The organism is Algoriphagus jejuensis (assembly GCF_039523455.1).
GTDB classification, from domain to species: Bacteria; Bacteroidota; Bacteroidia; order Cytophagales; family Cyclobacteriaceae; genus Algoriphagus; species Algoriphagus jejuensis.
Genome location: NZ_BAAAFI010000035.1, coordinates 1 through 45,056, shown reverse-complemented (window position 1 = coordinate 45,056; position 45,056 = coordinate 1). Strand labels below are relative to the sequence as shown.

General features: G+C 47.0%; 44 protein-coding genes. 25 read left to right on the top strand and 19 right to left on the bottom strand.

The genetic code is table 11. The features are described from left to right. Positions 1–780 precede the first annotated feature (780 nt). The 6 genes from ABD031_RS14515 to ABD031_RS14490 all read left to right on the top strand — a co-directional run bounded on the left by ABD031_RS14515 (position 781) and on the right by ABD031_RS14490 (position 6,561). Positions 781–1,950 carry an MFS transporter gene (locus ABD031_RS14515; RefSeq protein ID WP_343852713.1) on the top strand — a complete coding sequence of 390 codons (1,170 nt, stop codon included), beginning with the start codon at positions 781–783 and terminating at the stop codon, positions 1,948–1,950. A 326-nt stretch (positions 1,951–2,276) separates the two neighbouring features. Then, on the top strand, positions 2,277–3,731 hold the full coding sequence (nirK, locus tag ABD031_RS14510) for a copper-containing nitrite reductase (protein ID WP_343852711.1): 1,455 nt from the start codon (positions 2,277–2,279) through the stop codon (positions 3,729–3,731). Then, entirely contained in the window at positions 3,732–4,505 is a 774-nt protein-coding gene (locus tag ABD031_RS14505; RefSeq protein ID WP_343852709.1) for a formylglycine-generating enzyme family protein, read from the top strand. It abuts the gene before it with no gap. A gap of 4 nt (positions 4,506–4,509) precedes the next feature. After that, entirely contained in the window at positions 4,510–5,199 is a 690-nt protein-coding gene (locus ABD031_RS14500; protein ID WP_343852707.1) for an SCO family protein, read from the top strand. A gap of 108 nt (positions 5,200–5,307) precedes the next feature. Next, on the top strand, positions 5,308–5,958 hold the full coding sequence (locus ABD031_RS14495; protein ID WP_343852705.1) for an NAD-dependent epimerase/dehydratase family protein: 651 nt from the start codon (positions 5,308–5,310) through the stop codon (positions 5,956–5,958). Positions 5,959–6,027: 69 nt separating this feature from the next. Further along, on the top strand, positions 6,028–6,561 hold the full coding sequence (locus ABD031_RS14490; protein ID WP_343852704.1) for a hypothetical protein: 534 nt from the start codon (positions 6,028–6,030) through the stop codon (positions 6,559–6,561). A 2-nt stretch (positions 6,562–6,563) separates the two neighbouring features. Here ABD031_RS14490 and ABD031_RS14485 read toward each other — a convergent pair whose 3' ends face one another. Further along, positions 6,564–8,138: a sulfatase gene (locus ABD031_RS14485; RefSeq protein WP_343852702.1), complete on the bottom strand. Its 1,575-nt coding sequence runs from the start codon at positions 8,136–8,138 to the stop codon at positions 6,564–6,566. A 68-nt stretch (positions 8,139–8,206) separates the two neighbouring features. On the opposite strand from ABD031_RS14485, the gene ABD031_RS14480 reads away from it, so the two are divergent. The 6 genes from ABD031_RS14480 to ABD031_RS14455 all read left to right on the top strand — a co-directional run bounded on the left by ABD031_RS14480 (position 8,207) and on the right by ABD031_RS14455 (position 11,843). Continuing rightward, entirely contained in the window at positions 8,207–8,431 is a 225-nt protein-coding gene (locus tag ABD031_RS14480) for a potassium transporter TrkG (protein ID WP_343852700.1), read from the top strand. Beyond that, positions 8,409–9,527 (top strand): porin, encoded by a 1,119-nt coding sequence (locus tag ABD031_RS14475; protein ID WP_343852698.1) that lies wholly within the window; start codon positions 8,409–8,411, stop codon positions 9,525–9,527. The genes ABD031_RS14480 and ABD031_RS14475 overlap by 23 nt, the downstream gene beginning before the upstream one ends. A 231-nt stretch (positions 9,528–9,758) precedes the next feature. Next, entirely contained in the window at positions 9,759–10,094 is a 336-nt protein-coding gene (locus ABD031_RS14470; RefSeq protein WP_343852696.1) for a HopJ type III effector protein, read from the top strand. Between the two features lie 130 nt (positions 10,095–10,224). After that, entirely contained in the window at positions 10,225–11,058 is an 834-nt protein-coding gene (locus ABD031_RS14465; RefSeq protein ID WP_343852694.1) for a PAS domain S-box protein, read from the top strand. A 25-nt stretch (positions 11,059–11,083) separates the two neighbouring features. Beyond that, entirely contained in the window at positions 11,084–11,548 is a 465-nt protein-coding gene (locus ABD031_RS14460; protein ID WP_343852692.1) for a hypothetical protein, read from the top strand. A gap of 13 nt (positions 11,549–11,561) precedes the next feature. Next, the gene (locus tag ABD031_RS14455) at positions 11,562–11,843 is read left to right on the top strand and encodes a hypothetical protein (RefSeq protein WP_343852690.1); all 282 of its coding nucleotides are present in this window, start codon (positions 11,562–11,564) and stop codon (positions 11,841–11,843) included. 268 nt (positions 11,844–12,111) lie between these two features. Here ABD031_RS14455 and ABD031_RS14450 read toward each other — a convergent pair whose 3' ends face one another. Then, positions 12,112–13,062 carry a fasciclin domain-containing protein gene (locus ABD031_RS14450; RefSeq protein ID WP_343852688.1) on the bottom strand — a complete coding sequence of 317 codons (951 nt, stop codon included), beginning with the start codon at positions 13,060–13,062 and terminating at the stop codon, positions 12,112–12,114. 315 nt (positions 13,063–13,377) lie between these two features. Here ABD031_RS14450 and ABD031_RS14445 point away from each other — a divergent pair, with 315 nt between their 5' ends. Continuing rightward, positions 13,378–14,214, top strand: coding sequence for a maleylpyruvate isomerase N-terminal domain-containing protein (locus ABD031_RS14445; protein WP_343852686.1), 837 nt, complete (start codon positions 13,378–13,380; stop codon positions 14,212–14,214). Between the two features lie 217 nt (positions 14,215–14,431). Here ABD031_RS14445 and bla read toward each other — a convergent pair whose 3' ends face one another. After that, positions 14,432–15,172: a subclass B1 metallo-beta-lactamase gene (bla, locus tag ABD031_RS14440; protein WP_343852684.1), complete on the bottom strand. Its 741-nt coding sequence runs from the start codon at positions 15,170–15,172 to the stop codon at positions 14,432–14,434. A gap of 236 nt (positions 15,173–15,408) precedes the next feature. On the opposite strand from bla, the gene ABD031_RS14435 reads away from it, so the two are divergent. Together ABD031_RS14435 and ABD031_RS22395 are read left to right on the top strand one after the other, a co-directional pair. Continuing rightward, positions 15,409–15,627 (top strand): DUF4287 domain-containing protein, encoded by a 219-nt coding sequence (locus ABD031_RS14435; RefSeq protein WP_343852682.1) that lies wholly within the window; start codon positions 15,409–15,411, stop codon positions 15,625–15,627. A gap of 11 nt (positions 15,628–15,638) precedes the next feature. Further along, on the top strand, positions 15,639–15,851 hold the full coding sequence (locus ABD031_RS22395; protein ID WP_425542767.1) for a DUF4180 domain-containing protein: 213 nt from the start codon (positions 15,639–15,641) through the stop codon (positions 15,849–15,851). Positions 15,852–16,384: 533 nt separating this feature from the next. On the opposite strand, the gene ABD031_RS14425 is transcribed toward ABD031_RS22395, so the two are convergent. Then, positions 16,385–17,992 carry a fucose isomerase gene (locus ABD031_RS14425; RefSeq protein ID WP_343852680.1) on the bottom strand — a complete coding sequence of 536 codons (1,608 nt, stop codon included), beginning with the start codon at positions 17,990–17,992 and terminating at the stop codon, positions 16,385–16,387. A gap of 164 nt (positions 17,993–18,156) precedes the next feature. Between ABD031_RS14425 and ABD031_RS14420 the strand changes: the two genes are divergently transcribed. Further along, a complete protein-coding gene (locus ABD031_RS14420) occupies positions 18,157–19,074 on the top strand; it encodes an AraC family transcriptional regulator (protein WP_343852678.1) in 918 nt (305 codons plus the stop codon). 235 nt (positions 19,075–19,309) lie between these two features. On the opposite strand, the gene can is transcribed toward ABD031_RS14420, so the two are convergent. The 4 genes from can to ABD031_RS14400 form a co-directional block, all read right to left on the bottom strand. After that, positions 19,310–19,951 carry a carbonate dehydratase gene (gene can, locus ABD031_RS14415; RefSeq protein WP_343852676.1) on the bottom strand — a complete coding sequence of 214 codons (642 nt, stop codon included), beginning with the start codon at positions 19,949–19,951 and terminating at the stop codon, positions 19,310–19,312. A 13-nt stretch (positions 19,952–19,964) separates the two neighbouring features. Further along, positions 19,965–21,560 carry a SulP family inorganic anion transporter gene (locus ABD031_RS14410; protein ID WP_343852674.1) on the bottom strand — a complete coding sequence of 532 codons (1,596 nt, stop codon included), beginning with the start codon at positions 21,558–21,560 and terminating at the stop codon, positions 19,965–19,967. Between the two features lie 54 nt (positions 21,561–21,614). Beyond that, positions 21,615–21,878, bottom strand: a complete 264-nt coding sequence (locus ABD031_RS14405) for a hypothetical protein (RefSeq protein WP_343852672.1) — start codon at positions 21,876–21,878, stop codon at positions 21,615–21,617. 293 nt (positions 21,879–22,171) lie between these two features. Next, positions 22,172–23,641, bottom strand: a complete 1,470-nt coding sequence (locus ABD031_RS14400; protein WP_343852670.1) for a CotH kinase family protein — start codon at positions 23,639–23,641, stop codon at positions 22,172–22,174. Between the two features lie 158 nt (positions 23,642–23,799). On the opposite strand from ABD031_RS14400, the gene ABD031_RS14395 reads away from it, so the two are divergent. Then, on the top strand, positions 23,800–24,675 hold the full coding sequence (locus ABD031_RS14395) for a PIG-L deacetylase family protein (RefSeq protein WP_343852668.1): 876 nt from the start codon (positions 23,800–23,802) through the stop codon (positions 24,673–24,675). Between the two features lie 13 nt (positions 24,676–24,688). Here the strand turns inward: ABD031_RS14395 and ABD031_RS14390 are convergent, their stop codons facing one another. From ABD031_RS14390 to ABD031_RS14350, 9 genes are read right to left on the bottom strand one after another with little or no spacing between them, the layout of a single operon-like run. After that, a complete protein-coding gene (locus ABD031_RS14390) occupies positions 24,689–25,456 on the bottom strand; it encodes an ABC transporter permease (protein WP_343852666.1) in 768 nt (255 codons plus the stop codon). A 3-nt stretch (positions 25,457–25,459) separates the two neighbouring features. Then, positions 25,460–26,191: an ABC transporter ATP-binding protein gene (locus ABD031_RS14385; RefSeq protein ID WP_343852664.1), complete on the bottom strand. Its 732-nt coding sequence runs from the start codon at positions 26,189–26,191 to the stop codon at positions 25,460–25,462. After that, positions 26,178–27,419 (bottom strand): nitrous oxide reductase family maturation protein NosD, encoded by a 1,242-nt coding sequence (locus tag ABD031_RS14380; protein WP_343852662.1) that lies wholly within the window; start codon positions 27,417–27,419, stop codon positions 26,178–26,180. Before ABD031_RS14380 ends, ABD031_RS14385 begins: the two co-directional genes overlap by 14 nt. A gap of 30 nt (positions 27,420–27,449) precedes the next feature. Further along, positions 27,450–27,884, bottom strand: a complete 435-nt coding sequence (locus ABD031_RS14375) for a nitrous oxide reductase accessory protein NosL (protein WP_343852660.1) — start codon at positions 27,882–27,884, stop codon at positions 27,450–27,452. Positions 27,885–27,891: 7 nt separating this feature from the next. After that, positions 27,892–28,488, bottom strand: coding sequence for a hypothetical protein (locus ABD031_RS14370; RefSeq protein ID WP_343852658.1), 597 nt, complete (start codon positions 28,486–28,488; stop codon positions 27,892–27,894). A 57-nt stretch (positions 28,489–28,545) separates the two neighbouring features. Then, positions 28,546–30,504, bottom strand: a complete 1,959-nt coding sequence (gene nosZ, locus ABD031_RS14365; protein ID WP_343852656.1) for a Sec-dependent nitrous-oxide reductase — start codon at positions 30,502–30,504, stop codon at positions 28,546–28,548. Between the two features lie 20 nt (positions 30,505–30,524). Beyond that, positions 30,525–32,324: a c-type cytochrome gene (locus ABD031_RS14360; protein ID WP_343852654.1), complete on the bottom strand. Its 1,800-nt coding sequence runs from the start codon at positions 32,322–32,324 to the stop codon at positions 30,525–30,527. A gap of 3 nt (positions 32,325–32,327) precedes the next feature. Further along, positions 32,328–33,047 (bottom strand): iron-sulfur cluster repair di-iron protein, encoded by a 720-nt coding sequence (ric, locus tag ABD031_RS14355; RefSeq protein ID WP_343852652.1) that lies wholly within the window; start codon positions 33,045–33,047, stop codon positions 32,328–32,330. Between the two features lie 30 nt (positions 33,048–33,077). After that, on the bottom strand, positions 33,078–33,524 hold the full coding sequence (locus ABD031_RS14350) for an RrF2 family transcriptional regulator (RefSeq protein WP_343852650.1): 447 nt from the start codon (positions 33,522–33,524) through the stop codon (positions 33,078–33,080). Between the two features lie 133 nt (positions 33,525–33,657). Between ABD031_RS14350 and ABD031_RS14345 the strand changes: the two genes are divergently transcribed. The 3 genes from ABD031_RS14345 to ABD031_RS14335 all read left to right on the top strand — a co-directional run bounded on the left by ABD031_RS14345 (position 33,658) and on the right by ABD031_RS14335 (position 35,222). Continuing rightward, positions 33,658–33,990 (top strand): hypothetical protein, encoded by a 333-nt coding sequence (locus ABD031_RS14345; protein ID WP_343852648.1) that lies wholly within the window; start codon positions 33,658–33,660, stop codon positions 33,988–33,990. Between the two features lie 143 nt (positions 33,991–34,133). Further along, positions 34,134–34,688 (top strand): fasciclin domain-containing protein, encoded by a 555-nt coding sequence (locus tag ABD031_RS14340; protein WP_343852646.1) that lies wholly within the window; start codon positions 34,134–34,136, stop codon positions 34,686–34,688. Between the two features lie 96 nt (positions 34,689–34,784). Continuing rightward, a complete protein-coding gene (locus tag ABD031_RS14335; protein ID WP_343852644.1) occupies positions 34,785–35,222 on the top strand; it encodes an RrF2 family transcriptional regulator in 438 nt (145 codons plus the stop codon). A gap of 617 nt (positions 35,223–35,839) precedes the next feature. Here ABD031_RS14335 and ABD031_RS14330 read toward each other — a convergent pair. After that, complete coding sequence (locus ABD031_RS14330) at positions 35,840–37,528, bottom strand: sulfatase family protein (protein WP_343852642.1); 1,689 nt, start codon at positions 37,526–37,528, stop codon at positions 35,840–35,842. A gap of 171 nt (positions 37,529–37,699) precedes the next feature. Here ABD031_RS14330 and ABD031_RS14325 point away from each other — a divergent pair, with 171 nt between their 5' ends. From ABD031_RS14325 to ABD031_RS14305, 5 genes are all read left to right on the top strand, one after another. Then, positions 37,700–39,175, top strand: a complete 1,476-nt coding sequence (locus ABD031_RS14325; RefSeq protein WP_343852640.1) for a sulfatase family protein — start codon at positions 37,700–37,702, stop codon at positions 39,173–39,175. A 176-nt stretch (positions 39,176–39,351) separates the two neighbouring features. Then, positions 39,352–39,519: a hypothetical protein gene (locus ABD031_RS14320; RefSeq protein WP_343852638.1), complete on the top strand. Its 168-nt coding sequence runs from the start codon at positions 39,352–39,354 to the stop codon at positions 39,517–39,519. Positions 39,520–39,651: 132 nt separating this feature from the next. Then, positions 39,652–39,876 carry a PIN domain-containing protein gene (locus ABD031_RS14315; RefSeq protein WP_343852635.1) on the top strand — a complete coding sequence of 75 codons (225 nt, stop codon included), beginning with the start codon at positions 39,652–39,654 and terminating at the stop codon, positions 39,874–39,876. A 304-nt stretch (positions 39,877–40,180) separates the two neighbouring features. After that, a complete protein-coding gene (locus tag ABD031_RS14310; protein WP_343852633.1) occupies positions 40,181–40,522 on the top strand; it encodes a PadR family transcriptional regulator in 342 nt (113 codons plus the stop codon). Continuing rightward, positions 40,512–43,118 carry an ABC transporter permease gene (locus ABD031_RS14305; protein WP_343852631.1) on the top strand — a complete coding sequence of 869 codons (2,607 nt, stop codon included), beginning with the start codon at positions 40,512–40,514 and terminating at the stop codon, positions 43,116–43,118. Before ABD031_RS14310 ends, ABD031_RS14305 begins: the two co-directional genes overlap by 11 nt. A gap of 431 nt (positions 43,119–43,549) precedes the next feature. Here ABD031_RS14305 and ABD031_RS14300 read toward each other — a convergent pair whose 3' ends face one another. Continuing rightward, the gene (locus ABD031_RS14300; protein WP_343852629.1) at positions 43,550–44,956 is read right to left on the bottom strand and encodes a sulfatase family protein; all 1,407 of its coding nucleotides are present in this window, start codon (positions 44,954–44,956) and stop codon (positions 43,550–43,552) included. Positions 44,957–45,056 lie beyond the last annotated feature (100 nt).

The window sequence follows — 45,056 nt, the reverse complement described above, 5'->3', positions numbered from 1 at the left end:
ATTTTCTTCGTGTGGTCATCACAGTAAATTTAAGGGGTTAATCATAACTTAATTTACTGTCCCGTTTTTGGGGGAATGCTCATTAAAGGCCTTAAATTATTCACAGCAGACGCTGCAAGATTATTTGGAAACCTAATCAACCGCGAAAAAAAAATGGAGATGACTTACTTTCTGAAACTTGCTCCTTCACGCTGATATCATAGACTAGTCGAAGCCAGCTTACACCGCCTTCACCAGATAGCATTCGATTCTCTGTTTTAGAAATGAAGCAAACCTCGCCGACACTTAGCTTAACTTCAAGGCCTGGGAGATAATCAAATCCCAGAAACTAAATTACATGCATAAAATTTCCTTAATTAGTGCTGTTTAATGGAACTGATGGCAAAACGAAATAGCGCTTTTTCACATAAGGGCCAAACGAGTTTGCCGAGTCTTTTACCCGAACCAAACCATTAATTTTCACGGTGAATTTTAAGGCACAGAATGTTTAATTACGGATGAAATGCCGAGTAAATCTATCAGGAGGGGAAATCGTGATTCCCCTACGACAACTTATTCGATAAAAATTGATATTGGACACTCTGGTTTCCAATCAGGGCTTGAGAAAATTGTCTTTCTTCAGAATGGGCAAATTGACTCACATAGGAAATGCTTATTGTCTGTATTTTTTAAAAATTGTTTTTTGCTTTTCCACGCGACCGTGCAGTGCAAGTGACAGGAACCGCTTTAATCAATTCTCCTTTGCGCAATTATAAAAACCATGATCCAGGCAAAAGATTAATGAAATCGACCTTACTCATAATCGTTATTGCACAATTTTTCTGCACCTCACTTTGGTTTGCCGGCAATTCGGTCATCACTGATCTGGCCCGAGACTTCGACTTAAAGCCGATTTTTCTGGCCCACCTGACCAGTGCCATCCAATTTGGATTTATCGTCGGAACCTTGGTATTCGCCATCTTCACGATATCGGATCGCTTTTCTCCGTCACGGGTATTTTTTGTCAGCGCACTGCTAGCGGGCCTCTTCAATCTCGGAATTGCGCTTACTGGCGTTAGTGGGCAACAAATCCTCTTCTTTCGATTTTTGACAGGTTTTTTCCTCGCTGGAATCTACCCTGTCGGGATGAAAATAGCTGCCGACTACTATCAAGCCGCGCTTGGAAAATCCCTGGGCTTTTTGGTGGGGGCATTGGTGCTAGGCACTGCATTTCCACATCTGTTGAAAAACTTAACCGGAGATTTCCCTTGGAGGCACATCATCTACACCACCACAGCATTGTCTGCCGTTGGAGGCTTGAGCATTTTGCTTTTTGTTCCCGACGGCCCCTTTAGAAAAGAGGCACAGGGAATTAAAATAACTGCCTTTTTGCAGGGATTCAAGCATCGTGATTTTCGAGCCGCTGCATTCGGATACTTTGGACACATGTGGGAGCTGTATACGTTTTGGGCACTGACGCCAGTCATGTTGCTTACCTACAACATTCGTTATACCAACGCCGGTCTGAATGTCCCGCTTTTGTCATTTTTGATTATTGCGTCCGGGGCAATTTCCTGTGTCGTCAGCGGAATCATCTCTCAGCGGTTTGGCGCAAAGAAAATCGCCACGATCTCTTTATTTCTTTCGTGTGTTTGCTGCCTGAGTTCTCCGCTGTTTTTATATGCAGACTCCGTTTTTTTGTTCCTTCTTTTTCTGTTTGTCTGGGGGACTACCGTGGTCGCTGACTCACCGCTATTTTCAACTTTGATAGCCAAAAATGCACCGGAAAAGTCGCGTGGCACTTCTCTTACGATTGTAAATTGCATCGGTTTTGCGATCACCATAGTCAGCATTCAGTTCATCGGCTTTTTTACCGACAGGATCGATTCACAGTACCTCTATTTGCTCCTTGCCATCGGGCCCATTCTTGGACTTTTCTCCCTGATCTTTAAAAGAAAAGGGATTGCCTAGCGTGTACTTTTAAAAACAATCGGAAGCCGACAGCTTTACACCCAAACCGCCCGATTGACATCCGCAGGCTGGAAAAAATCTGTACTGGGTCATGACAACTCCCTTAAATTTTCGCAGAACTCCGAATCCTAATCTCCAGAATATCAATGAGAATAATCATGGATTTTTCACACTAATCTCATGTTTATTCATTCTCTGAATGCTTACTTTTTCAAAGTCAACGCATCACCATTATCTCGGAATTTTCAATCGAAATCTCCCGGATAAGCCCAAGCGAATTCGAATACCCCCAAAATAACACGATCATTTCACTTCAAATTTTGAATATGAAAAAGCCCCCCATCTTAACCCTATCGCAAATCCTGCTCTTGAGCGGCGTGGGATTACTTTTTTCCTGTAGTGGATCACCCAATCAGGAAAGCACTGACAATACGACGATCGAAATCTCCGGCAAGATCAATGCACAACTTACCAGTCCCCCGCATGTACCGGAACCTGTCGGCAGTCGACCCGCCAAGCAAGTCATCCTAGACATGGAGATCCTCGAGCAGGAAGGTCAGATGGCCAACGGAGTGAGTTATATCTATTGGACGTTCGGGGGAAGCGTGCCGGGTAGCTTTATCCGCACTCGCGTGGGAGATGAGGTGGAGTTTACTCTGAAAAATCACCCCAACAACAAACTCCCCCACAATATTGACTTGCATGCCGTGACTGGGCCCGGAGGTGGAGCTTCCTCGTCCTTCGTCGCCCCAGGGCACGAAATCACTTTCTCATTCAAAACCCTCAATCCAGGACTCTATGTCTACCACTGCGCCACGGCACCAGTCGGCATGCACATCGCCAACGGCATGTACGGACTGATCTTGGTCGAGCCAGCTGGTGGGTACCCGATCGTAGACAAGGAATACTACATCATGCAGGGTGACTTTTACACCAAAGGAAACAACGGCGAACCCGGACTCCAGCCTTTTGATATGCAAAAAGCCGTGGACGAAGACGCTGACTATGTGGTCTTCAACGGCAGTACCGATGCACTCACCGGAGACAATGCCATCACCGCTGAAGTGGGCGAAACGATCCGATTGTTTGTAGGAAATGGCGGCCCAAACCTCAGTTCGGCCTTTCACGTGATTGGAGAGATCTTTGACAGAGTTCACGTCGAAGGTGGCAAACTCGTCAATCATGATATCCAAACGACACTCATTCCCCCCGGAGGCGCTGCTATCGTCGAGTTTAAAGTCGAAGCACCCGGCACTTTGGTGCTCGTAGACCATGCGATCTTCCGTGCTTTCAACAAGGGAGCCTTAGGCATGCTGAAGGTCTCCGGCCCGGAAAATGAAAAAGTGTACTCTGGGACGATCCAAGAAGGAATCTATCAGCCGGAGGGCGGTGCGATCCAAACCATGCCAGGCGACCAGGGTGCTCCCGAAGCTCCTACTGCCGGCTCTCTATCCGAAAGAATCGAAATTGGAAAACGCCTATATGCCCAAACATGCCTTGCTTGTCACCAAGAAAATGGACAGGGTATTCCGAATGCTTTCCCACCGCTTGCTAATGCCGACTACTTAAATGCGGACGTGGATCGAGCGATCAGCATCGTGCTGCATGGAAAAACCGGCGAAATCACCGTAAATGGCAAAACCTACAACTCCGTAATGACCGCCCAGACCCTGACCGACGAACAAGTAGCCAATGTGCTCACCTACGTGTACAACAGTTGGGGAAACAACGGCACAGAAGTCACACCTAGCATGGTCACCAAAGTGAAAAGCACGCATTAAATGAGTCCACTCAGATTTTTACTGGCAGTATCTGCTTTGGCAATCCTATCTCAGGATATACTAGGACAGACCTCCACCGCAATGAAGCCTGTCAAAGGGGGATATACCCTCCCCCTCTACGGCTTGGACACCGCCAAAATCTGGGTGGATGATTTTCTACTCGATGAGCATGCAGTCACCAACGGGCAGTATTTGGACTTCGTCAATAACTATCCGGAATGGCAAAAATCAAAAGTCAAAGGAATATTTGCGGATGCAGCCTACCTGATAAACTGGAAGACTGATTTGAGTTTGGGAGAAAATATGAACCCACTCGCTCCAGTGACGAATGTTTCGTGGTTTGCAGCAAAAGCTTATTGTGCCTGTCTAGGCAAGCGGCTACCGACCATTGACGAGTGGGAGCTCGCTGCCTTAGCCAGCGAGACCAAGGCCAATGCTGCAAATGACAGTGCCTTCAATCAACAGATAGTAGCCAGCTACGAAACGCCCAACACCTATTCAAAGCCAACTAAAAGCACCTACAAGAACTATTGGGGGATCTATGACATGCATGGCCTGATTTGGGAATGGACCAGCGACTTCAACAGCGTCTTAATCTCAGGTGAATCCCGAAAAGACGGAGACGCGGATCGCGATCTTTTCTGTGCCGGCTCAGCCATCAACGCTAGCAACCTAAGAGATTATGCGGCATTTATGCGCTATGCGTTTCGGGGAAGTATCAAGGCCAATTACAACATCCAAAACCTCGGCTTTCGCTGTGCCAAAACCAACTAGACTCATGAACTTCCGATCCTTCCTACCGCTGTTTTGCATTTTTACATTCTTTGCAGCCTGCCAGTCGAAATCCAAACCCGAGGCCTACGCCTGCCCGATGAAATGTGAGGAGCACAAAACCTACGATCACCTCGGCACTTGTCCCGTCTGTAAGATGCAACTGGTCAACGTGGCCGAAATCGAAGAACCAGTCCTGGAGGAAGACGGGATCTCGGAAGAATCCATTTTTAACCTGACTTCCTCCTGGAAGACGCAGGATAACGAATCCATTACGCTGTCGGATCTGAAAGGAGATGTGCTTATCATCGTGATGATCTATACTTCCTGCGAAGCTGCCTGTCCCCGGCTCGTTGCGGATATGCGAAATATCAAGGAAAAAACGGATAACCCTAGCACAAAATTCGTACTCGTAAGCATCGACCCAAAAACAGACACCCCTGAAAAGCTAAAAGCCTACGCCAATGAACAACAGCTCGAAGGCGACCAGTGGATCTTGCTACAAGGCGCGGAAGATGATGTGCGGGAGTTTTCCAACGTGCTCTCGATGAAGTATAAAAAGATCTCTCCTATCGATTTTTCACACACAAACATTATCAGTGTTTTTGATAAAAACGGCATTTTGGCTTACCAACAAGAGGGTCTCGGAGTCAGCCACGAAAAACTGGTCAACGAAGTCAAATCGCTCAACGAGTAATCTTCAATACACGTTAAAGGAACCTTCCAGCTAGCTATACAGGACTTCTCTGGCTTCCTCCGAGCTATTGCGTAAATTGGGTTTTCTCCCAAAAAACTCTCAAAGCTTATGTCCCTCAAAATCATCCTTACCGGCGCGACAGGAATGGTCGGCGAAGGTGTCCTGCTGGAATGCCTAGAAAACGACCAAGTTTCTGAAGTGCTCAGCATCAGCCGAAAGCCCTACTCCATTTCCCATCCGAAATTCTCAGAGCTCTTGGTTTCGGATTTTCTCCAGATTGATACCTATCGGGAAAATCTCACCGGATTTGACGCCTGCTTCTATTGCGCGGGTGTGAGCTCGGTGGGGATGAACGAAGCCGACTACACGCATATCACCCAGACTACCACACTTCATTTTGCCAAAATCCTAGCGGAACTCAATCCGGAGATGGTATTTGACTTCGTGACAGGAGCGCTCACAGACAGCAGCGAACAAGGCAGATCCATGTGGGCGAGAGTGAAGGGTAAAACAGAAAACGAGCTAATGAAGCTGCCTTTCCGGGGTCAGTACAATTTCCGTCCGGGAATCATGACACCTGCGCCCGGACAGAAAAACGTCAAAGGAATCTACAGACCACTTATCGCAATGCTGTCTTTTTTCATGCCCAAAAAAACGCTTTCACTCAATGATGTCGGCAAAGCGATGATTAAAACCGTAACCCAGGGCTATAGCAAGCAAGTGCTGGAAATTAGCGATATCCAGCAGTTGGGAAGGTAATTGCAGTAGGATTTCGCACTATTTCCACTCCTCTCCCCTATCTTTCATTTCAAGTCAAAAGAAATCCCCATGAAGATCGACCGCAAGTTTAACGAACTGAGCAAATCCGAGTATTTCTACTTTATTGACCGTCACGGGGACTATTCCGATTTTAATACGCTGGGCCTCTATCGCTCAATCTGCGAAAACGACAATCTTGACTTGGCAGACCGATTGGAAGTTCGAAACTATGCCAACCAATTTTTCGGAAAGACCTTTGAATTTCTGCAAGTCAAAGATCCCAGAACTTATTTTGAGCTAACCACTCTGGGAGAAGAGCTCACGGTGGCGGATGAGCGGCAGGTTTGGAATGAGATTCGGAAAAACCAAGAACGGATCCTTTCCGACAAAAAGATTAAGCACCGCAATTTCGGCGATCACTCCAAGCACAACTGCGGGCATCCGGGCTGTCCATTTGACGGAATGATGATTCGTCAGGATTCCTGGCTGACCGAGATGCACATCGTATTTAATTCGGATCGAAACAAAACCGGAGTGAAGGCCAAATCCGAACGCCTCAAAAAGGAAAGAAAAAACCAAAAGTGGTTGCGGGGCGAAATGTAAGTTCAATCCCTCGTCACCTTACTTCCCCACCAATCAGCATTAGGCATCCAAGTGGGCTGGAGCATGGCTTTTCGGTCGGATTCCAACGCAGGCCAGCGTTCGTTTCTCACTTTTAGCAAATAGGCTTTTTCAGATTCCGAATCGTAGACCGGATCTGGTGCCGCCCGATTTGCATTTGATTGTTCCAAATAAGCTAGTAGTGTGCCCGAAAGCTCCTGCACGAGTTTAGGCTCGTGCTGCGCCAAATCTTGCTTTTCCCCCGGATCTTTCTCCAGATTATAGAGCTCCTCGTGACCGTCTTCCCAATAGTGGATAAGCTTCCACTTGCCCTGACGAATGATCGAACTGGGGTCGCCGCCCTGATTGCCGTAGTGCGGATAGTGCCAAAAAAGATTTCTTTCGGCCACCTTTTTCCCCTGCATCGCCGGCAACAGGTTGATCCCTTCGATCGCCGCGTTGGGTTTCCCTCCCGCCAAAGTCAACAGTGTCGGATAAATGTCGATTCCGGACGCAGGTGTCGTCACTTTTCTAGTCTTGGTCTGTCCGGGCAGGTGGACAAAATACGGCACCCTCAGGCCTCCCTCCCATTGGTAACCTTTGCCTCCACGCAACGGGAGATTTGAAGTAGAAAAATTATCTCCCGAAGCTACTCCGCCGTGATCTGAAGTAAAGACGACAACCGTGTTTTCGGCCAAGCCACTTTTCTCCAAAGCCTCCATCACCCGACCCACCGCATCATCCATAGCCTCCACCAAGCCAGCGTAGACGGGATTGTCCTGCACGATCCGGATCGGCAGTCGACGCTCCATCTCATAACCCTGATCAGCTACCCCGGCCTGAACTGCTTTGGCACGAAATCTAGCCCACTTCTCCTCAGTCGTCTGGATCGGGCTATGCACGGCGTAAAAAGAAAGCATGGCGAAAAAAGGTCGGTCATGACTGCCTTCGATAAACTGCGCCGTCTCCTTGGCCAGCCGCATGCTGAGATTTTCTCCATCGGGGCCCTGCGTCATTTTTGGGTTCTCGTAGGGAGCAAAATACCCTCCCATTGGACTGCCGGACTGATAACCCCCAACATTGATCTCGAACCCATGATCTTCTGGATAGGATCCTTCAGAACCCAAATGCCACTTTCCTGCAAAAAATGTCTGGTATCCGGCATCTTTTAACGCTTCCGGCAGGGTTGTCATATCTGCATCCAACTGGTGTGAGTACTTTGGCGGCAAAAGCTTCGTAAATCTTCCGGCTTTTCTCCAGTTTTCGCCCTCGGCGGCACCTATCCAATCGGTAATCCCATGCCTTGCAGGAGTCACTCCAAGCATCAGGCTGGCACGTGCCGGACTGCAAACGGGCGAGGAGGAATAGCCCTGCACAAACTGGTAGGAGTGCTCTGCTAAGCGATCCACATGGGGTGTCTCGTAGAATTTGCTTCCGGTTACGGCTAGGTCATGATATCCCAAATCATCCACGACAATGAAAACAATATTGGGTTTCTTGTCCTGAGCCAAAATAGGACTGCCAAAGAAAAAAGTCCCAGCAAGCGCGGGAAGTATGCCGAGTTTCAAAGAAAATTTCATGTTGGTAAGATAAATCAAAGAGTCCTTTTCTACCAAAAAGTAATGGATGAGCGGGGCAGATTTCTCGATTGAAAAGAGTCTATTCCAGCCAGATTCTATTCGAAACCACCTCGGCGATCGGTACGGTGGGATTGGGTACAGACATCACCGGCAGCCTGAGTTATTGGGGTAAAATCGTCCTCATTTTTGTAATGTTTGTAGGACGATTGGGTGTGCTTACCTTCGCCTTGGCGATACTTGCCAGTCGAAGCGAACTCAAATCAAAAGCGGATGAGACGGATCTTGCGGTATAATACACTCTTACTCCTGACGTTGGTTAGTTTACGGGTTTCGGCGCAGGAGAAGTCGGATTGGCAGGAAAAACCAGCCGTCTACTTCTCTGGATTTGCAGATTTGTTTTACGTCTATGATTTCAATCAACCCACAGGAACTTCTCGTCAGTCTTTTTTATACAATCACAATCGGCACAACGAGTTCAATCTGAACTTAGGGCTGCTGAAAGTGAACCTTAGCCAAGCCCGCTATAGGGCAAGTCTCGCACTCCAAACGGGAACCTATCCGAATGATAACTATGCCAAAGAGCCAGGGGTTTTGAAAAGTATTGCCGAAGCCAGCGTTGGGATATCGCTCAATAAAAGCAGTAGTCTGTGGCTGGATATGGGCATTTTACCTTCGCCGATCGGCTTCGAAAGCGCGATTTCAATGGACGACAAGACATTGACCCGATCACTGTTGGCAGAAAACTCCCCCTATTTTCTCACGGGTGCCAAATTGTCTTTTCGCCTGAATGAAAATTGGGAAGTTGCCGGGTTGGTAGTGAACGGCTGGCAACGAATCCAGCGTCTGGAGGGAAATTCGCTACCTTCCTTTAGTACGCAAGTAAGCTATCGTCCGAAAACGAATGTAACACTCAACTGGAGTACCTTTCTGGGAACCGACGACCCTGATAGCACAAGAAGAATGAGATACTTCAGCAATACCTATGGTATTATTCAAGTAAGCGATCGAATGACTCTAATCGCTGGCTTTGACATCGGTGCGCAACAGCAAACGAAAGGTGGCTCAAGCTACGATGTCTGGTTTAGTCCGACAATAATCACCCAATTTGCATTCAATCAAATATGGAAAACAGCACTCCGAGCGGAATACTACCAAGATGCCAACGGAGTCATCGTCTCAACAGACACGCCGAATGGATTTCGAACAAGCGGGTTTTCCTGGAATCTGGACTACTCACCTACTCAGTGGATTAATTGGCGTCTGGAAGTTCGTTGGCTAGGAAGTAAAGACGACATATTCCCAACGGAAAATTTGCCTACAGATCGGAATTGGATCGTCGGAACTTCGCTGGCTTTTCGGTTTCTCGAGCGGATTGATGGCGAGCACTAATCTGGCCTGGTCGCCAAATCGGATAAGAGCTTTCAGATCAAAGAAAAAGTGACCCAAGAACTTCCTAATTGAAATCTCAGACTTCTACCTGAACGGAACTAATAAGGGGTTGGGAATCTCCGAGCTGTACCAAACTCAATATGTTGGATTCAGCAGAGAAGACGGAAAATACTTTTTGAAGTCAATTTTCTGGTAAAAAAAATCCCAATTTGCAGTAAAATCACAATAAAAATGAACCTACTGCAAGCCATCGAGGCCCATCCCGAAACGATCACCTTCCCCGAAGTCATCGAATACATCGACGCCAATTACGACTTCACCCCTACCCGATTTCTAAACAATACGACGGTCAACGAAGCGGGACAAAACAACGGAAGCTGCAAGGTTTTCTCCTTTGCAAAGCTAAACGGCCTCACAGCGGACCAAACGCTGGCACTTTTCGGAGACTATTATCGCGTAGATGTGTTGGGCAATCCCGAAGGAACTGATCATCAAAACATCCGCAACTTCATGGTCAAAGGCTGGGAAGGAATCCGCTTCGACGGGGATGCATTGAAGGCTAAGTAGCTTCGACCTAGGGGCGTGAATTTTGTACGAGACGGCCGCAGACTGAGAAAACGTTTGCGTTCTGGCGTATTTTTTTACTTTATTTACCTCAGCTTCCCTTGTTTTACCCGGAGTTTTCAGTTGAGGTGTTATGCCAAAGAATTTCTTCCTCCATTCCGCCAAAGCAATTTCGCTGACCTATTTGGGAGTCGGTATCGCTTGGATATTGTTCAGCGACACACTCCTGGCGCACTTGTTCAACGACGACATCCGGAAACTATCCGAATTCCAGCTGTACAAAGGTTTTTTCTATGTTGGCATCACTTGTCTGATGCTCTATTTCCTCATCAAGAGGCTGACTGATAGCATCAATCGACGCAAACTCGAGCTGGAACTCCTCTTTTCCAACCCCAACCTGGGTATCCTAAAATTCGACACCGATGGCATCTACACCCAGGTCAGTAGCAACATCCTCTCAATGACAGGCTATACCGCAGAGGAATTGATTGGCAAACCCATCAACCACTATACACCGGAGCCGAGGCGGCAGGAGGATGCGATTACCTTGGGGTCGATAGCCGAAGCTACCCAGCGGAGGGACTTCGTATTCAAAAAACACATCCTCACCAAAAGAGGCGAGGAAATCATCATCCGAGGCTATGGAATACGCACTCAGCTTGGCAAAAACGAGGCTCCGGGATACATCGTTGCCTTCCAAAACATCACCGAAGAGGTGCGATTTCTCAAGGCGCTGGAGGCTCACAACTCGCAACTCAAAGAACTCGCTTCCGAACAGTCGCACCTCGTACGGGCACCTCTGGCCCGCATCATGGGAATTGCAAGCTTGCTGCAGGACTCCGAAAACCTGGACAAACCCGAGGAGCTCACGCTCCTCCAAACCCTGGAGGTATCGGCAGAAGAACTCGACCTTGCACTGAGAGACATCACCCAAAAGATGAATACAAAGCCGCAACAGTCCTTTTGAAAATATAAAACTCGATCACTTCCTCTTGAAACATCTTGTATGTGCTCTTTCCCTCGCAGCGATCACGCTCGCCTGCTCCCCTCCCACCCAAAACGAACAAGTACCCGAAGCAGGACCCTCCCTCGTCGGCACTTGGAAACTGATCTCCGGCACGACTATCCGTGGAAATGACACGACGATCACAGATTATACGCGAAATCAAGAATTCATCAAGATTATCAACAAGACGCATTTCAGTTTTATCAGCCACGACCTGAACAAGGGCCAGGACTCCACGGCGATGTTTTCCGCTGGCGCCGGCAAATACACCCTCAACGATGACACCTATATCGAGCAGCTTGACTACTTCAACCATCGGGATTGGGAAGGGCATCAATTCGAATTTACCGTCTCGATCGAGCAGGATACGCTGATCCAAACCGGTTTGGAAGCTATCCCAGAATTGGGCGTAGATCAGACAATTATCGAGAAATACGTCAGGGTGAAATAAACACATGCGCAGCATGTGGCTTGAACCCGTTCCGCTGGATCAAGCTAAGCAGTTTTTTTTCACAGAAAAAAATGCTGGAAATCTGCCTGGAATGTTAGTGACAGACAACTACTTCATTTCGGTTTATAACGAAGGTCTCACTGAAGATCAGATCACCGAGTCGGGCCAACCTAACGAACGAGGACTGAACAAGAGACGAATGAATCCGCACGATGCAAATACTTTCGAAATCGCAGAATCCAAAGTGGCTGACTTGTCCGAAATTGAGGACGACAAAATTCACTTTATAGGTTGAACCTGAAAGCGGAGTGATTGACACATTTAGCTTCATTCGAAAAAGAGCTGATCCTTTCCCTAGAGACAAGAATCGTTGATCTTGGCATGAATCAATCAATTATAGAAGCTTAGTTGAATTTTAAGTAAGCGCTAGTAAGACTAAGACCGCGATCATCCTGCGGCTTTATCATATTGCTATCCCTCATCCGTCAACACTCGAAAGTACTCCCCTAAGAAAAAAGCGGATTTCCGAAGAAACCCGCTTCCACACTAAACCCCATCACATTTTACGCTGGTAATAGTACTTTGTCAATTACATGAATGACACCGTTGGTAGCGTGAATATTAAGCAGGGACGGCACCAAACTACTTTCATTGATCATCAATCCTGGAAGATCCACCGACAACGTCTGCCCAGTCAAAAGGCTCGGAAGACTTGCTCCGTCACGTAAATCTTGTGAAAATGCTCGGGCTGGAACTACGTGATATAGGAGTACATTTCTCAGTAAATCCACATCGATTTCATCCACCCCATTTACACCTAGATCGGTATACAAATTCTGGAAGGCTGCGTCGGTAGGTGCAAAAACCGTCAGATTATCAGTATCGCCGCCACTTACTGCATCGACTAGCCCGGCTCTGGACAGCGCCGCAACCAGTTGCGTAAACTGCGGAGTAGAAGAGGTGGAACTCTGAATAGCAATCTCTGCAATATTCATCGTAGGCGCTGTGATCACATAGTCCAGGGTATGGATGACACCATTACTAGCCATCTTGTCCACTGCTGTGATCATAGTATTCCCATTGATCCAAATTCCTCCGTTAGGATCGACACTCACATAAAATTTATCTCCTGTCAATGAAGTAACAGGTCCTGCCGCTACGGCTGATGAAGGAACGTCTGCCGCAACAACATGATAGCTCAAGATGTCCGCTAAGTCTGCGTTTCCAAGTAAATCATTAGCCGTCAGACTATTGTCTACTAGAAAATCTCCGAATGCAGCATCAGTAGGGGCAAAAATGGTGAATGGGCCGGTTCCACGGAGTGCCCCATCTAGTCCAGCAACCCCTATTGCTGCAGATAGTGTTGTGAAATTCGAATCATCTTCCAACACGTCGACGATATCATCCGCTTCCGGCATCGTATCGTCATCCTCGCAGGAAGAAAAGCCTAACAACATGGTAAGTGCTAAAGCAAGCGTGAAATACTTTGTTGAGTTTAATTTTAAATTTTTCATTGTAGTTGGTTATTGGTTGTGTATCGAGAACCAGCTAGTGCCGATATAGTTTTAAAAACGATGAAAAAAAATTCAAAGAATTACTTGTTTCACCCTATGAGTCAACATATTATCATTCGTTCCTAATAATCTCTGCGAATCCAAGTCATTTATAGCCGCATAATTTTTAGGGAAATTTCGACGACGGTTTTTTTCGCCGCACATCAAAGCTGAAGGTGATAGAGTGTGAAAAAGATCACCGAACTTTAGCTGAAATCAAATGTAAGCCGAGAAATCGGCGAAGATGAATTAAGGTTTAACTAAGCCAAATCCATTGTGGACAGAATCATTCCCATCGAGACCATCGACCTAATTTTAGCTTTGGATCTAAAGCTGATCGAGCTGCTCCGCTCACTGACTGAGGAGGAGTGGAATGCCCAGACTGTCGCCAAGCTTTGGACTGTCAAGGACGTGGCAGCTCACCTCCTTGACGGAAACCTACGCTCACTTTCCACTTCTCGTGATCATTTTTTTGGAGAAAAACCGGAGAGGATGGATTCCTACCAAGACTTGGTAGACTTCCTCAATTCCCTCAATCACTCTTGGGTCAAAGCGATGAAACGCGTAAGTCCTCAGATTCTGACCACCATGCTGGAAGCCAGCGGAAAGGACTATTTTGAACATCTCCAAACCTTGGATCCTTGGGAGGACGCCCTATATCCAGTCGCTTGGGCTGGACAAGACCGATCTCCCAACTGGTTTCACATCGCTCGTGAGTATACGGAAAAGTTTCTCCACCAGCAGCAAATCCGTGAAGCTGTCGCCAAGCCTGGAATCATGACAAGGGAGTTTTTTCATCCCTTTCTGGACAGCCTGATGCAGGCTTTTCCACACACTTTTAGAGATATCATCTACCCAACCGGAACAGTCGTCTCATTGGAGATCAGCTCCGAAATCGGAGGAACATGGAGCCTAATCCGAACGGAGCACATTTGGATGCTTCGCAAGGAAGCTTTCGCAGAGAGTACTACACTGGTCACCATGGAACCTGATACCGCTTGGAAGCTTTTCTCCAAAAGCTGGAAACCAGAAGCTGTGCTGGACATTGTCGATATCAAGGGGGATCAGAAGTTGGGCAGAAAAGTCCTGGATATTGTCGCTTTTATGGCTTAGCGCTAAATTTCTCAGCCTTAGCCCCTGATTGAAAAACGCGAATATCGAGACTCTAGTGACCGAACTGCCCAAATCCGATTCAGTTGAATCACGTCCCGCCTTAACTAAAAGAAATCATATGCTTCACCATCACCGGAAAAATAAAGGGAAGCTTATTGCACGAACCTACCCGGAAGACGTGGGAAGTTCTGTGGTTTACGGACGGTCGCACCTTCAGCTATTTTATTCTAAAAAGCTTGATGGTATAGTCCAAAAGTGCTATATCTCCAATCTTTCCATGACCGGGTATCACCGTTCGAACCTCCGGAAAGCTTGTCTTGACTTTTTCTACCGTTTCCGACCAAGCGGACGTATTGGCATCTCCAAGATAGCCGACACCCGCATTGAGTTCCTTGATCAGACAGCCTCCAAAGAGTACCCGATCCGCTGACACATAAGACACGATATTGTCTCGGGTATGCCCTTCTCCCAGAAACCGGTTAACCACTGTTAGGCTCCCCACTTTCAACACCAGCTTTTTCTTGAATCCGTTTTGCGGAATGAGATTCCCCTCCGCCTTCGCCAGTTCAATGGTTTTCAAAGAAGAATAGGAAGGAATCCCTTTGGAGTGAAACCCGTCCAAGCCGCCCACGCAGTCGTCGTGAAAATGGGTAGCGACCACTCCGGTCACCTTCACTTTTCTTTCCTGCTCCAGCCAAGTGATCAATTCCTCGCTACCTTCTGCATCGGTCGGACTGTCAAATACAATCGCCTCTCGCCCGTTGACTACGATCATCCCATTGCAGGCTACCTTGCCAAAGTCTTCGGTACTCAGGTAGCTGACGTGGACAAATGTATTCGGGCTGATTTGTTCGATCTTTAGCGTATTGGACTCATACAGGACTTTCAAATCTTGCGCAGAGAGATACTTAAAGGCAAAAAGAAGTAGTAGAATAGTGATGGAAAAACAACGCTTCATGGTATAGGTCTGAATGGAATAACAAGGTAATCTTCGGGTGCAATCCTGACAAGCAGTGATCGTCTCGCTCAGAATTTTTTTGCCTTTCTTTTCAAAAAGAGGAAACCTGCCTTGACGTAATCCCCCACCAAATGGACGCAAAGCGCAACCAAAATCCGGTAAAGCAAAGAGTATATTTGAACTACCGGATAATAAATTCAGATTTTAGAAAACTGCTTCACAAACCCCACATTGCCATGTCCTTTCAAGCCTACCTCGACAACGTGCAAACCAAAACCGGCAAGTCACCGGATGCCCTAAAGGAACTAGCCACCGAAAAAGGGTTTTTGGAAAACGGAATTCTCAAGCCCGAAGTCAAAGCCGGCCAGGTCATCCAATGGCTCAAGGAAGAGTTTGACCTCGGACACGGACATTCGATGGCGATCTTCGCTTATTTTAAGGGAAAAACCAGTTGACCAAGCCAGACATGGCTTTTGAAACTCATTGCGTCGCCGGCGCAACGATAACAGAAATAATCTCGGATCCGGTAATCCTTAATAGCGCCGAAGAGGGCTTGGATCTGACGGGTGATTTGTATTTTCAAGGTTTCGATAAAGTCATCCTCAACGCCAAAAACATCAGTTCGGATTTTTTTGACCCCAAGACGGGTCTGGCCGGAGACGTACTCCAGAAGTTTTAGACCTACAGCATCCGACTGACAATCGTTGGGGACTTCTCTACCTACCCGAGCAAAAGCCTCCGCGACTTTATCTACGAAAGTAATCAAGGCCTGCATGCGAACTTTGTCTGCACCTTGGCAGAATCGCTTGAGGTTCTTTCTTGCTAGCGTGCGAGACCAAGTTTGTGCCATTTCGAATCAAAGGAGGTTTGGTTCTGTATGATCTTTTGATCAGGCAAGTACAACTTAGGTCATGAGGGTAATCTTCCGTCTATGAACTTTCGACAGTTCACTGGTGAGATTTCTTGGGAAAAATTCCTCCCACACTCGCCGGGACAGGCTCCCTCCTTTTTCATTTTAAATCCTGATTCGGGATAAATCCGAAATCTAAAGAGTAGACCATTCAACGCTTCCATCAGTCAATTCACTTTTTCACACCTAACCACGGATCATTTACAAATCTGTTTTTTAGTTTAAGTCGGAAAGTTCGATATCTTGATTCCAGCGTATTTCTACTTGTTACTCATTCACGCATCTCTGCGACTGAACCATGCCTACGGCCTTTCCCCGCACCAAAATACGTTCATCCCCAAGGCTGCAAACACCTCTGCTTTAAGTTTAGCGGCGTGAATTGCAGAGGCTTGATCTACGGCGTAGGCCACCTGAATATGGTTGGCCTTGTGCTTGCCCATCATCTGATCCCGGGTGATTCCCGGCAGCACCGCGTGCATGATCGGCCAGGCTGGAGTCGTTGCGTCCCAGCGTCTTTTCGTTTCTGCCTCTGGCAGGAAGACCGCTTCGCCTACTCCCAAATCAGCGCAAAGCTGGTCATTTTCTATATAAACTCGACTCCATACGATTGGCCCCGGTTTGGAAACTCCCTTCAAACTACCTCCCCCTTTTTGGAAATACATCGGCGGCTGTCGGTCGCTTTCGGCACCGGCATATCCTCCGATAAAGTGCTCCGGCGGAGCTGCACCTGAGATCAAAAAGACCCAGACAAACTCTTCTTTTCCATTCAGGGAAAAGTTCTCTCCCCAACGGATGTCATGAAGTGTATTTTCCGGAGAAAGCCCGAGTTTCTCCCAAAGCTGCGTGGTAATCAGCGCGTCAATTCCAGCACATTCATCCACCTCGTTGAAGTGAGGCATGGACTTGCCTGCGAAAAGCTCTCTTCCGTCCTGACTGAATGCCGGCGGTCGATTGACATTATTAAGAAGACCTTCAACCAAATCACTGGCGGCAACGAGATCCTTCAGACCTTGCTGGTATTGAATACCAATCGTCTCGCAGCCAAATTCATCGGCAATTCGAAGCGCTGCGATGTACATCTTGCACTGCTCCAGCGTTTGCTGCTTAGTCAATTCAGTCTCCGGGTTTGTCCCCCAGTTGAATTTCATGCCTTTCGCCAGCAACCAAGTCAGTATTTCCTCAGCTTCGGAATCAGTGACTTTGAGCATTTCGGCATAGAGCGAAGATTGGCTCAGACGCTCTTTGAACAGCCCAAGTGCATTCAACAATTTATCAGGCACGATGGCATTGAACATGCCCATGCAGCCTTCGTCAAAGACGCCCATGATCGCTTTTTTCCGCTGGAAATCCGCGGCGAAAGCGTTTGCCTCCGCCTTCACTGCCGTATCCACAGCAATAGATCCGAAAGGTACCACATGGGACTCGTCGTGAGTGATCACGCCATTGTTCAGCCATTCTTCCAATTTTCCCACGAAAAAATCATCCTCAAAATCAACGCTCCAAAGCGTGCTATACGCTACACCAGCCTTAGTCAAAGAACCATTGAGGTTGAGCAAACCGACCAACCCTGAGGACGAACCGTCAAAATTGGCCAGGGTGAGAATCGGCCCTTTGTGCGTAGTCAAGCCCGGAAGTACGTGGTGGGAATACTGCCAAACGCTCTCCGCCACGATGATCGGAGCCTGAGGGTCGAGGTTGCGAAAAACCTCCAGCCCCATCTTTTGAGAGTCAATAAATCCATGCTGCTTCACCGGATCGACTGGGTGACCGCGGTGGATTTCGAAACCCAGCTTATGCAGCGCAGTGGCCAATTTAGCTTCCATGGCTTCCTGATATTTCCAGCCCACGCGGTTGGAGGAGAGGCGAAGGTCGCCGCTAGCCACCACTTGTATCGTTCTGTTTGCAGTCATGTGTGTTTGGATTTTTGCCGATAAATCAAGCAAAGATGAGCATTTACGGGGTAGCCGATTTATCTGTTTTTAGCAAAAAACTATACGATCTTATCATGAATTTTTCGCGTAGCATAGTCCATCGGTGCAGGATTGGCAGTATTCAATTCAAATCAATTCCCGCTATGAAGCCGCATTTTCACAAAGTTCCCATCGGACTGGCCCACTCCTTTGCGATCCGACATGACCGAAAACCCAATTTCGGTACGCTGTGGCACTATCATCCGGAATTGGAGTTGCATTTCATCATCAAAGGTCAAGGCATCCAATACATTGGCGAGACAGTCAGCGGATTTTCGGACGGGGATTTGATACTCTTGGGCGAAAACCTTCCCCACTCTTGGAGATGCAGTCAGGAATATTTCCAAGGTAACCCCGATGTGCAGGCCGAAGCGGTGGTGCTACATTTTTCTCCCAACTGTCTGGGCAAAAACTTCTTGGAACTCCCCGAGGCACAGCCCATCCCGATCCTTTTTGAAAAAGCTAAAAAAGGCCTAAAAATCTCCGGAGAAACCAAAGAAAAAATCAGCCGCCTGCTGGATGCACTCCTTGAAGCCGCACAGCTGGACAGGCTGATTTACCTCCTTCAGATTCTTAATATCCTTGCGGAATCCCAGGATATCGAAACCATTTCACCCGGCTATTCATTTAGTCATCTTCACAACCTCTCGGAAATGGAACGCCTGGAAAAAATCTATTCCTATGTGATGGAGCATTTCCGGGAAAACATCACGCTGGTACAGATGGCCTCCATTGCCAACCTCAGTGTCACGAGCTTTTGCCGGTATTTCAAAAAGATGACCAATAAGTCTTTCTTCGAGTTTTTAATCGAAGTGAGGATTTCGAACGTATGTAGGCGAATTCTCGAAGATCGCCTTCCCCTGGAAACTATCAGTTCGGAATATGGCTTTCAAAACGTCAGTAGTTTTTACCGCCACTTCAAAAAAGTCACCGGAATGACGCCACATGTCTACAAAAAAAGCATCGCTACCGGTCTGAAGATTACGCGTAGAAGCAAGGCAGTTCAACTACACCACAGGTGATCGGATTGATCTTCTCATCTTAGGCTTCTCCGCGGTCAATCAAATTAGCTCTCTCAAAGACGGAGAGCCGCGGAGAAATCTAAGTCCAGCGTCTGGAGAAGCATGACAATCCCATCCTCACGTCAACAAAAAACTCCGGAAACAATCGCCCCGGAGTCTGGTAATTTAATGAAGCGAGGCATCAAAGACGGCTGCGCTACTTTGTATTTGGCACTTGGTACTCGATACCTCGAACTTACTTGATATTCAACTGATAAACAGCATCCAAAGTATCGTTAGACTCGATATTTACACCCAAATCCTTGATAACGCCAGAACCTACACCATACACCCAACCGTGGATTGTGAGTTCGGCGTTATTGCGCCAAGCTCCCTGCACGATAGATGTTTTCGCCAAGTCGTGTACCTGCTCGATCACGTTCAGTTCTACAAATCGGTTGAAGCGTTCAGCTTCGTCTTTGATTTCGTTCAGTTCCGCATGATGAAAGCGATAGACATCCTTGATGTGTCTGATCCAGTTGTCGATCAGCCCGATCGCATCCTGACCCATGGCGGCTTTCACCCCCCCGCAGCCATAATGTCCGCAGACGATGATATGCTTCACTTTCAATACATTCACTGCATAATCAAGCACGCTGAGCATATTCATGTCTGAGTGGATGACCATGTTGGCGATGTTTCTGTGAACAAACACCTCGCCTGGCTGGGCGCCTATGATTTCGTTGGCAGGCACCCGGCTATCGGCGCATCCGATCCAAAGCAACGGTGGTTGCTGACCGTTGGCCAATCTTTGGAAATACTCAGGGTCCATATCCAGCTTAGTGGCAACCCATTTTTTGTTATTGTCTAGTAGACTTTTGTAGAAAGAATCGTTCATTTTATTTGAGTTTTTAGTGTGAAGAACCGGGGGCATTGACGCCGAAATAGGCACTGTAACTTTCCAGATTTTCCTCCGCCCCTTTGTTTGTAATTAGTTTGATGCGAATGTTCCGCTCTTTTGCTTTAGAAGTAAAATCGTCCAAAATCTCGATCACGTCGTAGTTCATCCGGATGGTCTTTCGGACATCCAATTCCAGAAAAGTCCCATCGGGAAGATTACTCAGCTCACGCAAAATAGCCCCTTTGTTGAGAAAAGACAGTTCCTCGGCTAAGGTCATCGTCACGTGGCTATCCGAGCTGGAATTCTTTTCGACATGCAAGAAATGTGAGTTTTTATAATTTTCGATCAAAATCATAATCACAGCAACGACCATCCCCATTGAAATCCCTACCAAGATATCGGTAAAAACCACTCCGAGCACCGTCACGATGAACGGCAGAAACTGAGCCTTGCCTAATCGGTACATGGACTTGAACATGGCCGGATTGGCAAGTTTAAACCCAACCATCAGCAGAACCGCTGCCAAGACCGCCAATGGGATTTTATTCAGCAATGCAGGAATCAAGATCACTGCCAAGAGCAGAAACAACCCATGGAAAATGGTCGACAACTTGGTTTTCCCGCCGGACATCACATTGGCAGAGGATCGGACGATCACCTGCGTAACCGGAATACCACCGATCAAACCAGAAAGGATATTTCCGGTTCCTTGGGCCAAAAGCTCCCGGTTGGTCGGAGTGACTCGCTTATCCGGATCGATCTTGTCGGCCGCTTCCACGGAGAGCAAAGTCTCCAAACTCGCCACTACCGCCAGAGTAAACGCGACAGTCCAGACTTCGAGGTTCGTAATAGCTCCGAAATTCGGCAAGGTAAACTGCCCGATAAACCCGTCTAAGTTTTGTGGAATTGGTACATTAACCAAGTGAGAAGCCCCGATATAGAGGTAAGAGTCTTGAGGAACAACGCTGGTGAAGATCAAACCCACCACTACAGCCACCAAGGGACCGGGGATCAACTTGAATATCTGGTGTTTTTTAGATAGCACCTTGTCCCACAAGATCAGAATGAAAAGAGAAAAAATGGATAATACTATTGCGCCAGGCGTCACTGAATCCCACAAAGAAGTCAACGCCGAGAAGGTGGTTTCTCCATCGGCCTGCACAAAGTTTTCGTCACCTTCGAAATCAGTATCATGCCCGAAAGCATGGGGAATCTGCTTGAGGACAATGATAATCCCGATCGCAGCAAGCATTCCTTTGATCACTGCGCTGGGAAAATAATAGCCGATCACTCCTGCTTTCAAAACACCCAATACAATCTGGATAGCTCCCGCCAGAATCACTGCCAACAGGAAATTCTCAAAACTCCCCAGTGTGCCGATGGCAGTCAATACAATCACCGCCAACCCAGCCGCTGGTCCGCTCACTCCCAGGGCAGAACCACTCAGAGACCCGACCACCACACCGCCGATGATTCCAGCAATCAGTCCAGAAAACAGCGGAGCTCCGCTGGCCAAGGCAATGCCCAGGCAAAGTGGCAGTGCCACAAAAAACACTACAATGCTCGCCGACAAATCTTTGCCGACATGCTTGAATAAAGATGTCATACTTTGAATTTTGAATGAGAATGTTAGCTCAGAAAAGGCTTCTGAAACCGGATACTAAGATATAACCGGGAAAAAATTGGGCGGCGGGACATGGATCTCCTGCACATAGCTGGAGAATCCGCCGGAATTCTCATTGAAATAGGAAGTAAAAAATTTTTCCCGAAAAGGATTTTGGAGTAAAAACGCGGATCGGATGAAATCACTTTTCTTAAGCACCTCTTCCTCAAGCAACTGCTGCATGCCGACATTCTCTACCTGTTCCTCTGCATTCAACAAAATGAGGCTATAGCTCGTGCAGGCAACCAAATGGATTGCCATAGAAAAACTTAATAAAATCAGGATTTTCTTCACGTAATGATGCTCTTCTGAGAAATGGTTTTTCGAGAAGCCTCGAGTTCATTGACAATGTACCCAAACCCAAGTTGACAAAAATAGTTTCAAATATTCAAATATCGCGGAAGTTTTCCACTGACGGCTAACTTTTCTTTAATCGAAATCTCTGCAAGTAGCCCGACCTTAAGTGTCAAATTGAGGGCTAACTATTTCGGAAAAAAATCTGAAATCAGACGTTTTCGATCTTGCTGCTCGGAAGAAAACCAGATAGCTGTTTTCTAAAACTTAGCGATTTCACGATCCATCCAACTTGTTCTCTCACCCAAAAATCTCTTGAGATCAACGATCGATTGGTCGTAATTCACTCCGATACCTTTGTCCCATTTGGCGTAATTTCTTGACACCGCACCATTTTGCTGAAGATAGTTGACCGTAGTGTCCACCAGTGTGTTTAATTGGCCAGTAGAGAGAAAAGTCAAGCGGAGCGATGTCCAACGATTCTTCACCGCGGATTTAAACTCCGGATCTTCCATCAACCTACTCCACCAAAAGGGGACCTGCCAGGGATCAGTTGGTGCGTACTCATTATAGTTGACCACCCAGTCATTCATGGGTATCCGGCCTCCCTCATCAAATCCAATATTCATGTCCCAAATCGGCCCCATAGCCAGCTTTCCATCTCTGTCTTTTTCGAGATAAGTGCTAATCCGATAGGCATCTACATTCCTGGTTAGCTCCGAGAGGATGAAATAATCCACAAAAGAGCCGATGTCGATAAACTCGGTATAAGTTCGCTCACCCAAGTTGAAATCATCCTCCAACAGCGCTGACTCAAAGCGCTCGACAAAGGCTGCTATATACTCTTTCTGTGCTGGGGTGATGTCTTCAGCTTTTGGGTATTCGTAGGTAAAATATGTCTCCAGATATTGCTGTGGATGAAATGGATCTCCAAAGGCTGGGAATTGCAACGGATTTCCAAAGACATCAAACTCACTGCGGAAGCTGTTTTGAAACGTATATGCTGCATCGTCAGACCAATTGTTCAGGAAATAAGAAATAGGTTTCCCATCGTGCTCAGGCCCCGCATCTGATTTGTCAATCTTTAGAATATATCCACCACTCAGATTGGTCGAACTTGAATTCAGCGATTTGATGTCGATCCGCTCGGAACTACGCTTCAGCTTTTCGCAGAAATAGTAAAGTCCCAAATACTCCCCATTAACCTCCATCTCCACAAATTTCCCACGGCTGGCATACTTCCCAATACTATTTGAAATCTCGTAGCCGACAAAATTGTAAATCAGACTGTGGTCCCAGATGAATTTTTCCTGAATGTTGACCACATGTCCGATCAGCCGCCAGTCCTCCTCCTCCGGTAGCCCGAAAAAAGAAACATCCACACCTTCCCCGGATGCATCGATGCTCTCAAAATTAAACCCCTTTTTATCCGAAAGACGAAAAGAAGTCTTGCCTCTGAACTCTATATCGATGGGTTGTTCTTGGATAAGTTTTTTCTCGATATAAATCTTGAGCTGAGCAGAGACTCCAGGCTCGTACGGGATCCCAGCTCCCCTGCTATCTATCACCAAATAGGGAATCTCGCTGTCATCGGTATCGATTGCAAAGACTTGCCCATCGTCTCCTTTGGGAATCGGCTGCTCAACTGGCTCTTCGCAAGAGACAAAAAATACCGACGAAGCAGTCCAAAGAAATATGAGCGCGATGGGGTTCAAGAACCTCTTTTTCATAAATTTTATTTTGTCCAAAAGTAAATCTTTTTCGCAGGAGACATTGGACTCAATCAGCGCTCCAGTCAGAATAGTCTAATGCCAAAAAGCGTTGTCGCCGATTCGTGTAGGTTTTCGGCTCGGCTTTTATTAGCTTTTTACACCGTAAACCCAATCCTATGAAATCGTCCCTGACTTTGATTTTTGCGTTGATCTTCGGCCTACACACCATAGGCTTTTCTCAGGAGAAACCCCTTCGAATCTTAATGATCGGTGCCCATCCGGACGATTGCGACATCAAAGCGGGAGGAACAGCGGCACTGTTTGTCGCACTGGGGCATGAGGTTAAATTTCTCTCCGTTACCAATGGCGATGCCGGCCACATGGAGATGGGCGGCGGTATGCTCGCCAAGCGGCGCTATGAGGAAACTCAGGAAGTGGCCAGACGGCTTGGAGTGACTTATGACGTCTTAGACAACCACGACGGGGAACTACTCCCTACCTTGGAAATCCGCCTCGACATCATTCGCAAAATCCGCGAATGGGATGCTGACGTAGTCCTTGCTCCCCGCTCCAACGACTACCACCCTGACCATCGCTACACCGGGATTTTGGTGCAGGATGCGGCATTTATGGTTGGGGTTCCCAACATCGCCGCAGATACTCCTCCCCTTCGCAAAAACCCGGTTTTCCTCTACTACCAGGATCATTTCCAGAAACCCAATCCTTTTGAGCCAGATATTGCAATCGACATCAGCTCGGTGATTGACAAAAAAATTGAGGCTTTGGATGCGCATGTTTCGCAGTTTTACGAATGGCTCCCTTGGATCTCCAATGACTCCGACCCGATCCCTTCGGGAAAAGAAGAACGCAAAGCCTGGCTCAAATCGAAGCGAACTTCTGCTCCGAATCCTGCTGTAGTCAAAGCATTGGAAGAATGGTATGGGGCCAAAAAAGCTGGCAATGTCCAATATGCTGAGGCTTTCGAAATCTGCGAGTACGGAACACAGCCGGACAAAGAAGAACTGAAGCGCCTCTTTCCGATGCTGAAATAGGCAAGCCTAATCTCTAGAAATCCCGCTTTTTGAATACGCTCATCGCCGCATAGTTTGGGACAAGGATCCAGATCGCCAAGGTGCCGATGGCTAGGATTGTCCCCAAATTACCGGAAAAGAATTGCTTAAAGAACGCTCCGGTATAGCCCATCAACGCGGATATATCCAACTGCAAAAGCATCAATATCCTCCCCAGATCGACCGGATTGAGCATGACCATGGCGAGCGTTGCTTTCTCTAAAGGATAGTCTGCAAAGGTGTAAATGATATACAGCACCAGCCCATCGTAAACCAGAGAGAAGAAAATCCACAGTGCTAGACTGATTCCTATCGCCTTGGCTTTGTCCCGGGTGAGCACACTTGCCAAAAAGGCAAACCCGGTAAATACCGCACTCAGGATAATCCCCACCACCAGCAACATGATCAAACTACTGTCTGCACCCCAAAGCACCATCGGCAATCCGAAACCCAGGATAATCGATAGGCTCAGCATGCAGACCACCGCCAACAGTTGGCTAAAAAAGACCTGCGAGCGACGCACCGGCTGCGCAAGCATCAGTTCGATAAACTCGAGGTTATTGTAGAAATGTGTCGTGGCAAAGACCGCCGAGATCAGGGGCACGATCATGATCAGGATGTTCATCAAACTCAGGGAGACTTTGCTCATATCCTCGGTCACCTGGTAAGTCGAGATCGCCACCAAGGCGAGAAACACGGTGTAGATGAGGGCAAATCTGGACTTGAGAATGTCGTACAGGGCATATTTTAAAAGCTTTCGCATGGGTCAGACAAGTATCGGTTGACGTTTGTTTAGTGTCCATTGCATCAGCTTGGCAATGGCGGGAGAAAATTTGTCTTCGCTTGTGAGATCCTTCAGGCTGTCGATAGAGTCATCGAAAAACACCTTTCCCTCGAAAATATAGACGGCGTGGTTGGTGAGTTCTTCCAGATCGCTCAGTATATGCGAAGTGATCAGGATAAGCTTTTTTGCAGCTCGCTCTTTGGCAATTTTAGATTTCAGGATTTCGGTGGCTATCGGATCAAGACCCGCAGTCGGCTCATCCAGAATCAGGATCTCGGGATGAAACAGAAACGCCAATGCAGCACTGACTTTTTGCACCGTGCCGCCGGAAAGCGTACTCATTGCTTTTTGGTTGATTTTCTCCAATTCAAAAGCCTCCACCAGATCCAAATCGTAGTCTTTCACCTGGGGTCTCATGTCTTTCATCATCGAGAAAAGCTGTCCAACTTTGATGTTCTGTGGGTATCGACCGATCTGAGGCATGTAGCCGATGTGCTTGCGATAGGTGTCATTTCCCTGAATAGACTGGCTTTTGATTTGAATATCTCCTTTGTCGGGCAAGACCATTCCAAGGATGGATTTGATCAACGTGGTCTTGCCACTGCCATTTGGCCCCATGATGGCGTAGCTGTTGCCGGCAGAGAAAACAAGGTCAAAATTCTTCAGCACTTCTTGTTTGCCGAAACTCTTCGATAGGGAATTAACCGAAATCATAAGGTCGCATTTTAGGGGACGAATCAATCATCTGATCAGGGGTCATGGTCGGTAGGATCTTCTCCATCCTATCCAGCAGGGTCACCATAAAACTCCTCCAGAGAATCATTGCAGCTGGAATTTTTTCGACGATCACGCTGAACAGGTTGATTGGACGATACGGCACATCGCCTATCTTATCCTTGTCCAGATCGTAGCCTTCGTATTTATCCCAATAGTTATTCTTGAGCGTATTCAACACCACAGAGCCATTGGAGCTCATGTCGAAGGTATTTTGGGAAAAGTTATTTCCGGAAAATGTATTTTGGTCACAGCTCGCCATGAGCTTCAGTGCCCAGCCATTTTCGCTAAAGGAATTGCCGGTAAACTTGATTCGACTGCTGCCTTCCATGTAGATACCGACGGAGTTTTTGAGAAAAATATTGCCAACGACTTCACTATCGCTGATGTCCTTCAGCAGGATACCGTAGGAGCTCGGCCCCCAGTTTTCCTCAAATCGATTTTCTTTCATCAAAACATTTTTGGTATACATCACCGCGACACCGGCTCCGTTGTTTCGGAAAGTATTTCGGATGTAGCTGTTGTCGTGGGCAAACATAAAGTGCAAGCCATAGCGCATGTTCTTTTCCACAAAATTTCCCTTCGCTTGCGTGTGCGTCACAAACTCCAGGTAAATCCCGTCCCGATGTCCTGAGACTTCGTTGTTGCCGATGAAAGAGTTCTCGCATTTCCAGAGGTGTATTCCATTGCCAACATCAAACTCCCGCACGGCGTCCGTATGGATTTTATTGTCGATGATGGTCATGCCGGAAGAATTGGAAAAATGCAGTCCAAAAAACGCGTTCTCCAAGATGTTGTCTTTGACGACACAGTTTTTAGAATCAAAAAACTTGATCGCCGCTGAGTCATCCAGATTAGACTTCCCCGTGTTGGCAATCTTCAATCCTTGAATGGTGACATTTTCTGCGGCAATCAACAACACGTTACCTTCTTTATTCCCATCCAACACGGGATACCTTTCCCCCAATAGTACGAGCGGCTTACGGATCACAATCCCTGATTCAAGATAGGTGCCCGAGGCGATAGTTAGCGTATCTCCGGGCGCTGCTCGATCTACGGCAGCTTGGATAGACTCGCCGGGAGAGACCCGGATGACCTCGGCCAAGACCAATGCTGACCCACTTAGAATCAACATAAAAACAGATAAAATCAGATAGACATGTTTCATTTTAACTTGTATCAAAGGGACTCGGATCAGCTATTTGAACTGCGTAGTCAATTCCCCCCAAGCGAGAAATATCCCTCCACTGTTTTTCTTATGCTCTTGCAAAATTTTATAGTCTCCAAAGGCAACGATTTCGCTGGCCATGGGAGTTCTGAATTCGGGCGACTTGAGATAGTAAGCAACATTGGCATCCAAGAGCGTTCCTGAATTGAGATAGTCGGTGACCAATACATGCTTGAACGATTGCGACTCACCTTCCTCAGAATCCATGTACATCAACATGCAATTCACATCGTCGAAGACATAAACCTTTCCTTTCTCTGTCACCAACTCCGCCCCGAACTTGGGATCCATCAGTGTCATCTTACAATGGTAGCATCCTTCCTGTCCGTAGGCGATTGGCCTTGGATCTGCGGAACAAGAAGCCAAAATCAACAGGATTGAAAGGATAGTCAGATAACGATTCATTTTATTTCTATTTGTAGGGTGACGGGGATTGGGATCGGTTACTCAGGCGATCATTGACGATGGCTGCAAGTAACAGTACCACGCCTCCGATCAAGAGCCAGCTTCCGATATCAGGGCCAGAATAGGCTAGGAAATTCAGGAGTTCTTTGTAGCCAATCAATGGCGGCTGATAGCTCATTCCTTCTACTTTGATCGCCGCCTTGGGATCGAGGTGGTGGCCATAGTCATAGCCCCAGAGATACATATCCACCAGCACGGCAATCCCAAACAGGGACATAAGTCCCAAGAAACCATACAAGCTCCAGCGCCGTCCAATCAAAAACGCAATCACTCCAAGTGCAACCAAAGCGCCCACCACATAGACCAAATAGGTAAACTCGGGAAACATTTCATTGCTGATATATTTCATACCGATGTAGTGATTGACTCCGTTGATTTGGTCTACATTGCCGCTGAGACGATCTATCCAGATTTTCATACTGAGGCCTTCGGGATACTGGGGAGCCCAGAGATTGATTTGCCAAAGGGGAGTAAAAAAAGCCGGAATGATAAGCAAAGCGGAAAAAAGAATCAGGATCCTGTTTATAAGACTGAGCTTTTTCATCTTCGAGAGGGTAAATACCATCGGCTCTACGAGGAGCCGATGGAAGGATTCGGGTAATTATTCAACTTCTCCAGTAGAGAACTTCAAAGGTTGATTGCTTCCTTTGGGTGACACTCTGAGGTAGCCTTGCATTTCTTGGTGCAATGCAGAGCAGAAATCCGTGCAGTAGAAAGGAAAAATTCCAACACGATCCGGCACCCACTTCAGGGTGGATGTTTCTCCCGGCATGATCAAGAGCTCAGCGGTATTGGCGCCTTTGATAGCGAATCCGTGGGGCACATCCCAGTCTTGCTCCAGGTTGGTCACGTGGAAATATACCTCGTCGCCAACATGAACGCCTTCGATATTATCCGGTCTGAAATTAGATCGGATGGAGGTCAGATAGACGTGGACTTCATTTCCTTTTCGCTCCACTCGCGCATCCTTCACTCCTTTGAGTGCATAAGGGCTCTGATTTTTCTCGATGGGGTAAAATTTTACCTGACGGTCTTTGATCAAGCTGGCAGGAAAAGCCTCCGCATAGTGCGGCTCACCAATCGTCGGAAAGTCCAATAGTAGCTGCATCTTATCTCCGGAGATATCATACAATTGCGCAGAGTGGGCCAACTCTGGACCGGTAGGCAAGTAACGATCTTTGGTGATCTTGTTGTAGGCGACCATATACTTGCCGTGCGGTTTTCCGGTAGGACCGCCCGGCACGCTGAGGTGTCCGACAGAATAATAGGTTGGAACTCGATCTACCACTTCCAGCGTCTCCACATTCCATTTCACAATCTCAGAGGATACAAACATGGAGGTGTAGGCAAAACCACGGTTGTCAAACTCAGTGTGCAATGGACCAAGTCCCGGCTTCACTACTTCACCGTGAAGTACAGACTCGTACTTCAGTACCGGCATGCCATTGACTTCTCCTTCGAAATCCTTGTTTTCGATTGCAGCCAGCATTTTGGTGAAAGAAAATACCGGAATGATCGCGGCCAACTTACCGCTACCGACGATGTATTCACCCGTCGGATCTGTATCCGTACCGTGAGGAGACTTGGGACATGGAATGAAATACACGATGTCCTTCAGTACCGCGGGATCCAGCGTCAAAACCTCATTAACCGTTGTTGAAGTGGCTGAGTGTGTTTCTTCATTCCATTTGTTGTGAACATACTTGGCCGGTTTCATGACTCCTTTGCCTGCATTGATGTATTCCTCGGCTTTTTTCCAATTGACTGCCATGATGAAGTCTTTGTCTTTTTGCGAAGCATTTACTTCCAAAAGCGTATGAGCCATCTCAGTATTGTATGTGGAGAAAAAGAACCAACCGTGAGATTTGTTTTTCCCGGCACGGGCCAAATCAAAATTGAACGGCGGAGCTTCCAGCTGGAAAGACAGGTTCATCTCTCCCGATTCCGGATTTACGCCGATAAAAGAGATATACCCTTTAAAATTATCCTTGTAGGAATCAATTGAGACATCTGAATTTTCCCCCACGGGGATCGAAAATCGGGTTCCCGCCACTACATACTCGGTATTTTGAGTGATGAAGGGAGAGGAGTGATTACCTGCAGAATTGGGGATTTCGAGGATCTCCACCGTTTTGAAAGAGTTCAAATCGATACGGGCGATCCTCGGCGTGTTGTTGCCGTTGGCAAAAGCCCATCGCGCATCGTGCTCGGCATTGGTAGTCGAGATGGCGATGTGGTGCAGATCATCCCATGGCACAAATCCCTGCGAGGTATTAAGCATTGGCTTGGACTCTTCCGAATACCCCCAACCATTTTCAGGATTCACCGAAAATACCGGCAAAACCTTCAAGACTCTGCCAGATGGCAGTCCGACCACAGAAATCTGCCCATTGAATCCACCCGACACGATATTGTAAAACTCATCGTGGTTGCCGGGCGCGACGTAAACCTTGGCTGCCGCATCGCCCACGATCGCACTTTGTGCGCCTTTGGGCTTACAACTGGACGCTAGTGCGACGGAGATCAAGCCACACGCTACTAGCCAAACCTGCTTTTTCATATATATCGTATTATTTTTAATCAGTTGACTGCGGCATCTCTTTGGCCGGCTTTTTCCTCATCATTTCTTCTCATGAATTCCAATATCCCCCGAGCATCTGCCTGCGACAGGTTTTGGTTTGGCATTCTGGTGAGGCATTCTTCCAGCAGCTTCTGAGCAGTGGCATCTTGATCAAGCATCACATCCACATTGGTGATCATATTGATGATCCATTCAGGTCGTCGTCGATTAGTGACACCTTGGAATCCCGGACCGACCAGCCTCTTGTCGTTCAACTGGTGACAGGCTGTACACTTCATATCGACGATGGCTTGTCCTTCCTCGGCAAGAGTCGGATTAATACCCGTCCCGAGGTCGACAGATTTCACTTCACCGATCCCTTTGGGGTCAGAAGAAGCGGCCTGGGGAGAGGCCGTGGCAGATTCACTGGAAGCAGCGGTCTGTTCGCTGCTTCCTCCACAGGCGGTCAGGAGCATCATAGAGATCCCCAGAGACCATAGTAAAGCACTTTTCATAAGTAGGGTTTTATTGGTTTTAAAATTGATTTGGTTTTTAATCGGTTTCTGCAAAGGAATTTTGAAAGTGAAAACTTGAATCATCAGTAGCCCCAAGCCGATCGGCAAAAGTCCAGAAGCCAGGAACAGGCAGACGTGGTAATGCTCCAGGAATCCGAGTTGCATCCAAACCAGGGTCCCCTGCCCGAAAAGCAGCAGTTCGGAAAAGCTGAACCCCGCAATCAGAAACCACAAACCGAGGCGGGTGAGGAGATGGTTGGGCAACCAGTCTTTTTGCACAGCAAGACCAAAGACTCCAAAGCTCATGACCCCAAGCAAGACCAGATGTAAAAACCCGATGACGTACATCCGAATCGTGTAGGAAATAACCGCCACAGAAGGGAGCACCAGCAGCAATTGAAAACTGGCTTTGAGCAGCAAAGAAACCGCTGCGAGTTGCAGGAGAAGCTTTGCCATCGGCACCATCGAAACTTTCCGCAAGCCCTCAAACATGGCTTTCATCAGAAAGAAGTAGGCGACGAATTGTAAGATCACCGCCAGGCTGTTGACTTGAAAGGCGAGAGGACTAGGTGCCGCCCAAGTCACCGCCAGCGCATAAGTCAAGATCAGCGAAGCTAGGAGCAGCATTTCCTGGTATTTTGCCCAGCGAAAGGAATGTCCGGATTTTTCGAACTGGATGAAAATCAGACCCAAAACACCAAATACCATCCATCCATTGAGCTGGAAGTGGAGGAACCACTGCACGCACATCAAAGAAAACTCGTGCATCTTGCCGAGTTGGATATTCACCGGCCCGAGCGCCCAAAGCCCAAAGGTGGACACCAACTGCGACCAGATCGCCAAGCGAATCAACCGGATGCCAGGCGTGCTATTTTCTTTGCGCAGCATTGCATGAATCTGGTAGATAAAGCCATAGGAAACCAAGACATGGAGGCTCGAAAAGGCAATACTGTATCCTCCATAGCCCTGAAAAGGGAATGAGAACAGCATGCCCAAAATTGAAATTACAGCCGCGACAAACAGCCAGGTAAACCTGCGGAGCTCAGCCGAAGAGCTGGCAAGACTGAACACAATCCCGCCACTGAGCATCAAAAATCCCCAGCCCAGTAGGGCGATATGAGAATGCGTATGGAGCAGATTTCGATAGTCGAAATAGGGGATGTCCCAAAGCGGAAAAGCGCGCATAGTCAAGCCAATCAGCGCGGCAATGAAGAAGAATCCCAAGGCGCAATTCACCCACATTCTTCTGAACCTTACCGGGGAGTCAGGGAGAAAAGAATTCATTTCAGTGCGCTTGGGGCTCATTACTTAGCTATTTGCTGCTGCAAAAGCCTGCTGCGCTTTTGGAAACAGGATGTTATTTTCCAAATGGATGTGCGTGTGCAGATCGCTTTCAAACTCCTCCAACATCGCAAAAGCCACCCGATAGGTTTGGCAGGCATCCTTTGGCGGAGTGTATTTACCGCTCAACTCAGAGATTTTGCGAAGGCGATCTCCTTCGGTTTCATGCTCCTGCTCCATCATGGCAATAGGATTGTCGATGTGACCAAAGTGGGGAGAGGGTAGCGGTGAGTTTGTTTTAATAGCCACTTCCATCGCCTTGACAAATGGAAAAAGAACAAACTCCTCCTTTTTCATGTGGACGGTCAACGCATCGGCTGTCGCAAAAAACAGATGCTTAATTTCCTCCAATTCAGGATGTCGATCACCATGAACCCGGCTGATTTTGTCTACATATAGCTTCAGCGCTGGAAGGGTATCTTCCACGTACTTGTGATGGACATTGACGATATAGTCCACAAGTTCAGTCATTTCCATCCCGCTGTAATTCTCCTCGTCTGCTGTGCTAAATGCAAGCTCCAAATCTTGGATCACACGCTCGATTTCCAGGCCTTTCAACCCACAAGCTTCCGAAAGCTTCACTCCGCCATTGCAGCAGAAGTCTATCCCATAGTCAGTAAAGATCTTGGCAGTCCGGAAATTATCAGCGACAATCTTGCCCACTTTTTTTTCAGCTAACTCATTCATAATCATTCTCATTTTGGTGTTAATAGTATCTTAATAGGTATTTACTTCTCCATTTAAATGTGCCATGCCTATCCTTATCCCTATCGCCAAATCCTCGATGGTGGTAGTGGTCATCAGTCCCGTCAGCTGATCGCGAATAGGCTTAAACACATAGTGACCCGGACAGGGAAAACTATCCGAGCACTCGTGTCTCCCCAGTGCACAGCTCGTAAAGACGGCGTCCCCGTCGATCGCTTGCACGACCTGCCCCAGGGGGAGTTTTCTCACCCGATCCTCAATCTGAAATCCTCCATGAGGCCCTTTGATCGAGACCAGGAGGTTTGCCTTGACCAAAATCTGCAAGACCTTCGCTGTAAACGCCAGCGGAGAATCGATACCCTGCGCGATTTCCTTCAGCCCTACCCGCTCCTGATCTGCCGGCATAGCAGCCAGAAATATCATCGCGTTGATTGCGTATTGACAGGATTTGGAAAACATTCCTTTTTCTGAATTAATAAGCCAAATGTAAAACATATTATTAAAGGACAAAATTATCTTTTATTAAATTTTTCAAAATTTGCCAAAGGCCTATTTTCCTGGTCAACTCAAGGGGGCATGAAAAAGCCAGGAGATGAAAAATCAGCTGGGTTATTTTGGGATGAATGACGTTTCTGCAAAAGTCAGCTTCTCATTTTTTGTCTCAAATGAGAAAATCTTTTGTCCCTACATAGGGGAAATAGAAAACAAAAAATACCCAATAATCCAAACCAATGGTGTTTTGTTGCCAAAGCAACCTGGAAGAGTATCAGTCAGTCACCTTTCAAGTTTGGATCGCCATCCGATTATCGGATCAAAAAGAACGGAGGCAAAAATGCGTAGCAAAATCTTTGTATTGACAAAGAAAAAAACCAGGACTTGCTTTCGGTTGCCAGACTACCTCCGTATGGAATATAAAAGTCAATAAATTTCGTCGAAATTTAAAAGATATTTTTGTCTTTTTTATTTTTCTGATTTAATTTCAAAAGTTGATAATCAACACGAAGCGGCTTGCAACTTATGCGAAGCAAAAGCTGCCGTATAGTGCGTAAAACCTTACCTCAAAAGACAATGAAAAAGTTGTTTTATCCCCTGATGCTTGGATTGGTTTTCGCAGGTTTTTCCTGCGGAAAATCATCCATCGAAAATCAAACTGCCACTGTCGCAGGATCCGCCCACACTCCCGGCCAATCCGCAGTCGTAGATGATGATTCTAAGCCAAACATCGTACAAGTCGCAGTCAGTTCTGCCGATCACAGTACCTTGGTCGCCGCCCTCAAAGCCGCTGATTATGTCGATGCGCTCACGAACGTCGGGCCGTTCACCGTATTCGCTCCCACCAATGCTGCCTTTGACGCACTTCCTCCGGGGACATTGGATGATTTGGTCAAACCGGAAAATCAGCGAAAACTTCGCGATATTCTGGAATATCATGTGCTATTGGGCGCGTACAATCCCGATGGTTTTGTGAATGGAAGAAATCTTGGAACCGCCGACGGCAGATCTGTCTCCGTGCTCAAAGCAGCAGACGGATCGATCACTATCAACGGCGCTAAAATCATCGGTACGGTGCCTGCCTCCAACGGTATCATCCACGTGATCGATCAGGTTTTGCTTCCAAAGTAAAAAAATATGGTTTTCTGATTTGCTAAGGCCGGATTGAACTATGATCCGGTTTTTCTGTTTAGAAGTAATAGTAAATTTCGGACAATCCTATCCGCTATGTTTTCACAAGCTGCAAAGTATGCCGCCAAGGCTGTCATTTATGTATGGACTCAAAGTCTGGAAGACCGAAAAGTAGGTGCCAAAGAAATCGGAAGTAAGATCGAAACTCCAGAGGCCTTCACTGCCAAAATCCTCCAAACCTTGGTCAAGGCCAAGCTTATAGGATCAGTGAAAGGTCCAAACGGAGGATTTTACGTGGACGAAAATCACAACAAATTCACCCTTAAGGACATCATTTTAGCGGTGGATGGAGATGCTCTATTTTCCGGATGCACCTTGGGTTTGCCCAAGTGTTCGGAAAAAAACCCTTGTCCGCTGCATTCCGAAATAGTCAAAGTCCGAAAAGCTCTGGAATCTTCATTGACTTCCAAAACTCTAAAAATAATGGCTGTGGAAGTAATCAAAGGCGAAACCCGTCTTTCCACGGTGTTCTGATGAGCGGCGTTGTAAAATCGATGTGAAGATTGCATCCATTGGTTAGTCAGCTCCGCTTCGAATAGTTGGAAATTCGCAATGATCACTTCAATAGTAAGCCCTCCCTCACCTGAGCAATGAAACTTGAATTTGAGCATTGAACAATCTCGATGACCAAGACAAATCACACTTGCCTGCAATCTGACTTGGCCTGGAGGAAATAAATTGGTGCCTGGGATCTAAAGGCTTGGTTGGTTTAATTTTCCAAAAACTACTACTCTCCCAGGACTTAATATTCTATTTGAGGTTTGAAATCTCTCAAAATTAACCAGTTCGATATTTCGACTCTGAATAGCCAGAACATTAGATCTTTCGACGATCTCAACTATTTCACTCAGGTTAATTTCTATGACGGCGAAACTAAGTCTTGATCATTACACGTCAATTTTTTTTCACATTTCTTTGGAAAGTTTCTCTCTGAAGGTTCTTTAAGTGCTTTTCCTTGCAGGAAATGATAGATAGAACGATTTCCATAACTCCTGTCTTACACAACGACTCTTAAAAAAAATAAAAAGCCCGACTCGTTTGAGCCGGACTTTTTGTAAATCATTTTCAGGTTTCTGATTTCACGCAGCAATCTACTGCTTTGCCCGATCTCTGAATATCTTATTGAAAAGTGCAGTGTCTTTGGCACCGGCTCTAGAATTGTTGCCTTCGAGGAAATCCAAATATTCGTTGAGGTACTTTTGGGAAATCTCGGAGTTGTCCCCGTATTTTTTCCTCAGGCCATCGAGCTTCTCGTGTAGCTCAGCTTTGATCTCTGCATAGGCCGGATCATCGTAGACATTTCTCAGCTCTTGAGGATCCTTGATCCGGTCGATCAGTTCCCACTCGTCTGTATCGAAATAGTAATGCACCAACTTGTATTCCTTGGTCACGATCGCATAGTGTCGCTTCACCATGTGCACCGAAGGATACTCATAGTAGTGATAGTATACTGCATCCCTTGTCCATTGGTCGTTCTTTCCGGTCAAAAGCGGGATCAGGCTCTCTCCCTGCATATCCGACGGCGCTTTGATACCAGCAGCTTCTAGAAAAGTCTGCGCATAATCCAGGTTTTGAACCATCTCGTCTGACTTGGAACCGGCAGCGATTTTGCCTGGCCAAGCCACCAAAAGTGGAGTCTTGAAAGACTCGTCATAGACGAATCGCTTATCAAACCAGCCATGCTCTCCCAGATAGAATCCCTGATCGGAGGTATAGACGATGATGGTGTTTTCCATCAGGTTGTTTTTCTCCAAATAGTCCAATACACGGCCGACGTTTTCATCCACGGCTTTGATGGTGCCGAGGTAGTCTTGCATGTAGCGCTGATATCTCCATCGCATCTTATCGGCCTCACTCATGGTAGGGTAGGCTTTTTTGAAGTCTTCGTTGACTTTGCCGTAGGCAGCATCCCAATTGGCGCGCTGGGCTGGGTTCATACGACCCACCTCGCCTTCGAAAGCATCTTTATCCCAGCTGGAAGTTGGCATGATGCCAAGTTCATCCATCAACTCAGGATAGACCTTGGAGTCACCCGCCCAGTGCATGTCTTTCAGCAAGTTCATCTCCGCTTCATGCGCCGCTCGACCTCTTCCAGAATAGTCATCAAACAGCGTCGCAGGTTCAGGAAATGTCCTTTGGGTAAACTCAGCGACGTGTCGCTCCGCTGGCAGCCATTCTCGATGCGGCGCTTTGTGCAGGTAAAAAAGTAGAAACGGATCGTCTTTTTTCCGCTCTTTTTCCAGCCAGTTTAAGGTCATGTCGGTGATGATATCCGTCACGTAGCCCTCCACGGTGACATTGCCCTCGTGTTTGGTGATAAAGTCCGGATTGTAATATTTTCCTTGTCCAGGCAAAATCTTAAACTGGTCAAAGCCTTTCGGACTGTTGCCGAAATGAAGCTTGCCAAACATCGCTGTTTGATAACCAGCTTCCTGAAAAAGCTGGGGAAAAGTGACATTGGTCGTGTCAAACGGAAAGTGATTGTCGACTTTGCCATTGATGTGTGAATGCTTGCCTGTCAAAATCGTAGCTCTTGACGGCGCACAGATCGAGTTGGTCACCGTGGCGTTGGTAAACAGCATCCCCATCTTGGCGATCCGATCGATGTTGGGCGTCTCAAGGAGCTTGTTGTCATAGGCCGAAATCGCCTGGTAGGCGTGGTCATCGGACATGATAAAGATGATGTTCGGGCGCTGGGTCTCGCTTACTTCTTTTTCTCCGCAGGAAAAAAGCAGGCTCAGCAAAAGCGCCGGAAGGATCGATTGAATTCTGAAGATCATAGCGGTGGAAGATTATTGGATATGCAAGGATAAGACAAAATAGCCTTGGGGCGAAAAGTATCTCTTCTATTGCTCGAGATTTTACACACTCGGTTTCCAGGTCATATTTCCATTGACGGTTTTATGTCCAGCTACATTTTAGGCTATATTTCGATTTCAAACAATTCCAAAATGCAACAAAAGCCTTTTTTACTTCTTGTAGCGCTCCTTTGTAGCCTTAGCTTTCCTACCCAGGCCCAGAAAAAATCTTCCAAGCCCAATGTCCTCTTTCTTTTCGCGGACGATCAGCGGGCAGATGCGCTCGGTGCATCCGGCAATCCCTACATCCAGACCCCCAACCTCGACCAACTGGCTCAGGAAGGCAGCCGGTTTACCAATGCCTATGTCATGGGCGGCAACCACGGCGCTGTCTGTATGGCGAGCCGGGCGATGCTTATGAGCGGTCAAAATCTCTTCCGCGTGTATGACAAACTTAAAGGCGTGCATACTATGCCGATGGCTTTTGTAGAGGCAGGATACTCGACCTTCGGCACGGGCAAGTGGCACAATGAAAAAGAGGTATTCGAAGGGAGTTTTCAGCAGGGCAAAAATGTTTACCTCGGCGGGATGGCCAACCACTATCAGGTTCAGTTGCGCGATTTAGGGCCAGATGGCAAACTGGGTGACCCGACACCGAAAGGTTATTCTTCGGAGATCTTTGCCCAAACGGCCATCGAATTCATCCAGTCCCATAAAAAAGCCGACAGCGGGAAGCCGTTCTTTTGCTATGTGGCCTTCACTGCGCCTCATGATCCCTACTCCCCAGCACTGGATTTCATCGACAAATATCCGGACGGATCCCTGCCTTTGCCGGGAAATTATATGCCTTTTCACCCTTTTGAGTTTGATCAGCTGACTGTCCGAGATGAAAACCTGACTGGCTGGCCGAGAAAGCCTGAAGTGATTCAGATGATTCTTTCTGATTATTATGCTTTGGTCACCCATCTCGATCAGCAGATCGGTAGGATCATCGCCACACTGAAGGAGACTGGACAGTATGACAATACCATCATCGTCTATGCCGCGGACAACGGGATCGCGGTGGGAAGTCATGGTCTGCTGGGCAAGCAGAGTCTGTATGAGCACAGCATGAAAGTACCGCTGATCATCAAAGGCCCCGGAGTTCCTGAAGATCAAACACTGGATGCTTTTGCATATATCCACGACATCTATCCAACCTTGGCGGAGTTGGCCGGTTTGCCAAAATCCGAAAAACTGGATGGCAAAAGCCTCGTCCCGGTGATCTCTGGGGGTCAGGATGATGTCCGCAGCAGCATGTTCATGGCTTACCGTAACACGGTTCGTTCGGTGAGAGACGATCAATGGAAACTCATCCGATACCCCGAGCGCAACTACACCCAGCTCTTTGACCTTGCCCACGATCCGTTAGAGTTGAATAACTTGGCGGAAAATGCCGCTCAACAAGCCAAAAAAGACCAACTAAGCAAACTGCTCAAAGATTGGCAAAAAGAGGTCGGCGACACCGCAGCCTGGACCGCACCAAAAGTACTCCCGATGAAATATGATCCCGACACGCTGAAGCGCAAGCCCGATCAATGGCAGCCAGAGTATATTTTGAAGAGGTATTTTGGGGTGGAGGAAAAGTAGCTTAGAAGTGGTTTAGGGAGGCCACTTCATCATTTGATATTCAGAATTCGGTGTTCGATATTTAATGATTGAAGAACTTAGCCAATTGAGTGTCCGTACTCACTTCTTTTTTTAGGAAACCACGAGTGACGACACTCACGGTGGCGGAAAAACCCAAACTTATTGGATAGAAAAGCATGGCGACAGTAATTAAAAAAGGAACTCCAAAAAAGGAAGCAAAAATGCTTATCGATGAAGCTGTTGCTAAAGCTGGCAAAAAGGATTTAAGAAAATATGCTGGAATTTTAAAAACGGATATTAACCCCTTAGAGTATCCAAAACAGATTTGGAATGAGTGGGAATAAACTTTCTGTCGACACTGACATCTTACTGTACTTTTTAAAAGGCCATCCAGAAGTAGTTGATTTAATCTCAGAATAAGATTTAGTAGTTTCGATAATAACGAAATTGAAACTCTGTCCTTTCCGCTTTTAACTGTGGAAACCCAACAACAAATCAAAAATCTCTTGGCCGAATGTACAATTCTGGACTTAACTCAAGATGTCAAAGAATTGACTATAGAGTTCAGGAGGAAGTTTAAAATCAAGCTCCCAGATTCTATAATTGCGGCATCTGCGTATTTTACAAAAATCCCTTTGCTGACAAGTGATAAAGAATTCAGAAAAATTGAAGAATTGAATCTCTTGATTTATGAATTCTAAAAACATAAAACAAAAGGCAACAACTCTCAAAAAACCTATTTTCATGTGCGAGTTTTTCGCCCAAATTACGTGTCGTCATTCATTTGACTTCTATTTCATATCCTCAAAAAAACTTTGAATGAAGACACTCTCGGTGACGAAGGGACGATTTTACGATTCTAAATTTCCGCATCTAACGTCTCACTTCCAGTGTCTTAATTCTTTTTCCCTCACCCTCCTACCCCAGAAAAATATTTTTTTTCATATCTTCTACAAATATGAAAGTAATTATTACATTCATATTTGTCAATCTAATCAACGAGTAATGAAAGGCTATCATCTGGGCGAATTGGAAGAGCTTATTCTGCTGACAGTGGGAATATTGGAACAGGAGGCATATGGAGTTGCTATCCTGGAGGAGATAAAAAACCAAACCGGGAGGAAGGTCAATATTTCCGCGATACACACGGTGCTCAGCAGACTGGAAGAGAAGGGTTTTCTCCAATCCTATATGGGCGGCGCAACTGAAGCGCGAGGAGGTCGCAGGAAGCGGTTGTTTACACTTTCCGCTGTTGGAAGAACGGCAATCGAAGAGGTCAAAAATCTCAGAAACAAACTCTACGAACAGCTTCCACCTTTGGCATTGGATTTTTCTTATGGACAATAAGCTCAAATTCTCCCCTCCCAAATGGGCAGATCAGTTTTTGCAGTTTTACTGCAAACCCGATCGATTGGAGCAGATTCAAGGAGATGCGTATGAGCTTTTCTACCTGGATCTCGAAGAAAAAGGACTGGCCTACGCCCGGTTTAGATTCTTCATTCATGTGCTCAGCTTTTTCAGGTGGAGCAATATCAAGCGTTCAAAACCCATTTATCACACTTTTAACCATGGCGCAATGCTTAAGAACTACTTCAAAATCGGTTGGAGAAATCTCCTCAAGCAGAAAGGAACGACGCTAATCTCCCTGATAGGCCTGGCCTGCGCAGTTGGCTGCTGCTTGGTTGCCTACCTGTTTATCGCGCAAGTTTGGTTTAAAGGCACACTTCAGCCCAACAAGGACGAGATCTATCAGTTGACCTATTCTGCGGAGGGAGAAAATGGTATCGAGACCTATGGAACCATAGGTGCGCCTATTTCAGAGTTGATTTCAGAGAAATTAACGGGAGTAAAAAGTCACACGCGGGTTTCGGTTGACTTTTCCATCTTGATCAGCAAAAATGAAAGCTACAACCAGCGGTCGATGTTTGTAGATCCCGCATTCATGGAGATGTTTGTTTACCGGATGGATTACGGCTATCCGGGCGCATTGAATGAGCCTGATCAGGTCATCCTGACGCATGAGCTCTCGGAGAAGCTATTTGGAGATATACATCCCATCGGGCAGGAACTTTCGTTGGTAGTCAAGGGACAAGAAAAACTGTACAAGGTCGGCGGAGTCTTGGCTCCGCTGAACGACATGGACATGTTCAACTTTGATCTGCTGGTCAACATAGAAACCCATCCAACTACGAGCGCAGATTTACCGCTTCAGGATGCGTGGAATTCAGAGCTATGGACTTTCATCCAAGTGGAAGACGAAGCTGATCTCACTCAACTGGAGTCAGGGCTTTCTGAATTAACGAGCCTTCAAAACCGAATCAATCCTGAGAATTCTTACAAAAGTATGCAACTGGAGGCCTTCACTGACTTGGTGAAGAATTCAGGGCAAATCGAACGCGGAGTGATCAGTTCTTTGGTAGTGGCTCCACAGATTCTATTGGCGGCCATTGCACTTTTTGTTCTGATTTTGGCGGTATTCAATTACATCAATATATCGGTGTTGATGGCTACAAGAAGACTGACGGAAATCGGCATTCGTAAGGTGATTGGCAGCAAAAGGACTCAGCTTGTATTTCAGTTTCTGAGCGAGAACCTCATAGTCTGCTTTTTTGCCCTGATGCTCGGATGCTTTTTGGCAGCTTTTATATTCCTTCCCGGCTTCAATGAAATCGCTTCCAAAAGCTTAAAAATCGACTTGTTCCGGGATGGAAATGTCTGGCTGTTTTTGGGCGCGATGTTGCTGTTTATCACCGTTGTTTCCGGACTGTATCCGGCGATTTACGTATCGTCTTTCAAGCCAATCAACATCCTCAAAGGCAACCAAAAGATCGGCAGTAAAAGTATCTTTACCAGCGCATTACTCACGTTCCAATTTACACTAGCAATCATCAGTATCGTGGCCGGAGTCGCCTTTGTCCAGACGAATTACATCAACTCAAACCGGGATTGGGGATATGACAGTGCGGACAAAATCATTGTAAATGTACCTCATTCGGAAGATTACTTACCCCTGAAAAACAGGCTTTCGGCACTTTCCAGTGTCGACGAAGTCAGCGGCAGCCAAGATTTCGTCGGCGATTGGATCAGTGAGAAAGAGTTGATACTTGATGATAAAAAATATGAAATCAGTCTTCTGAATGCGGAAGCGAACTATCCGGACGTTTTAGGCTTGAAACTGAAAAAAGGGCGAATGTTCAATCCTGAGCTGATTTCTGACACACAGGAGTCTGTCCTCGTCAACCAGACCTTTTTGGATCAACTCGGGCTGAAGTTTCCATTAGCTGAGAGGATAACGCTGGACAGCGTCGGCTACAACGTGGTAGGGGTAGTGGAAGATTTTCATACTATCTTCTTCCAAAGTGCAATTGATCCTTTGGTCATTCGATCTTCTCCCGACACTACATTTAACTTCCTCACGCTAAAGATGCGTGCTGGCGCAGCCGAATCATCGCTGGAGTCGGTGAAAAAGATCTGGCATGAGACTGTCCCTCGAGGGCTTTTCACCGGAAAATTGCAAACAGAAGTCTTCGACAGAGAATTCACTGATGTAAATGGAGTAAGAAATATCATTCTATTCTCGGCGGTTCTTGCCGTAATCCTTACCGCCTTGGGGCTGTTTGGTTTGGTGTCTCTGAACATGAATTCTCATGTTAAAGATTACTGTGTCAGAAAGGTGTTTGGCGCCAACATTGAAGACCTGTCCAAAAAACTCTTTAAGCGGTACCTGATTATTTGGGGGATTGCTTCTGTATTGGGCAGCATATTTTCATTCGTAATTGTTTCAAAATTCCTCGACAGCTTTTTCGCATTCAATTCGGGCGTAGGAGCCGTTCATTTGGGATCCGGCTTGGCGATCTTACTTCTGGTTATCGCCGGAACTGTAAGCTCACAGGTCTGGAAGATCGTAAAGGCAAATCCTGCGACGATTTTGAAAGCGGAATAGCTAAGTGTGCAGGATGTCGGATGCCCCATGTTGGGTGCTGTCGTCTATCTGTGCGTCAGGGGTAAAATCTATCTTTTTGTCGTGTTTCGCATTTCCTGGCTCGCATTTGGACTGTTTCGCCGGATTACTGTTGCAGGCCTTGGACTCCGCTCAGGCTAACACGGCTATCGTCCTGACCGAAGTCGAAGAACCATTTCCTCGAGTATTGACTCTGATATCTGGCCTGCTTGATTTTTTCTGTGACTTTTCGAAAAAATCCCCCCTGCCCCTTTGTCAAATGGTCGAGTTCCAAAATGCAATTCGAAAGTAAAGGGGGAGTTCGCCCCAGCTTTTTTTCGACGGCTTGATACTGGCTACCAGATACTCAATACTTTTTTTGCTTCTTGGTCATAGTGACCTTGTCTCCCGCTGCTGGCCTCTTGCCTCTACCTCTATTTTTCCCCGATCCTTTTTTCCAGTTGCGTTTCTCCAAACACCATCAACGATTGATGTATCTTGACCAGGGCTTCGATCTCCGCCACGACCTCGGGATGCTGATCGATCAGGTCATACCGCTCCGAGGGATCGTGGGCAAGGTTGTACAGCTTGGGCTTTTCCAATTCCTGCAATTTCTCGGGATAGCCGATTGGATTATTGCTGTAAAAATGAAGTTTGAAATTGCCTTTTCGCACGGCAAAAAGGCGGTTGCCGTGGTAGTAAAACATCTCCTCGCGTGGAGACAGGTCTTCGCCTTTCAACACAGGCGAAAGGTCAAAACCATCATAAATCCGATCCTGAGGCATCTTAACGCCGGCAAGAGCAGACAAGGTCGGCAACAAATCCAGCGTACTTCCCATCTTGGACACCACTGTCGGCTTCACATTTCCAGGTCCCCAGATCACAGTCGGCACCCGCACACCTCCTTCATAGCTTGTCCCTTTTCCTCCAAACAGTAAGCCTGCACTTCCGCCCTGCTCGTTGTAGCTCAGCCAAGGACCATTGTCAGTGGTGAAGATCACGTAAGTATTTTGCTCCAGCCCTTGCTCCTTCAAGGCCTTCAAAATCTCCCCCACGCTCCAGTCGATCTCCTCAATCACGTCACCGTAAAGTCCCCGTTCGCTCTTACCCAGAAAGTCCCCAGAAGCAAAAAGCGGAACATGTGGAAGCGAATGTGCCAGATAGATAAAAAAAGGCTTGTCCTTTGAGTTTTTGATGATGTCAACAGCTTCTTCGGTATAGCGCTTGGTGATGGTATTTTGATCGGCAGGCCGCTCCACGATCTCGGTATTCCGCATCAGCGGCACGTTGAAATGTTCGATCTTGGAGTTTTGGAAAGCCTCCTTGGCCGTGACATCATTCACCCGATCCATGTCGTTGCTATATGGGATCCCAAAGTAAGAGTCGAAGCCGTGACTGGTCGGCAAATACTGCGGCAGGTGCCCCAGGTGCCATTTCCCGATGGCAGCCGTCGCGTACCCAACTGACTTGAGCTGCTTGGCAATCGTAATCTCCGAGGCCGGAAGTCCACCGTCAGAATCCGGGAACAACACCCGGCGCTTGTTGCTGTACATTCCGGTACGTACTGGAAGCCGACCCGTCAAAAGTCCCGCCCGACTCGGCGTGCACACATTGGCAGCGACGTAGAAACTTGTCCACTTCTGCCCTTCCACAGCCATCTGATCGATATTAGGAGTCTTGATCGTGGGGTGCCCAAAGGTTCCCAAATCCCCGTAGCCTTGATCGTCGGTGAAGATGATGATAAAATTTGGCTGGTCTTTCTGAGCTTTTTGAGTCTGAGAAAACAGCTGGAATGAAAAAAACAGGAGAAAAGCCTGAAGAAAAAAAGCGGAACGTTTCATAAGGAAAGGGTTATCTGGGGGATAGTTCATTAAACTGTGTCTAGGGTTTAAACTTTGTATCAACCCATTCCCTTAGTTGGCCTAGGCCAACTAAGGGAAT

What these genes read in the sequence shown, in the direction of transcription:
- ABD031_RS14515 (WP_343852713.1), top strand. Translation starts at nt 781, where the DNA reads ATGAAATCGACCTTACTCATAATCGTTATTGCACAATTTTTCTGCACC.
- nirK (WP_343852711.1), top strand. Translation starts at nt 2,277, where the DNA reads ATGAAAAAGCCCCCCATCTTAACCCTATCGCAAATCCTGCTCTTGAGC.
- ABD031_RS14505 (WP_343852709.1), top strand. Translation starts at nt 3,732, where the DNA reads ATGAGTCCACTCAGATTTTTACTGGCAGTATCTGCTTTGGCAATCCTA.
- ABD031_RS14500 (WP_343852707.1), top strand. Translation starts at nt 4,510, where the DNA reads ATGAACTTCCGATCCTTCCTACCGCTGTTTTGCATTTTTACATTCTTT.
- ABD031_RS14495 (WP_343852705.1), top strand. Translation starts at nt 5,308, where the DNA reads ATGTCCCTCAAAATCATCCTTACCGGCGCGACAGGAATGGTCGGCGAA.
- ABD031_RS14490 (WP_343852704.1), top strand. Translation starts at nt 6,028, where the DNA reads ATGAAGATCGACCGCAAGTTTAACGAACTGAGCAAATCCGAGTATTTC.
- ABD031_RS14485 (WP_343852702.1), bottom strand. Translation starts at nt 8,138, where the DNA reads ATGAAATTTTCTTTGAAACTCGGCATACTTCCCGCGCTTGCTGGGACT.
- ABD031_RS14475 (WP_343852698.1), top strand. Translation starts at nt 8,409, where the DNA reads ATGAGACGGATCTTGCGGTATAATACACTCTTACTCCTGACGTTGGTT.
- ABD031_RS14470 (WP_343852696.1), top strand. Translation starts at nt 9,759, where the DNA reads ATGAACCTACTGCAAGCCATCGAGGCCCATCCCGAAACGATCACCTTC.
- ABD031_RS14465 (WP_343852694.1), top strand. Translation starts at nt 10,225, where the DNA reads ATGCCAAAGAATTTCTTCCTCCATTCCGCCAAAGCAATTTCGCTGACC.
- ABD031_RS14455 (WP_343852690.1), top strand. Translation starts at nt 11,562, where the DNA reads ATGTGGCTTGAACCCGTTCCGCTGGATCAAGCTAAGCAGTTTTTTTTC.
- ABD031_RS14450 (WP_343852688.1), bottom strand. Translation starts at nt 13,062, where the DNA reads ATGAAAAATTTAAAATTAAACTCAACAAAGTATTTCACGCTTGCTTTA.
- bla (WP_343852684.1), bottom strand. Translation starts at nt 15,172, where the DNA reads ATGAAGCGTTGTTTTTCCATCACTATTCTACTACTTCTTTTTGCCTTT.
- ABD031_RS14435 (WP_343852682.1), top strand. Translation starts at nt 15,409, where the DNA reads ATGTCCTTTCAAGCCTACCTCGACAACGTGCAAACCAAAACCGGCAAG.
- ABD031_RS22395 (WP_425542767.1), top strand. Translation starts at nt 15,639, where the DNA reads ATGGCTTTTGAAACTCATTGCGTCGCCGGCGCAACGATAACAGAAATA.
- ABD031_RS14425 (WP_343852680.1), bottom strand. Translation starts at nt 17,992, where the DNA reads ATGACTGCAAACAGAACGATACAAGTGGTGGCTAGCGGCGACCTTCGC.
- ABD031_RS14420 (WP_343852678.1), top strand. Translation starts at nt 18,157, where the DNA reads ATGAAGCCGCATTTTCACAAAGTTCCCATCGGACTGGCCCACTCCTTT.
- can (WP_343852676.1), bottom strand. Translation starts at nt 19,951, where the DNA reads ATGAACGATTCTTTCTACAAAAGTCTACTAGACAATAACAAAAAATGG.
- ABD031_RS14410 (WP_343852674.1), bottom strand. Translation starts at nt 21,560, where the DNA reads ATGACATCTTTATTCAAGCATGTCGGCAAAGATTTGTCGGCGAGCATT.
- ABD031_RS14405 (WP_343852672.1), bottom strand. Translation starts at nt 21,878, where the DNA reads ATGGCAATCCATTTGGTTGCCTGCACGAGCTATAGCCTCATTTTGTTG.
- ABD031_RS14400 (WP_343852670.1), bottom strand. Translation starts at nt 23,641, where the DNA reads ATGAAAAAGAGGTTCTTGAACCCCATCGCGCTCATATTTCTTTGGACT.
- ABD031_RS14395 (WP_343852668.1), top strand. Translation starts at nt 23,800, where the DNA reads ATGAAATCGTCCCTGACTTTGATTTTTGCGTTGATCTTCGGCCTACAC.
- ABD031_RS14390 (WP_343852666.1), bottom strand. Translation starts at nt 25,456, where the DNA reads ATGCGAAAGCTTTTAAAATATGCCCTGTACGACATTCTCAAGTCCAGA.
- ABD031_RS14385 (WP_343852664.1), bottom strand. Translation starts at nt 26,191, where the DNA reads ATGATTTCGGTTAATTCCCTATCGAAGAGTTTCGGCAAACAAGAAGTG.
- ABD031_RS14380 (WP_343852662.1), bottom strand. Translation starts at nt 27,419, where the DNA reads ATGAAACATGTCTATCTGATTTTATCTGTTTTTATGTTGATTCTAAGT.
- ABD031_RS14375 (WP_343852660.1), bottom strand. Translation starts at nt 27,884, where the DNA reads ATGAATCGTTATCTGACTATCCTTTCAATCCTGTTGATTTTGGCTTCT.
- ABD031_RS14370 (WP_343852658.1), bottom strand. Translation starts at nt 28,488, where the DNA reads ATGAAAAAGCTCAGTCTTATAAACAGGATCCTGATTCTTTTTTCCGCT.
- nosZ (WP_343852656.1), bottom strand. Translation starts at nt 30,504, where the DNA reads ATGAAAAAGCAGGTTTGGCTAGTAGCGTGTGGCTTGATCTCCGTCGCA.
- ABD031_RS14360 (WP_343852654.1), bottom strand. Translation starts at nt 32,324, where the DNA reads ATGAGCCCCAAGCGCACTGAAATGAATTCTTTTCTCCCTGACTCCCCG.
- ric (WP_343852652.1), bottom strand. Translation starts at nt 33,047, where the DNA reads ATGAATGAGTTAGCTGAAAAAAAAGTGGGCAAGATTGTCGCTGATAAT.
- ABD031_RS14350 (WP_343852650.1), bottom strand. Translation starts at nt 33,524, where the DNA reads ATGTTTTCCAAATCCTGTCAATACGCAATCAACGCGATGATATTTCTG.
- ABD031_RS14345 (WP_343852648.1), top strand. Translation starts at nt 33,658, where the DNA reads ATGAAAAATCAGCTGGGTTATTTTGGGATGAATGACGTTTCTGCAAAA.
- ABD031_RS14340 (WP_343852646.1), top strand. Translation starts at nt 34,134, where the DNA reads ATGAAAAAGTTGTTTTATCCCCTGATGCTTGGATTGGTTTTCGCAGGT.
- ABD031_RS14335 (WP_343852644.1), top strand. Translation starts at nt 34,785, where the DNA reads ATGTTTTCACAAGCTGCAAAGTATGCCGCCAAGGCTGTCATTTATGTA.
- ABD031_RS14330 (WP_343852642.1), bottom strand. Translation starts at nt 37,528, where the DNA reads ATGATCTTCAGAATTCAATCGATCCTTCCGGCGCTTTTGCTGAGCCTG.
- ABD031_RS14325 (WP_343852640.1), top strand. Translation starts at nt 37,700, where the DNA reads ATGCAACAAAAGCCTTTTTTACTTCTTGTAGCGCTCCTTTGTAGCCTT.
- ABD031_RS14320 (WP_343852638.1), top strand. Translation starts at nt 39,352, where the DNA reads ATGGCGACAGTAATTAAAAAAGGAACTCCAAAAAAGGAAGCAAAAATG.
- ABD031_RS14310 (WP_343852633.1), top strand. Translation starts at nt 40,181, where the DNA reads ATGAAAGGCTATCATCTGGGCGAATTGGAAGAGCTTATTCTGCTGACA.
- ABD031_RS14305 (WP_343852631.1), top strand. Translation starts at nt 40,512, where the DNA reads ATGGACAATAAGCTCAAATTCTCCCCTCCCAAATGGGCAGATCAGTTT.
- ABD031_RS14300 (WP_343852629.1), bottom strand. Translation starts at nt 44,956, where the DNA reads ATGAAACGTTCCGCTTTTTTTCTTCAGGCTTTTCTCCTGTTTTTTTCA.